The following is a 56,765-nucleotide window of genomic DNA, read 5'->3' on the forward strand; positions in this document are numbered from 1 at the left end:
CGCCCGCACTTCCTCGATCGCCTCGCTGCGCACCTCGAACACCAGTTCGTCGTGCACCTGCATCAGCATGTGTGCGTCGTCGCGATCCTTCAGCCACGTGGCCACGGCGATCATCGCGCGCTTGATGATGTCGGCCGCGCTGCCCTGCATCGGTGCGTTCACCGCGGCGCGCTCGGCGCCCTGGCGCAGGCCCTGGTTGCGTGCGTTGAGGTTCTCCAGATAGAGCCGGCGGCCGAAGATGGTTTCCACGTAGCCGTCGCGGTGGGCCTGTTCGCGGGTGGCATCCATGAACGCGCGCACGCCGGGATAGCGCGAGAAATAGCGGCCCATGTAGTCGCCGGCCTCACCGCGGTCCACGCCGAGCTGGCGGGCCAGGCCGAACGCGCTCATGCCATACATCAGGCCGAAGTTGATCGCCTTGGCCGCGCGGCGCTGGTTGGTGGTGATCTCCTCCGGCGCCACGCCGAACACTTCGGCCGCGGTGGCGCGATGCACGTCGCCACCGGAATGGAATGCGCGCAGCAGGCCTTCGTCGCCGGACAGGTGGGCCATGATGCGCAGCTCGATCTGCGAATAGTCCGCCGCCATCACCTTCCAGCCGGGTGGCGCGATGAAGGCCTGGCGGATGCGCCGACCCTCTTCGGTGCGCACCGGGATGTTCTGCAGGTTCGGGTCGGAGGAAGAGATCCGCCCGGTCGCCACCGAACCCTGGTGGTAGCTGGTGTGCACGCGGCCGGTGCGCGGGTTGACGATGCCTGACAGTTTGTCGGTGTACGTGCTGCGCAGCTTGGCCAGGCCGCGATAGTCGAGGATCAGCCGCGGCAGCTCGTGGGTCTCGGCGATCGCCTCCAGCGCTTCTTCGTTGGTGGAAGGCTGGCCGGTCGGCGTCTTCAGTTTCGCTTCGAGGCCGAGCTCGTCGAACAGCACCGCCTGCAACTGCTTGGGCGAATCCAGGTTGAACTCGCGTCCGGCCAGCGCGTACGACTGCTGCTGCAGTTCCAGCATGCGCTTGCCCAGTTGCTGGCTCTGCCGCCGCAGTTCGTCGCCGTCGATCAGCACGCCGCGGCGTTCCATCTCGGCCAGTACCGGCACCAGCGGAATCTCGATGCCCCGGTACACGTCGCGCAAGGGCGGCACGCTCTCCAGCTTCGGCCACAGCGCATGGTGCAGGCGCAGGGTGATGTCGGCATCCTCGGCGGCATAGCGGCAGGCGGTGTCCAGGTCCACCTGGGAGAATGAAATCTGCTTCGCGCCCTTGCCGGCGACCTGTTCGTACTTGATCGTCTCGTAGCCCAGGTATTTCTTCGCCAGCGAGTCCATGTCGTGGCGCGTGGCGGTGGCGTTCCACACGTAGGATTCGAGCATCGAGTCGTGCGCCAGCCCCTGCACCGCGATGCCGTAGTGCGCCAGGATATTGATGTCGTACTTCGCGTGCTGGCCGAGCTTGGGCCGCGATGGATCCTCGAAGACCGGCTTCAGCGCGGCCAGCACCTCTTCGCGGTCGAGCTGCTTCGGCGCGCCGGGATAGTCGTGGCCCAGCGGGATGTAGCAGGCCTTGCCCGGCTCCACCGCCAGGCTGATGCCGACGATGTCCGCGCGCATCGCGTCGATGCTGGTGGTTTCGGTGTCGAAGGCGATCAGTTCGGCACCGCGGAGTTTTTCCAGCCACGTGTCGAACTGCGGCCGGGTGGTGACCAGTTCGTAGTCACCCGGTGCGGACAACGCGGCATCAGGCGCGGCAGGGCTGCTGGCAGCCGTGGCTTGATCGATGCCGGGCGCGGCATGGATGCCCGATGCCCGACGACCGTCAGGAACTGCCCCTGCGGGATCCCCGATGCCCGGCTCCGAGCCATCCAGCTCCTTCAGCGCGGCCTTGAACTCGTAGCGCGTGTACAGCTCGCGCAGCTGCGCCACGTCGGCATCGCGCTGGGCCAGTTCGGTAGGACCGAATTCCAGCGGCACGTCGGTCTTGATGGTGACCAGCTGGCGCGACAGCGGCAGCCGCGGCAGCGCCTCGCGCAGGCTCTCGCCGATCTTGCCGCCGATCTTGTCCGCGTTGGCGATCACGCCGTCCAGCGAATCGTATTCGGCCAGCCATTTCGCGGCGGTCTTCGGGCCGCACTTGGGCACGCCCGGGACGTTGTCGATGGCGTCGCCGGTGAGCGCGAGGAAGTCGATGATCTGATCCGGCCGCACGCCGAATTTCTCCATCACGCCGTTGCTGTCCATCACCGTGTTGCTCATGGTGTTGACCAGGGTGACGTGGGGGCCGACCAGCTGGGCCATGTCCTTGTCGCCGGTGGACACTTCCACCTCGATGCCCAGTTCGTGCGCCTGCATCGCCAGCGTGCCGATCACGTCGTCGGCCTCGACCCCGCCCACGCGCAGGATCGGAAAGCCCAGCGCGCCGACGATCGCCAGCATCGGCTCGACCTGGGCGCGCAGGTCGTCCGGCATCGGCGGACGATTCGCCTTGTACTGGTCGTACAGCGCGTCGCGGAAGGTCGGCCCGGGCGCGTCGCTGACGAAGGCCAGGTACTCCGGTTTCGCCTTCAGCGTGGCACGCAGCATGTTGACCACGCCGAACAGTGCGCCGGTGGGCTCGCCATGCGCATTGGTCAGCGGCGGCAGCGCATGAAAGGCGCGGTACAGATAGGAAGAGCCGTCGATGAGGATGAGCTTGGACATGGGCAATGATGACCTGGGCGGAACCGTCGCGCCGGATGTTGCAGGCCGACGGGTCCGCGGAAGAGTGTCGGTCATTCTCGCATGCAGGACGAAACGCCGCGCTTCACGAAAGCGGGCGTGCCGCGCTGTTATGCTGCCCTCCCCGAACGAGGTTGCCGCCATGAAGACCGTTGCCTTGCTGGTTGCCGCCAGCTTCCTGTTCGCAGCGAGCCTGCCGGGCTCGAGTGCACTGGCGCAATCCGCTCCATCGACGAGCGTGCCACCGCCGCCGGGCCTCAACGACCCGGGAGTGAAGGCCGTGAGTCCGCCGGCGGCGAAGAAGGCCGCGACAAAGACCGGGCATGCCACCAGCGCGCCCGCGAAGTCCCTGAACCTGAAGCCGCAGGCCCTGCCGGCGATGCACGACGATGGCGCGCGGCATCCGCGCGACGAAGTGACGCCGGAAGTACGGGTGCGCCAGGAGGGCGACAACAGCATCCAGGAATACAGCCGCAACGGCCGTGTCTACATGGTCGTGATCACGCCGAAAAGCGGCATCGCCCAGACCTACATGGTCGACCCGCAGGGTCGGCTGGTCGACGAGCATGGCCAGAAGCCGGTGGGCCCGGTCATGTACAAGGTGCTGGAGTGGGGCAAGGCGCGGCCGCCGGCAGAGTCGGGCGACACCACGCCGAACGACACCGGTCACTGACGGGCGCGCTCCACCGGCATCCGGCCACGCCGGTGCCGGCAGTGGGGATGCCCTGGGCAACTGCGTGAAAGCTGGTAGCCGTCCGTGCCGGGCCCGGCGCTGTTCGCCTGGGTCGCCTAGCCCGGATCGTCCAGTTCCGGATAGTGGCGGAAGATGCCGCTCTCGTTGAACGGCAGGCGTCGTGGCGAGGCGAGATAGGCGGCGACGCGTGGTCGTTGCGCCACCCGCTCCTTCAGTGCCCGCAACAGCGGCAGTTGCCGGCCGATGCGCTGCATCGCCCGCGGAAACGCATACTCCAGCCCGCTCATCAGCTGGAACAGCGACAGGTCGACGTACGAGTGCGCGTGCAGGGCGTGATGCCCGCCGCTGCGTTCCAGCACCTGTTCGAAGTAGTCGAGATACTTCGGCAGCCGCGTCTCGCGCAGGTCCGCCGCGCGGCGGGCGGCTTCGCTGCGCTGCTCTTCGTAGTACAGGCTGACGGCGACCGGATGATGCGAGTCGTGCACTTCGGCGACCAGGTCGGCGATGGTCAGCTGCAACTGCTGCGCAAGCAACCGGCGGCTCTCGCTGTCCGGCACCAGGTCGAGCGGCGGCCCGAGGTAGTGCAGGATGTTCGCCGTCTGCGCGATCAGCAGCCGGCCGGCCTTGAGGAAGGGCGGCGCAAACGGCAGCGGACCCTCGTGGACGCCGTCGAGGTACTGCACCATGACGTCGTCGCCCTGCTCGCGGGCGATGTCGTCATAAGCGGCGCCGGCATCCTCCAGCGCCAGCCGCACGAATTCGCCGCGACCCTGGATGCCGCTCCAGTAGAACAGCTGGTAATGCATGGCAGCCTCCCGCCTGAGGGTGGATGCCGAGCGTGCGCCTGTCCGCGCCCGGACTCAATGCCGACCTGCTTCCGTCACGTTCAATGGCGGAAGTGACGCATCCCGGTGAACACCATCGCCATGTCGTGCTCGTCGGCGGCGGCGATCACCTCGGCGTCGCGCATCGAGCCGCCCGGCTGGATCACCGCGCTGATGCCCGCGGCGGCCGCCGCGTCGATTCCGTCGCGGAACGGGAAGAACGCATCCGATGCCATCACCGAACCACGCACTTCGAGCTTCTCGTCGGCCGCCTTGATGCCGGCGATCTTCGCGCTGTAGACGCGGCTCATCTGGCCGGCGCCGATGCCGATGGTCTGGCGGTCGCGGGCGTAGACGATGGCGTTGGACTTGACGAACTTGGCCACCTTCCAGGCGAAGATCAGGTCGTGGATTTGCGCTTCGGTGGGCGCCTTGCGGGTCACCACCTTGAGGTCGGCGGCGGTGATCATGCCGGTGTCGGCGCTCTGGACCAGCAGGCCCGAACCCACGCGCTTGGAATGGCCGCCCGGATGCGCGCCGAGCAGGTTGCCGTCCTCCGGAATCGGAATGACCAGCACGCGCACGTTGCCTTTCTTGTGGAACGCCTTGAGCGCTTCGTCCGCATACGCCGGCGCCAGCACCACCTCGACGAACTGGCGCTCGACGATCGCCTTCGCGGTGGCGCCATCCACTTCGCGGTTGAACGCGATGATGCCGCCGAAGGCGGACGTGGGATCGGTCTGGAAGGCCAGGTCGTAGGCCTTGCCGATGCCGTCCAGGCTCACCGCCACGCCGCAGGGGTTGGCGTGCTTGACGATCACGCAGGCCGGCTTGACGAAGCTGCGCACGCATTCCCACGCAGCATCGGCATCGGCGATGTTGTTGAACGAAAGCTCCTTGCCCTGCAGCTGCCGGAAGGTGGCCAGCGTGCCGGCGGCGGGATACAGGTCGCTGTAGAACGCTGCCTGCTGGTGCGGGTTTTCGCCGTAGCGCAGGTCCATCAGCTTGGTGAAGCGGCCGTTGATCTGCGCGGGGAAGGTGGCGTGGCCGGCGATCGTCTGCTGCGTCTCGTCCAGTTGCAGGCCCGACAGGTAATCGCTGATCGCGCCGTCATAGTTCGACACGTTGTTGAATGCCGTTACCGCCAGACTGAAGCGGGTGGCGCGGGTCAGGCCGCCGTGCTGTTCGATCTCGGCCAGCGCCGCGTCGTACTGCCCGGGCGAGGTCAGCACGCCCACGTCGTTCCAGTTCTTCGCCGCCGAACGCAGCATCGCCGGGCCGCCGATGTCGATGTTCTCGATCGCCTGCTCCAGGGTGCAGTCCGGCCTGGCCACCGTCGCCTCGAACGGGTAGAGGTTCAGCACCAGCAGATCGATCGGCGCGATGCCGAGTTCGGCCATCACCGCGTCGTCGGTGCCGCGGCGACCGAGCAGGCCGCCGTGCACGTTCGGATGCAGGGTCTTGACCCGGCCGTCCATGATTTCGGGGAAGCCGGTGACGTCGCTGACGTCGGTGACCGCGATACCCGCATCGCGCAGCGCCTTCGCGCTGCCGCCGGTGGAGAGCAGTTCGATGCCTTTCGCGGCGAGGCGTCGACCCAGGTCGATCAGGCCGGTCTTGTCGGAGACGCTGAGCAGGGCGCGACGAACCGGGACGAGCTGGGGAGCGGGCATGAGCGGGTTTCCGTAGGGGGAAAGCCGGTCATTATAGCCGGCCAAACGCAGGCCGGCTTTTGCGGGCGGGAATTACAACAGGCCGTGCGCCGCAAGCTTCTTGCGCAGGGTGGCGCGGTTGATGCCGAGCGCGCTGGCGGCGCGGCTCTGGTTGCCGTCGTGGAATGCCAGCACCTCGCGCAACAGCGGCACCTCCACCTCGCGCAGGACCAGCGCGTGGAGGCCTTCGGCACACTCGGTGTCACCGATATCGGCGAGATAGCGGCGCACCGTGCGGGTGACACATTCGCTCAGGGCACTCTGGCCATGGTGGCTGGCGCCAGGCGAACCTGCGTTCTGCGACGAGGCCGCTCTGGCGGGCTCGGCAGCAGGCAGTCTTACGGCATTCACGGACATTTTCCCTCACGTACGAAACGACGACTGCATGGGCCGTCGCGAATGGTTATGGATGATGCTGGTGCTTCGTGGCGCCTGTTGCATGCGGTCGAGGCATGCAGACGCGAAGAACCGAGTCTACCCGCGCGGGCGGATAATTTTAAGTACCACGGATGCCTTCATTCGAAACCGAGCTCGAACGCCACCGCGTTGTCGCCCGGGTCCTCCACCTCCAGCAGCAGCACCGCCGTGCCCCCGGGTGACAGCCCGCTGCGCAGGATCGAGGTGTCGTCCAGGTACTCCTCCGGCTGCAGCCGGCGCATCGCGATGCGCTGGCCCTGCGCGTTCGACAAGGTGACCGTCAGCACCGGGTACGGCTGGGCGAAGGCGGCATCGTTGCGCACGCTGGCGCTGATCATCAGCGCGTGGGCGACACTCGGGTGCGCCTGCACGTTGCTGGCCAGCAGCCGCAGCCGTCCCGGTGCGGCGACCAGCGGCAGCTCGCAGCCCAGCGTCGCGCAGGTGCTGCGCAGCCAGCCGCCGGTGAGCGGATCGCGGATCAGGTCGTTGCGCTTGGCCCAGGCCAGCTGGACGCCGAGCGCCAGTGTCAGCAGGCTGCAGGCCAGTACCCATGGCCAGCGCCGTTCGGCGGATGACGACAGGTGCCGCCGTTCCCTTCGCTCCGTTCGCTTCGGCGCCTGGGCCTTCGACTCGCGTGCAAAGCGCGGCGCAAACACCAGTTGCGAGAAGTCTTCCACTGGCGCCTGCGAGGCGACCGTGACTGGCGTTTCGCCGAGCACGACGACGGGCGTCGGCTCGGGGCGCGGGCGATAGACCACCAGGTCGAGCAGCGGTGGTTCGAACGCGGGTTCGTTGAGCGGCAACTCGACGAAGGGTTCAGGCGGCAGCTGTTCGGCGAGCGTGGCCAGGCTGTCGAAACCGGCATGGCAATGGCCGCACACGACGTGGCCGTGCGCCTTGGCGAGTGTCGGCGCATCCAGCGAGAACACGGACAGGCATTCGGGGCATTGGGTATACATGCAGGCCGTTTTGAATCGGTATCGGCCAAGCTTAGCAGGGTGATCGCGCCGTCAAGCCTGCATCGCCGGTTCAGCCGCGGCGACGTCCGCTGATGCGCACCCAGTCCTCGCGTGTGTCCACGCGCAGGTCCTCGAACCATTCGGCGTAGCGCTGCAGAAGTTCGTCCTGCTGGCCGGCGAGGATGCCGGAGATGGCGAACGGCGCGCCGGGTCTGGCGGCGGCGGCGAAAGTGGGCGCGAGCTCGCCCAGCGGGCCGGCCAGGATGTTGGCGATGAACACGTCCGCTGGCGGGGCGTCCACGTCCTGCGGCAGGAACAGCGCGAGCTGGTTGTCCACACCATTGCGCCCGGCGTTGTCGGCCGAGGCGACCAGCGCCTGCGGATCGTTGTCGACGCCAACCGCACTGCTCGCGCCGAGCTTCAGCGCGGCGATGGCCAGGATGCCCGAGCCGCAGCCGTAGTCGGTGATCGTCTTGCCGACGAGGTCGAGGCCGTCCAGCCATTCCAGGCACAGGGCCGTGGTGGGATGGGTGCCGCTGCCGAAGGCGAGACCGGGATCGAGCCGGACGACGACGAGGTCGACGTCCGCCGGCGGTTCGATGTTCCACGGATAGATCCACAGGCGCCGGCCGAACGGCATCGGCTTGAACTGGTCCATCCAGACGCGTTCCCAGTTCTGGTCGGCGACCTCGCTGAAACTCAGCTGGTCCGGCTCCAGCCATGGCAACAGCTCGCCCAGCGCCGCGGCCAGGCCGCGGCGGTCGGCGTCTTCATCGAACAGCGCATTCAGCGTGATCGTCGACCACAGCGGCAACTCGCCCACGCCGGGTTCGAAGATCGCCTGTTCGTCCGGCGTTTCGGCATCGGCGTCGCGCAAGGTGATCGACAGCGCGCCGAGATCCTCCAGCGCTTCTTCCGCGCCGGGTTGCTGTTCGAGGCGGACGATCAGGGAGAGTTCGAGAAAAGGCATGGGCGAGGAGTGAGTGGAGAGGAGTGAGAAAAGAGAGAAGGCGGGGCGGGCGTCAGGGTGAGGGCGGTTGAGGGCCGCCTTTACTCACACCTCACTTCTCCGCACTCACTTCTCGTTTCTCCTTCTGCTCGGCCATGCGCTTTTCGAGGTAATGGATGTTCTGCCCGCCATGCTGGAAGCCGACGTCGGCCATGATCTTCTGCTGTAGCGGGATGTTGCACTTCACCCCTTCGATCACGGTTTCCGCCAACGCCAGCTGCATCCGGGCGATCGCGGTGGCGCGGTCGGGGCCGTGCACGATCAGCTTGCCGATCATCGAATCGTAGTTCGGCGGAATGCGGTAGCCGTCGTACAGGTGCGTGTCGACGCGCACGCCCGGGCCGCCCGGCGCCTCGAAGCGCTTCACCGTGCCCGGGCTCGGCATGAAGGTGTCCGGGTCTTCGGCGTTGATGCGGCACTCGATCGAATGGCCGCGGATCACGATATCTTCCTGCCTGATCGACAGCTTCTCGCCGCCGGCGATCAGCAATTGCTCGCGGACCAGGTCGACGCCGGTGATCCACTCGGTCACCGGGTGCTCGACCTGGATGCGGGTGTTCATCTCGATGAAGTAGAAGCGGCCGTTCTCGAACAGGAATTCGAACGTGCCGGCGCCGCGGTAGCCGATGCGGATGCAGGCATCCACGCAGACCTTGCCGATCTCGGCGCGCAGCTCGGGCGTGATGCCGGGAGCGGGAGCTTCCTCGACCACCTTCTGGTGGCGGCGCTGCATCGAGCAGTCGCGCTCGCCCAGGTGGATCGCGTTGCCCTGGCCGTCGGCCAGCACCTGGATTTCCACGTGGCGCGGGTTCTCCAGGAACTTCTCCATGTAGACCACGTCGTTGCCGAAAGCCGCCTTGGCCTCCTGCTTGGTCATCACGATGGAGTTGCCCAGGTGCGCCTCGGTGCGCACCACGCGCATGCCGCGGCCACCGCCGCCACCGGCAGCCTTGATGATCACCGGGTAGCCGATCTCGCGGGCGATCTTGATGTTGGTGTCGACATCCTCGCCCAGCGGGCCGCCGGAGCCGGGCACGCACGGTACGCCGGCCGCCTTCATCGCCTTGATCGCCTCGACCTTGTCGCCCATCAGGCGAATCACGTCGGCGGTGGGACCGATGAAGATGAAGCCGGACTGCTCGACCTGCTCGGCGAAATCCGCGCGCTCGGACAGGAAGCCGTAACCCGGGTGGATCGCCTGGGCGTCGGTGATCTCCGCCGCCGCGATGATCCGCGGGATGTTGAGGTAGCTGTCCACCGACGGCCCCGGGCCGATGCAGATCGACTCGTCGGCCAGGCCGACGTGCTTGAGGTTGCGATCCACCGTGGAATGCACCGCCACGGTCTTGATGCCCAGACTGTGGCAGGCGCGCAACACGCGCAACGCGATTTCGCCACGATTGGCGATGACGACTTTTTCTAGCATGGGAGCTCCAAAGAGCGGGGAGCCGGGAACGGGGAGCGGGGAACGGAAAGGTCAGCAGCTGCGAGTGCGCGCCATTGATCTTTCCGTTCCCCGTTCCCCGCTCCCCGTTCCCGCTCGATCATCAGGCAATCACGAACATCGGTTCGTCGAATTCCACCGGCTGGCCGTTCTCGACCAGGATCGCCTGGACGGTGCCCGCGACTTCGGCTTCGATCTGGTTGAACATCTTCATCGCCTCGATGATGCCCAGCGTCTCGCCGGCCTTGACCTGCTGGCCGACCTTGACGAAGGCGGGCGTGCCCGGGGTAGCCGAGGCGTAGAAGGTGCCGACCATCGGCGCCTTGATCACGGTGCCGGCGGGCAGTGCAGAGGACGGTGCCGGCTCTGCCGCGGTGGCCGCCACCGGGGCGGGAGCGGCGACGGCGACCGGAGCGACGGCAACCGCCGGGGCGGCCGCGACCGGCGCGGCGTTCTTCGGCACGCGCGACAGGCGGACGACTTCCTCGCCCTCCTTGATCTCCAGTTCGGCGAGGTTGGATTCCTCGAGCAAGTCGATCAGTTTCTTGATTTTGCGCAAATCCATCGGATCAGCCTTTGGTCAGTCATGCCACGCGCGGGTGGCTGGAAGATGAGTGGGTGGGTCGCCGGCGCTCAGGCCGTGGCGGCGGTTTGCAGCCGTTGCAGCGTCGCGTCGAGCGCCAGCCGGTAGCTGTTGCCGCCGAAGCCGCAGATCACGCCGACCGCGATGTCGGAAAGATGGGAGTGGTGGCGGAACGGCTCGCGGGCAAAGACGTTGGACAGGTGTACCTCGATGAACGGAATGGCCGTGGCGGCGAACGCATCGCGCAGCGCGATGCTGGTGTGCGTGAACGCACCGGCATTGCACAGGATCATCGCCGTGCCATCGTCACGGGCCTGGTGCACCCGCCCGATCAGTTCATGCTCGGCGTTGGACTGGAACCAGACCAGTTCGTGCCCCGCGGCTTGCGCGCGCTCGGCCAGTTGCTGGTTGATGTCGGTCAACGTCTCGTGACCGTAGATCTCCGGTTCGCGGGCGCCCAGCAAATTGAGGTTGGGTCCATGCAGGACCAGGATTTTCGCCAACGTCATTGTCCAAGGCCGCGTCCGGACGCCCCGGAACGGGCGCAGTGTGCGCGCCCCCAGCAGTCTTGTCCAGTTCGCCGCAGATCGGCGATGTTTGACGGAGAAGCGCCGGGTTCCCGTGCGTAACCGTATGTCGGCCGCCTTCGGACGACGCGTGGATCAGGGAGCCAGCCACTGCTCCATCTGATCGGCGGTCATGGCTCCCGCATGTGTGGCCAAAATGCGCCCATCGTCGGCGACAAGCACGCTGTAAGGGAGGTTCCGCAGGGTATTTCCCAGTTTCAGCGACGTGCCCGGCGATTCCGGTTGGCCGATCAAGATCGGGTAATTCACCGGATGTGCGGCCAAAAAGGCCCGAACGTGAGCTGGCTCGTCCAGCGCAATTCCGATCACGATCGCCCCATGATCGCCGAATTTCTGCTGGGCTTTGACCAGCGCGGGCATTTCCTGCAGACAGGGCAGGCACCAGCTGGCCCACAGATTGATCAGTACGCGGCGTCCGCGATACTCGCCCAGATCATGCAGCCTGCCATCCAGGTCGGGCAGGCTCAGCGCCGGCAACGGCTGGCCGATGATGGTCGAAGCCGCGGTGGTCACCGCTGCGGCCGGGGCCGTCTGCAGGTGGTGCTGCGCGTAGCCGCCGACCGCGGCGGCCAGCGCGGCCAGGCCGAGAATGGTCCAGTTGCCGCGACTGAGCATCAGCGCGCCGCTTCCGTCAGCGCCTGCTCGACCATCGAGCGGGTCAGCACGGTGGACAGCTGTTTGCCGGGGCCGCCGTTCTTCGGGAAGACCACGTACAACGGCACGCCGGGCGAGTTGTATTGCTGCAGGAAGGCGCTGATGGTCGGGTTGACGTCGGTCCAGTCACCTTTCATGTAGACCGCGCCGGTGCGCTTGAGCAGGGCGCGGAAGGCGTCGGTGTCCAGCACGGTGTGCTCGTTCGCCTTGCAGGTGACGCACCAGTCGGCGGTCATGTCGACGAACACCGGCGTGCCGGCGGTGCGCAGGCTGGCCAGTTTTTCCGGACTGTAGGCGACCACGCCTTCCTCGATCGCCGCGCTGGCCGACGGCGGCGGCACGTGGGCGAGCAGGGCCATCGGCACCACGGTGGCGATGGCCAGCACCACCACCGCGAGCTTGCTGATCGCGCCGCGCGAGCGGCTGCGCTCGAACCACCACAGGGTCATCGCCAGCAGCACCATCGCCACCAGCACCAGGCCGACAGCGTCGGCGCCGCGCTGATTGGCCAGCACCCAGACCAGCCACGCGGCGGTGAGGTACATCGGGAAGGCCAGCACCTGCTTCAGCGTTTCCATCCAGCGTCCCGGCCGTGGCAGCAGACGGCCCAGCGCCGGGACGAAGCCCACCGCCAGGAACGGCAGCGCCAGGCCGACGCCCAGCATCAGGAACACCAGCAGGGCCGAAACCATCGGTGCGGCGAAGGCATAGGCCAGCGCGCTGCCCATGAACGGCGCGGTGCACGGGCTGGCCACCACCACGGCCAGCACGCCGGTGAAAAAGTCGCCGGCCGGACCGGAGCGCGCGGCAAGGCTGGCGCCGGTATTGCCCAGCGAGGCGCCGAACTGCACCACGCCGGACATCGACAAGCCGACCGCCAGCATCAGGCAGGCGAGCACGCCGACCACCAGGGGTTGTTGCAGTTGCGAGCCCCAGCCCAGCGCATGCCCCGCCGCGCGCAGGGCCAGGATGCCCAGGCCGAGTGCCGCGAAACTGCACAGCACGCCAGCGGTATAGAACAGTGCGTGACGGCGCGCCGCGGCGTGGCTTTCCGCGCTTTCCAGCACGCTGACGGCCTTGATCGACAACACCGGCAGCACGCACGGCATCAGGTTCAGCACCAGGCCGCCGCCCAGCGCCAGCAACAGGGCAGCGATCAGGCTCACTTGCAGCGGGGCCGGGCCGGCCGGAACCGAGTCAGCCGGAACCGAGTCAGCCGGAACCGAATCAGCATTGCCCGGTGGCAGTTCCGGCGGGGTTTCGGTGGTCTGGCCGGTGACGGTGGCGCCACTGCCAAGATCGAGGTTCACGCGGCGGGTCATCAGCGGATAGCACAGGCCGCCGTCCTGGCAACCCTGGAAACTGGCCAGCAGGGTCAGCGCTCTGGCGTCGCCGAGGTCGCCCTCGACCGCCACCGGCAGCTCGACCTGGTCGAAATACACGGTGACGTCGCCGTAGTGCTCGTCGTGGTGCGCGGTACCGGCCGGCCACGCGGGTTTCAGGGCGAGGCCGCCGGCGTTTTCGAGTTTCAGCGTGGTCTGGTCGCGATACAGGTAGTAACCCCTGGGCATCGTCCAGCGCAGCAGCAACTGGTGCGGGTTCTGCGCCAGCGCCTCGAAACGGAAGGCCTGTTCGGCGGGCAGCGGCGCGCCGACCGTGCCCGCCACGGCCTCGATCCTGTTGCTGCCGAGCTGGCCGAGCGCGGCGCCCAGCGAGCCGGCGACGGGGGCCGCCGCGGCGGCGCCATCGGCGGGCAGCGGCAAGTCGAGCTTCTCGGTATGCGGCGGGTAGCAGATCTTCGGATCGACTTCGTGGCAGCCCTGGTATTGCACGCTGATCCGCAAGCGATCGGTGCCGGCGGCCACGGTGTACGGAATGCTGGCGTCGACGCCGTGGTGATAGGTCTCCACGTCACCGAGGTATTCGTCGTGATGTTTCTCGCCGTCGGGCAACTGCGCTGTGCCCAGGCTGACGCCATCGCCACCCTTGAACTTCATGCGGCCGCGGTAGAGGTAATAGTCCGGCGCGATCGTCCAGTGCAGCTTCAGCACGCCGGGCGTGCCGGCATCGGCGCTGAGCTTGTAGGCCTCGGTCACCGGCAGCAGTTCGGCCGTGTCCTGGGCGAACGCGGGCAACATGGCAAACAGCAGACTCAGCCCGATCAGCAGGCGAACGGCCATCCGGCCGGCAAGCATTGATCGCATCACGACTCCGGGAACAGTGCGGCCCGCGCGCCGCGCGGGTGGATGACCATTATGGCCCAGTCGCCGCGAATCCCCCTGCGACGTTGGCACGCACCCAGTCCAGATAGGCGTCGTGACCGTGGGTCACGGGCACCGCGACCAGTTCCGGCAGTTCGTAAGGGTGCAGTTGCAGCAGCCGCGCCTTCAGCGCCTCGAAACGACCGGCGGTGGTCTTGATCAGCAGCAGCACCTCGCTGTCGGTGGTGACGGCACCCTGCCAGCGATAGGTCGATTGCACGCCCGGCAGCTGGTTGACGCAGGCGGCCAGCCGTTCGCCAACCAGCGTTTCGGCCAGTTGGCGGGCGCAGGCCTGGTCGGGGCAGCTGCAATGGCAGAGCAGGACGGTGGCGGGATCGGTCATGGTCATGCCGGCAGCGTAGCCGAGCTTGCGCGAGGTGATTCACCGCCGCGCCCTTGAAACGCTGCCGGGTTCGCCCAATGTGCTGTCCATCCCCGCGTACGAACACTCTTGCTGCGGGATGCTATCTGCGTAGAATTGGCACTCATTACCATCGAGTGCTAACAGAGCTGCCGTCCGGGCTCTGCAAGACCTTGTCCATCAACTGTTTGAACCAGCTGGAGTCCTCCATGAGCACACTGCGTCCCCTGCATGACCGCGTCATCGTCAAGCGTCTCGAAGAAGAGCGCGTCTCCGCCGGCGGCATCGTGATCCCCGACAGCGCCACCGAAAAGCCGACTCGCGGCAAGGTCGTCGCCGCAGGTACCGGCCTGATCATGGCCGACGGCAAGGTCCGTCCGATGTCGCTGAAGGCTGGCGACGTGGTGCTGTTCGGCAAGTACGCCGGCCAGGAAATCAAGATCGACGGCGAAGAGCTCGTGTTCCTGAAGGAAGACGACATCGTGGCGGTGATCGAGGGCTGATTGAGCTGGAGCCTGGTGGTGTAGCGCGAAAGCCGCGCTCCCGGTCGCCTTTGGCTCCTTCTTGCAGCTCTTTCGTGACGTTTCCCCTTACTTATTCAAAATTTTTCAAGGAAAAATTTTATGGCCGCTAAAGAAGTCCGTTTCGGCGAAGACGCCCGCTCGCGCATCCTCAAGGGCGTGAACACGCTCGCCAATGCCGTCAAGGTCACCCTGGGCCCGAAGGGCCGCAATGTCGTGCTCGAGAAGAGCTTCGGTGCCCCCACGATCACCAAGGACGGCGTGTCCGTCGCCAAGGAGATCGAGCTGGCCGACAAGTACGAGAACCTCGGCGCACAGATCGTCAAGGAAGCCGCTTCCAAGACCTCCGACGTCGCCGGTGACGGCACCACCACCGCCACCGTGCTGGCGCAGGCGTTCATCCAGGAAGGCCTCAAGGCCGTCGCCGCGGGCATCAACCCGATGGACCTGAAGCGCGGCATCGACAAGGCGGTCATCGCCGCCGTCGGCGAGCTGAAGAAGCTCTCCAATCCGACCGCGAATGACAAGGAAATCGCCCAGGTCGGCACGATCTCGGCCAACTCCGACACCAACATCGGCGACATCATCGCCACCGCGATGAAGAAGGTCGGCAAGGAAGGCGTGATCACGGTCGAGGAAGGCTCGGGCCTGGACAATGAACTCGACGTGGTCGAGGGCATGCAGTTCGACCGCGGCTACCTGTCGCCGTACTTCATCAACAACCAGCAGAGCCAGCAGGTCGAAATGGATGACCCGTTCATCCTGATCCACGACAAGAAGGTGTCCAACGTGCGCGAGCTGCTGCCCGTGCTGGAAGCCGTCGCCAAGGCCGGCAAGCCGCTGCTGATCGTGGCCGAGGAAGTCGAGGGCGAGGCGCTGGCCACCCTGGTGGTCAACACCATCCGCGGCATCGTCAAGGTCGCCGCCGTCAAGGCGCCGGGCTTCGGTGACCGTCGCAAGGCGATCCTGGAAGACATCGCGGTGCTGACCAACGGCCAGGTGGTGTCCGAGGAAGTGGGCCTATCGCTGGAGAAGACCACGATCAACGATCTGGGTCGCGCCAAGCGCATCGTCATCACCAAGGAAAACACCACGATCATCGACGGCGCGGGCGAGGCCGAGAAGATCCAGTCGCGCATCGGCCAGATCAAGGCGCAGATCGAGGAGACCTCCTCCGACTACGACCGCGAGAAGCTGCAGGAACGCGTGGCCAAGCTGGCCGGCGGCGTGGCCGTGATCAAGGTCGGTGCGGCTACCGAAGTCGAGATGAAGGAAAAGAAGGCACGCGTCGAAGACGCCCTGCACGCCACGCGTGCAGCGGTCGAGGAAGGCGTGGTCCCCGGTGGTGGCGTGGCGCTGATCCGCGCGCTGAAGGCCGTCGAAGGCCTGAAGGGCGACAACACCGACCAGGACCTGGGCATCGCGATCACCCGCCGTGCGCTGGAAGCGCCGCTGCGCGCGATCGTCGCCAACGCCGGCGAAGAGCCGTCGGTGGTGCTGAACAAGGTCAAGGACGGCAGCGGCAACTTCGGCTACAACGCCGCGACTGGCGAATACGGCGACATGGTTGCCATGGGCATCCTGGACCCGACCAAGGTCACCCGTTCGGCCCTGCAGCACGCCGCATCGGTGGCCGGTCTGGCGATCACCACCGAGGCGATCGTTGCCGAGCTGCCGAAGAAGGACGAAGGCCACAGCCATGGCGGCGGCATGGGCGGTGGCATGGGTGGCATGGGCGGCATGGACTTCTGAGTTCCCCGCTCAAGGCACGACAAAGGAAAACCCCGCCTCGGCGGGGTTTTCTTTTTTGTGGCGCCGGAATCCGGGCGATATCTGCCGGGTTGGTGGCAGTGAACTCAGTGCCCGTGGGCGTGGACACTGCCGCTGGCGGCGGCGTTGCCGCTGGCGTTGACGCCCTGCACCGCGTCGCCGACCGAGCCGGCCGCGCGATCGGTGGACTGGATCGCCGAATGCGCGGTATCGCGCACGTCGCCGCCCACGCCCCGGCCCATCTCACCAGCCCTGCCTGCGGTGGCGGCCGTATCGAGGCCGGCACCGGTATCGACGTTGGCGTTGGCGCCCGCATGCGAGTCGCCGGCGCCCGCTCCGATCGCGCCATTCGCATTCGCGTTGGCATTGGCGTTGGCGTGGTCATTGACGGTCGAGTGGGTCCGGTCAGCGGCCTTGCGGGTCCGGTGTTTCGCGTGGGAGCCGGTGCGATGCAGGGTCTGCTCCGTCTGCGCGGTGGTCTGGCCAACGGCGTGCATGGCGCCTGGTGCGGCTGCGCCGACGTGGGCGCCGGCGCCAATGTGAGCGGCACCGCCGAGGCTGGCCTGGGCGAAGGCGGAAGCAGTGAATACGCTGGCACCGATGATGAGGGCGGAAAGCATGGTCTTGCGCATGAGGGTGACCTCCAGGTGGGGAATGCCGCCGCAAGCGCATGGCACGCGCCGACGGCCACACCGACGCTAGGCGGCCTCGCCCGACTGCCGCGTGAATACCGGGTCGCGCTCTTCAGTCGCCGGACAGCTCGCTGAACGGCGAGCCCGGGGCAAAGGCGCCGCTGTTCGCGTCACTGCGCGGCGGATGCCGGCCGTGGTGCCGGTGGTGCGGCGTTGTGGACGATCTGGCCAGGCGCGGGCGCCGGTGCGGGCTGCGGCAGCAGGCTGTCCAGCTTGTTGCTCATGCGCAGCTGTTCGACGCTGGCCATGGCCTTGTCGAGTTGTTGCAGGTCGTCGCCCTCGGGCAATGGCGGTGCGCCGGGCGCCTCGGTGAGCGAGGCCAGCTGTGGGCCGACCAGTTCGGTCAGCGCGAAGTACGGATCGTCGTGGATGCCGATGTGCGCCAGCAGTTTGCCGGGCAGCAGCCAGGAGGCGGTGTCGGCCGTGCTGCGCTTGCCCGGGTGCTTCGGATCGACCAGCAGCCACACGCCGGCCTGGCTCAGCATGTCGCCGCCGTCGACGAAGCCGGTGATCTGGTAGCTGTTGCTCAACGCTGGCAGGTGATCGCCGTAGAACAACACCACGCTGGGACGCTCGCGTGCCGCCAGCAGCTTCACCAGGCGTCCCAGCTCGGCATCGGCATGCTTGAGGTGATAGAGGTAGTTCTGCAGCTCCAGCTTGTCGCGGCCGGTGATGCCGGCGGGCACCGGGATCGCGTCGCGCTCGGCGACATGGGTGGGCTCGACGTCGTACGGGCCGTGCGCCTCGATGCTGATGGCGAAGATGAACTGCGGCGGGCCCTGATCCTTCAGCTGGGTCATGATCTCGTCGGTCATCGCGCTGTCGGCCATGTACTTGCCGTCGTTGGGCGCGCCGGGCGGGAACGACGACTGCGACACGAAGTGATCGAAGCCGATCGCCTTGAACGCGGTGGTGCGGTTCCAGAACGCCGGGTCGTTGCCGTGCAGTGCGAGCGTCGAATAGCCGTGCCGGTTCAGCGTGCGGACCAGTCCCGGCAGTGCCTGGTGACTCATCTGCAGATAGGGGAACTGCAGGTTGTCGAAATAGCGCAGCGACAGGCCGGTGAGGAATTCGAACTCGGTGCGGATGGTGCCGCCACCAAAAGTGGGCACGTGCAGCTTGCCGCTGATGCCGTGCGCAGCCAGCCGGCGCAGATTGGGCGCGAAGTTGCTGTGCTCATAGCCGCGCATGATGGTCGGGTCGAAGAACGACTCGCTTTGCACCACCACCACGTCCGGCAGGTCGGCCGCCGCCGGTGTCGCCGCCTGCATGGACTGCAGCAGTGCCGGCGCGGACTGGTTGATCAGACGACTGGCCGTGATCGGATCCGGCTTGTGCGCACCCTTGCCGTATTGCAGATGGAACAGCATCAGCGAGCTGATCAGGCCGGAATGGGTGGTGGTGGAAATGGCCGACCACGGCTCCAGCCACAAGGTCTTCGCGTTGTAGATCTTCGTCCACGCCTGCAGGCCGACCAGCATCGTGAGCAGTGCCAGTGCCGCCACGCCGCCACCGAGCGCGCGCGGTAACCGCGGGCGGCGTTCGAACAGCGGCGGTTCCAGTCGCCACGCCACCACGATCGCGATCACCGCGGCGAGCAGGCCGAGGTACGGCCACGCGCTGTGCGGCAGATAGCCCGACAGCAGGTGCATGCCACCCTTGTGCAACTGCCCCACGATGCGGAAGTCGTCCGGCAACAGCGGCGTGCCGAGGTTGGCCACCTTGAGCACGTTCACCGCGTACAGCAGGCCCTGCAACAGGAACGCCAGCGCGAACGAAAGCCATGCGCGCCGGCTGATCGCCAGCAGCAGCGCCGCCAGCAGCAGGCCCGGCAAGGCGTTGGCCAGCGGGTAACGTGCCTGGTCGAAGATGCGCAGAGGGGTCACGCCGACGCCACCGTCCACCCACCCGGTCAGCAGCACGAAGGCCACGGCCAGCAGCAACAGCAGCGCGACCCGGGAAGCGATCGCTCGCCAACGGGAAACGGGCGGGGAAGCAAGTGGCGGCATGGCAGTCCTGCGTTTGCTGTCATGGTCTGGACGCGCCAATGTAATGGCGGCCAGATGAACAAGGAGTAGGCGTGGCCGGCGAGTGTCCGGCTTGTCGAGGGCTTGTTCAAGCGGTGCTCAGCTGCCGGCAGCCGCCCGCCATGCGGCACAATGCCCGGATGACCCATCCGGCAAGCCCCGCACTGCGCGCACTGATCGATGACCGTTACGGCGAACTCGCCAGTCGTTGCCGTGTGGCCGGCGTGCCGCTGCACGACGACGCCGGCGTGGCCGAGCGTATCCGGCGCACCCTGCTGGCCAGCGATTTCGCCTTCGACACCTGGTGTCGCCAGCCGCAATTGCTGGCGCCGGCCGGGCTGGAGCGCCTGCGCTCGGGCAGCGATGCCAGTGCGCGCGTCGAGGCGCTGAAGCTGCCGGAGGACGAGGCCGGGTGCATGGTCGCGCTGCGCCGCTTCCGCCACGCCGAGGCATTGCGGCTGGTGTTCCGCGATGCCAACGGACTGGACGAGCTGCCGGAAACCCTGTCGGCGACCAGCGTGTTGTACGAGGTGCTGCTGGAACTGGCACTGGGCTGGTCCGAGCGGATGCTGGCCGCGCGCTACGGCCACAGCCGCAACCCCGAGGGCGCGTTGCAACGCCTGCTGGTGATCGGCTTCGGCAAGCTGGGCGGGTCGGAGCTGAATTTCTCCTCGGACATCGACCTGGTGTTCGCCTACCCGCACGGCGGCCACACCGACGGCGTGCGGCCGCTCGACAACAGCGAGTACTTCGTGCGGCTGGGCCGTCAGCTGGTGCGCCTGCTCAACGAGCCGACCATGGACGGCATCTGCGCCCGCGTCGACATGCGCCTGCGCCCGTTCGGCAACGCCGGCCGGCTGGCCTTGTCGTTCGCCGCGATGGAGCAGTACTACCAGAGCGAAGGTCGCGACTGGGAACGCTACGCGTGGATCAAGGCACGCCCGGTCGCCGGTGATCGCGCCGCCGGCAAGCAATTGCAGGAATTGCTGCGACCGTTCGTCTACCGCAAATACCTCGACTACACCGCGTTCGCCGGCCTGCGCGAGATGAAGTCGCTGATCGATGCGGAAGTGGCGCGCAAGGATCTGGCCGACAATCTGAAACTGGGCCCCGGTGGCATCCGAGAGATCGAGTTCATCGTGCAGCTGACCCAGCTGATCCGCGGCGGCCGCGAGCCGAGCCTGCGCGTGCGCGGCCTGCTGCCGGCGCTGACCGCGTGCGAGGCGCGCGGCCACATTCCCGCCGCGCGTGCGCGTGCGCTGCGCCAGGCCTACGTGCTGCTGCGGCGCGTGGAGAACCGGGTGCAGATGCTGCGCGATGCGCAGACCCATGACATCCCGCCCGATGCCCTCAGTCGCGAGCGCCTGGCACTGAGCCTGGACCATCCGGACTGGGACAGCCTGCAGGCGGCGCTGGTGGCGCAGCGGGCCATCGTCAGCGAGGAGTTCGCCGCGGTCCTGATGCCGCAGGGCGGCCGCGCCGCCAGCGTGCCGGTCGCCGACCTGCAACTGTGGCAACACGCCTGCGACGAGTCGCTGGACGCCGGCGTGCTCGAAAACTCCGGCTTCGTGCCCGGTGGCGAACTGGCCGACGCCTTGCTGAAGCTGCCGCAGGCGGCTTCGGTGCGCGCGATGTCGCCCCGTTCGCGCGAACGACTCGATCACCTGATGCCGCAGCTGTTCGAGGCCGCCCGCGCCAGCAAGGCGCCGGTGGCCAGTCTGTTGCGGCTGGTCCGCCTGATGCAGGCGGTGGCGCGGCGCTCGTCCTATCTGGCCCTGCTGGAGGAGCAGCCGGCCGCGCGGCGCCGGCTGGTGCGGCTGTTCGCCGACAGTGCCTTCCTGGCCGAACGGGTGATCGCGCAACCGCTGCTGCTGGACGACGTGCTCGATCCGCGCATCGACCAACTGCCGTTCAAGCGCGCCGACATCGCCGCCGAGATCGTCCGCGTGCTGGGCACGCTGGAGGAGCGCGAGGCCGAGGCGGAACTGGAGCGGGTCAACGAGTTCAAGGCGTCGACCGCCTTTCGGCTGGGCCTGGCGTTCAACGACGGCCGCGCCGACGCGGTGGCCACCGCGCGCCGGCTCGCCGCGCTGGCCGAGTCGGTGGTGGGCGCGGTGCTGGCCCTGGCCGAGCGCGAGCTGGTGGCGCAGCACGGCCGGCTGCCCGGAGAAGGTTCGGGCTTTTCGGTGCTGGGCTACGGCAGCCTCGGCGGCGAGGAGCTGGGTTTCGCCTCGGATCTGGACCTGGTGTTCGTCTACGACGGCCGACGCGCCCAGGCGATGAGCGACGGCGCGCGGCCGATCGAAGGTTCGCGCTGGTACCAGCGGCTGGCCCAGCGGGCGATGAACTGGCTCACCGTGCTGACCCGCGGCGGGCGCCTGTACGAAGTCGACACGCGGCTGCGGCCGGACGGTTCCAAGGGGCTGCTGGTGGGCAGCCTGGATGCATTCGTGGCCTATCAGCAGAGTCGTGCGTGGACCTGGGAACACCAGGCGCTGCTGCGCGCGCGACCGATGGCTGGCGACGCGGCGCTCAACGCGCAGCTGGCCGAGGTACGACGCAGCATCCTGGCGGTGCCGCGCGAACGCGCCACCGTGCTGGCCGAGGTCGGCAGCATGCGCCAGCGCTGGCGTGCCGAACGCGACCGCTCCGACGAGCGCCAGTTCGATCTGAAGCAGGGCCACGGCGGCCTGCTCGATATCGAGTTCGCCTTGCAGGGGCTGGTGCTGGCGCATGCGGCGCAGCAGCCGTCACTGCTGGGGGTCACCGCCAACGCGGGCCTGATCGAGGCCTGCCGCGGCGCCGGCCTGCTCGACAACAATCAGGCCGCGATCCTCGCCGTGGCCCACGCCGACCTGCTGCAACGCGCCCTGGCCTGCACCCTCGATCTGCGCTCGCGCATCGCCCCTCGCGATGCGGAACTGGCGCAGCTGTGCGGCAGTGTCCGCGAGGTCACCGACGCGCTGGGGTTCGCCTTTTGAGCTTTCCGCTCAGGCGCGATTGTCGCGGTGGAGTTTCAGCAGCTTGAAGTAGCTGACGGGAATGGCGACGTAGGAAAGCCAGGCCAGCATCAGCGTTGCCGTGGTCAGCCAGCTGCCGCCCCAGAACAGGCCGAGCCGGCCGCGGCTCATGCCGAGGATCATCCGGTCCATTCGATGTGACGACGAAGCGGACGTCACGTCCATGCTCAGCACCAGGTACACGATCCCGGGCGTGCCGACGTAGCCGAACAGCAGGAAGCCGATGACCAGGATGAGGATCGAGCCCTCCTTGTCGGCGGCGCGCGAATTCAGCCTGACCGGTGCAGTTGCCGCCAACGCGGCCAGTGCGCAGGGAAACAGCATCGGCATCCACGCCCAGTACAGCCGCACGCGATGCGGGTCGGTGGAAGCGGCGGCCAGCGAGCGGCCAAGGCGGGTGTCGAAGGGAATCCATGCCTCGGCGACGACGGTGTCGGGCAACACGACCGCCAGCACGAAGCCGATGGCGATGTAGACGGCGGTGACGATCCAGGCAGCAGTCCAACTCTCGGGGTGCTTCACGGTATCCATGTGTGTGCGCTTCCTTTCGGGCGGCGTCGCCGGCCCGGCCTGATGTCATGCCGTCGATGCGTCGCGTTGTCGGGCGGCGATGTGCTGGCGCAAATCGGCGGCGATCGCTGCGGTCTCGCGCAGTGGCGCCGATGGACGAGCGGCCGGGCCGTCCAGGTCGTGCAGCCGCCCGGCCTCGCGCAGGGCGTGATGGAAACGCTCGATCTTCGCCGGCAACGGCGCGGCCACGAAAGTCTGGACCGGGCAGCCCACGGCGCAGGCTTCGGAAAGCATGTTCACCGAATCGGGAGTGACCACCAGCCGGTCGGCCCAGCCGAGCACGCCCGGGTAGGGGTTGCGGCCGTCGTCGGGTCCGGCCCAGACCAGGCCGGGCACGTCGCGCAGGCTGCGGCGGAACACTTCGACCAGCACGGGCGAGGTGCGCCGCGAACCGAGCACCAGCAGGCTGCCGCCTTCGCCACGCTGGCGTTCGAGCAGTCGCGTCGACAGCTGGCGCGCATAGTCGCCGTCCAGCGTGATGCCCTGGCGCGAGCCGCCGAGCAGGACGCCGACCCGCGGTTGCGGCAGCTCACCGAAGCCCGGGCAGGCATCGCGGCCATCGGCCAGCCATTCGTCGTCGACCGGATTCAGCGAGCCGAGTGGCTGCAGCACGTTGGGGCCGTCGAGCCGGTCATGACGGGGCGCGACGACCGTGTCCCAGTGGGCGGGATCGATCCGCGGGTCCAGGATCTGCACGGTGTAGCACTGTCCGTCGGACAGGCGGCGCAACATGCGGGTGAACAGGGCGGCCGCGCGGCCGCAGCCGATCGCCACGTTCGGCCAGGGCGGTGCGAACAGGCGGCGCTGGCGGGCGGGCAGGGCCAGCCGCCCGCCGAGTTCCAGTTTCGGCGCCAGCCATGACCACGGCGCCCGCGGCTGCAGCACCAGGTGACGCATGGGCATGCCCAGATACTCCGCCAGCGCCAGCGCCTGCCGCTGGTTGCCGGCGGCCGTGTCGGTGATCACCCAGCATTCGCCATGCAGGTTCAGCATGAGGCTGCAGGCTCCGTCACTGTTTCCCGAATGACCACTCTACGTTCTTCCCATGGGTGGACCGTTCGCCTGCAGTCGCCTATACACTGGCAGGATAGCGTCACTTCGGGCGCGCCCCGCCACAGGATAGCGACGCGCGGGTGGCTTTCCGAGACCAGCCGCAACCCGTTCGGGCGTCGCCCCGCCTGGCGTTCGAAGAAGCCTGCACGTTTGCCTGAACCACACTTCCCACCATTCACAGGAGCTTACCCATGCGTGCACTGAAAAGCCTCGCTTTCGCCGGCCTGCTCGGCGCCGCCGTGTCGGTCCAGGCCGCCCCGGTCACCTACCAGCTCGACCCGAGCCACACCATGGTCCTGTTCAGCTGGAACCACTTCGGCTACTCCAACCCCACCGCCGACCTCGGCCTGGGCGAGGGCACCGTGGTGTTCGACGAACAGCACCCGGCCAATTCCAGCGTGGAAGTGACCCTGCCGCTGGCCCGCCTCGACACCCACGTGGCGGCGCTGGACGAGCACCTGAAGAAGCCGGACTTCCTCGATGCCGACAAGTACCCGGTGGTGACTTTCAAGAGCACGGCGGTGCAGCCGCTGGGCGGCAACAAGTTCAAGGTGACCGGCAACCTCACCGTGCACGGCGTGACCAGGCCCGTGGTGCTGGATGCGACGCTGAACAAGATCGGCCCGCATCCGATGAGCAAGGCGCCGTCGATCGGCTTCGACGCCACCGCCAGCATCAAGCGTTCGGACTTCGGCGTCGGCGCCTATGTGCCGAACGTCAGCGACGAGCTCAGCATCCGCATCACCACCGAAGGTTCGGTGCCGAAGAAGAAGTAAGTCTGCGCGAACACAAAAAAAGCCGCGCCGGTGACGGCGCGGCTTTTTCGTGTCCGGACGAGTGGGTCAGTTCGCCTTGACGCCGGCGTCCTTCAGCGACTCCAGCTTGCCCAGGTCGACGCTGCCGACCGCCTGCTTCAGCTGGTCGATGCCGTCGACATTGCCGGTGGCCTTCACGGTGAAGCGCTTGCCGACCACCATGCTGTACTCGCCGTATTTCGACTGCGTATCCCATGCTTCGTGGACCAGGTTGCCGCCGGCGCTGTAAGTCTTCTCGTAGCCGTGCTCGGTCTGCTTTTCCTCCTCCGGCGCCATCGCGCTGGCCAGCGACATCAGTCCCTTGGCGCCGCCGGTATCGGAAACTTCCAGCGTGAGGTGCTGACCGTTGTCGGCGGAATAGTCGGCGCTGGCTTCGGAGATCTGCATGCCCATCGCCTTGTTGCGCTGGGCCGACAGGCTGCTGCGCTTGAGGTTGCCCAGGCTGTCGGGCAGGAAGGCCTTGATCTGGTCCGGTGCCAGCGCTTCGACGTTGCCGTCGGTGCCGGCCATCGCGCCCATCATCTTGCCCATCGCGGCGGATTGCGCGGCGCTGTCGCCGGATTTCTGCGCGGCTTCCATGTCCTTGCTGGCCTGTTCGGCGCGCTTGCCCATCGCGGCCAGCTGCCCCATCGCGCTGTTGCCGTCGATGGTGACGCTGTCGCCATTGCTGCCGGTGACATGCATGCCGCCCATCGCCGAGCCGGTGAGTGCGGCGGTGCCGACCACGCCGATCACGATGGCGCCCACGATCCAGCTCAGCACGAAGGCGATGATCACGCTGACCGCGGTGTATCCGGCCGATTTTTCGGTCGGACATTTCATCGTCTGCGGCAGGCCGAGGTAGAGCAGGTACACGCCATAGATCGCGCCGGCGAGCGCAACCAGCCAGCCCAGCCAGGGAACGATCACGGCGATGCCCGCAATCCAGCTGGCGGTCCACGCATAGGCCACGGTCTTGAGGGCCTGCACCATGTTCTTCTGGCCGCCGAAGGTGGGGGCCAGCGCGTTGATGATCAGCGCCATCAGGTAGACCACGACCAGCGACAGCAGGTAGCCCAGCACCATGCGGGTGATGCCGCCACCGATCGAGTCGCGCACGGTGATGCCGAATGCGCTGGTGCCGATCAGGCTGCCCTTGATGAAGGCGGCCACCGCGGGCAGGGCGGCGAGGATGAGGATGTAGCCAGTAAACAGGCTGTTCACCGTGGCCGGTTCGGCGGCGGCCACGGGCCACTCGGTCTTCGGCGTGGTCAGTATGGCCTTGACGCGTGCAATGATCTTTCCTGAATCCATGGTCAGCTCCCGAACTCGTTGCAGTGGGCCCGGCACGAAACGCCGGGTCGTGGATGAGTGCTCACGTGATGAGGACCGCCACCGCAGCCTCACGGCTGGGAGCTGCGTCCGGCTTCCTTGGGTACCCCTGCTGTCCCCCGACAGAAGGCTGCAGCCTGCTACCATTTGCGGCCTGATGTCCAGTCTGGAGTTCACTGATGTCATCCCCCCGCTCTGCGGCGGCGCCGATGGTGCCGGCAAATGCCGAAAATCGTTATGAAGTGACGCGCGCGGACCTGCCGCTGTCCTGTCCCATGCCCGGCATGGAACTGTGGAATTCGCATCCGAAGGTCTACCTGCCGATCGTCGATGATGGCGGCGAGTCAACCTGTGCCTACTGTGGCGCCTGTTACGTGCTGCAGGACTGAGCTTTCGGGCCAGTCACACCCTTCGGCGGCATTGTTCTTGCTTGCCTTCATGGAATGAAAGCCGCCAGCCCCGAGCTCATGTCCAGCATTGCCGTGCCCGCCAAGCTGCTGACCGTGGTCCAGTTGATCCCTGCGCTGCACTCCGGTGGCGCCGAGCGGTCAGCGCTGGAGATTGCCCGTGCGCTGGTGCAGGCTGGCCACCGCTCGGTGGTGATCTCGGCGGGCGGCAGGCTGGTCGAGCAATTGAAGGCCGAGGGCAGCGAGCACATCACGCTGGACATCGGCCGCAAGTCGCTGTCTACGCTGGGCCATCTGGGCGCCTTGCGGCGCCTGCTGCGCGAAATCAAGCCGGACATCGTGCATGCCCGGTCGCGGCTGCCGGCCTGGATGGGCTGGTGGGCGTTGAAGGGCATGTCGCCGCGGCCGCATTTCCTCACCACCGTGCACGGGCTCAATTCACCCGGGCGTTACAGTGCGATCCTGCTGCGCGGCGAGCGCGTGGTGGCGGTGTCACAGACCTTGCGCGACTACGTGCTGAGCCACTACCGCTGGCTGGAGCCGGGCCGGGTCAAGGTGATTCCGCGGGGCATCGATCCGCAGGCGTTTCCCTATGGCCACCGGCCCGATGACGCCTGGCAGAAGGCCTTTCTTGCCGAGTTTCCCGCGCTGACCGGCGCACCCCTGCTGACCCTGCCGGGTCGTGGCACGCGCCTGAAAGGGCACCATGACGCGATCGAGCTGCTGGCCGACCTGAAGCGACGGGGGATCGAGGCGCGCCTGTTGCTGCTGGGCGTGATCGAACCCGGCCGCGAGGCCTACGTGGCGGAGCTGCAGGAACTGATCCGCTTGCGCGGGGTGACTTCGCAGGTGGTGCTGAGCCCGCCACGCGACGACGTGCGCGACATCTACGCGATTTCCGCGCTGGTGCTGCAGTTGTCGAACCGGCCCGAATCGTTCGGCCGCACCGTGGTCGAGGCGCTGTCGCTGTGCCGTCCGGTGCTGGGCTACGCCCATGGCGGCGTCGGCGAACTGCTCGCCGAGTTGTACCCCGCCGGCCGGGTGCCTCCCGGTGACCGCGAGCGGCTGGTGGAGCGCGCCGCCGAATTGCTGCGGGTGGCGCCGCCGATCTCGCCGCTGCAGAGCTATCGCCTGGGCGACATGCAGCAGGCCACGCTCGCCCTGTACGACGAAATCGCCGCGTCCTGATCAGGCCGCCGCGGGCGTGCGGATTGGCTGCGGCGGCTCGCCTACAATGCGGGATCGCAGTCATCCGGCCCACGCATGAATTCGTTCGGCACCTCACTCAAGGGCGCGTTGCGCTCGCCACTGCTGCCGTTCTGGCTGGTGGTCGCGCTGCTGCCGTTCGGGCGCAGTTCCGAGCTGGGCACCGTGTTGTGCCTGCTCGGCGTGATCATGCTGTTCGCCCGCGATCCGCAGGCCTTGCAGCAGCACGCGGGGGCACGCCTGCTGCTCTGGCTGCTGGCCGCCTACGTCGGGGCGGCGCTGTGCTCCGCGCTCGATGCGGTCCGGCCGGGCAAGAGCTGGAGCACGGTGGCCGCGCTGTTGCGCTACGCGCCGCTGGGTTTGTACGCGTGTTTTGCGATCCGCCGCGAAAGCAAGCTGCAGGCCCTGTATGTGGCGGTGGCCTGGGTATTGGCGCTGTGGTGTCTGGACGCCTGGGTGCAGGCGCTGACCGGCTGGAGCCTTGGCGGCCAGGCAGAGGCCGAGCGCGTCTCCGGCATCTTCGGTGCGGACAACCTCAAGTTGGGACCAACCCTGGCGGTGCTGTCGCCGTTTGCGCTGTGGACCGCGCGACGACGCTGGGGCTTGCCGGGACTGCTGCTCGCCTTCGCCCTGATCCTGGGCCCGATCCTGCTGGCCGGTGCGCGCGCCGCGTGGCTGTGCTACGTGCTGGTGGCGCTGGGCTTTGCCTGGCGCGAGACGAAATCGCCGCTGCGCTTTGCCGGCTTCTGCGCGGTGGCGGCGCTGCTGCTGGCGCTGGCCGGGGGACTGGCCTGGAAGACTTCGACGCGTTTCCATGACCGCATCGATCGCACCCTGCTGGCCCTGCACGGCACCGACCAGTCGCTGGACGCCGCGCTCAGCGGCCGCCTCGACATCTGGCACGCCAGCGTCGGGATGTTCGCCGCGCATCCGCTCAACGGCGTGGGTGTGCGTGGCTATCGTTATGCGTATCCGCAGTACGCCCCGGCGAATGATCATTTCGTGGTATCGACCGAAGCCTGCGGCGTCGGCGAAGGTGCCTGCCATGCCCACCAGCTGGTGCTCGAGATACTCACCGAGACCGGTTCGATCGGCCTGCTGCTGTGGCTGGCCGGCGTGGTGCTGGCATGGCGGGCGTGGCGCAGCATGGGTGCGGCAGCACGGGAGCGCGCGTTCCCGGTGAGCCTGGCCTTGGGCGTGATGCTGTTTCCGCTGAACACCCATCTGGCCTTCTATTCGGCCTGGTGGGGGCTGCTGTTCGCCTGGTTGCTCGGTCTGTGGTGTGCCAGTTTGTTCGTTGCCGGCGTCCCTGCCGGCGAAGAAGAGCCCGGCGTCCCTGCCGGACTTCTCAAAAGAGCTGCCTCCGTGGAGGCCCGCGATGGGGCGTGAGCCGTTGTCGGTGGTGGTGACCACATTCAACAGCGCCGCCACGCTGGATGCCTGCCTGCGCGGCGTGAGCTGGGCGGACGAGATCGTGGTGCTGGACTCCGGTTCCACCGACGCCGGCATGGCGATCGCTGCCCGCTACGGTGCGCGCATCCACGCCCAGCCGTTTGCCGGATACAGCGCGCAAAAGCAGGCGGCGATCGATCTGGCCAGCCATCGCTGGGTGCTGCTGCTCGATTCGGACGAGTCGCTGGACGAAGCGTCGATCGCGCCGCTGCAGCAGGCGCTGCTGGCGCCGACCTGCGCGGGATACCAGTTGTGGCGGCGCGAGTGGCAGTTCTGGCGCTGGCAATCGCGACGGGCGCGGCTCAACCACTACGTGCGCCTGTTCGATCGACGACATGCCCGCATGAGCCGCCATGAGGTGCACGAGGAGGTGCAGGTGGACGGCGCGATCGGGGTGCTCGATGTCGTCATCGATCACCACGGCGAGCCCGACATCAGCGGACGCGTGGGCAAGGCTGATCGCTATTCCAGCCTGCAGCTGCCCGACCTGGCCAGACGCCGGGTCGGCGGGTTGCGACTGCGCATGGTGGCGTATCCGACGGTGGCCTTCCTGCGCTACTACCTGCTGCGCGGTCATTGGCGTTCCGGCTGGGCCGGCTTCATCGCCGCCCGCATCCACGCGTTCTACGCGTTCCTGAAGTACGCGAAGCTGTACGAGCTCGAGCAGCGGCGTTCGAAGCGGGAAACCGGCGACGATCAGTAGATCGCAGGCGCGCCCGGCGGCCGGGTCTTGAAGCGCTTGTGCACCCACAGGTACTGCTCGGGCGCCTCGCGCACCATCTGTTCGATGCAGGCATTGACGCGTGCGGTGTCGGCTTCCGCAGCGGGTCCCGGGAAGTTTTCGAGCGGCGTGCCCAGGCGCAGGACGTAGCCCTGGTTGCCGGGCAGGCGGCGATGGAAGAACGGAATCACCTTCGCGCCGGACATCCGCGCCAGGTGATGGGTGGCGGTGATGGTGGCCGCCGGCACGCCGAAGAACGGCGCGAACACGGTGTCCTTGCTGCGCATGTCCTGGTCCGGCGCGTACCAGAGGGTGCCGCCGTTGCGCAGGTATTTCACCGTGCCGCGGATGTCGTCCTTGTCGAACATGGCGTCGGCGTAATCCAGTCGCGCGCGCAGTACCGCCCACTCGAACACGGTCGAGTCCATCCGCCGATACATGCCGGCGATGCGGATGCGCTGCGAGACCAGTCGCGCGCACAGCTCCAGGTGCGAGAAATGTCCGCCCACCAGCAGCACGCCCCGACCTTCCGCCCGCGCCGCTTCCAGATGCTCCAGTCCCTCGATGTGGGTGGGGATCGCCGCGATGCGCCGATCGCTGCCCATCCAGCCCAGCGCGAACTCCACCAGCATCAGGCCGATGTCGCGCAGGTTGGCGTCGACCAGGCGCGCCCGGGCGTCGGCGTCGAGTTCGGGGAAACACAGGGCGAGGTTGGCTGCGGCGATGCGCTTTCGCGCCGAAGGAATGCGCAGCACCAGGGCGCCGAGGCGACGGCCCAGCCACATCAGCACGGATTGCGGCAGTCGTGCGATCAGCCAGATCGTGGCCACGCCCAGCCACGCCGGCCAGTGACGAGGTGCGAGCAGCGAACGGTGGAAGGCGGGACGGGACATGCCGGGCATCGTGGGCATTGTAGTGGATCGCGGACGGCTGTCCCGCGTGGCCTCGTTCCCGCTCTCGTATACTGCCGCGTCAACACCACGAGTCGTGCCATTGCGCTATCTCTACACACTGGCGATGTTCCTGGTCACGCCGCTGCTGGTGCTGCGGCTGCTGGCACGCGGGGTGCGTTCGCGGCCTTACCACCAGCGCTGGCCGGAGCGCTTCGGGTTCTTCAGGACGCCGGGCTTCAACGGCAGCCTGTGGGTGCACGCGGTGTCGGTGGGCGAGGTGAATGCCGCCGAGCCCCTGATCAAGGCACTGCAACGCGATTACCCCAGGGCGCAACTGGTGGTCACCACGGTGACCCCGACCGGCACGGCGCGCGTGCAGCAGTTGTTCGGCGACAGCGTGTTCCATGTTTATCTGCCGTACGACCTGCCGTACGCGGTGAGCCGTTTCCTGAAGAAGATCCGGCCACGGCTGGCGCTGATCGTCGAGACGGAGATCTGGCCCAACCTCTACTTCGCCTGTCGCCGCCGCGGCATTCCGCTGATGATCGTCAATGCGCGATTGTCCGAGCGTTCGCTGCGCGGCTACCGGCCGCTGCGCGGGCTGCTGCGATCCGCCTTGCGTTGCGTGACCCTGATCGCCGCGCAGTCACGCACTGATGCCGCACGCTATCGCCTGCTCGGTGCCGATCCGCAACAGGTGCTGGTCACCGGCAACATGAAGTTCGACATGCCCATACCCGATGGCGCGGTGGAGCTGGCCGCCGGCATGCGCGAGCAGTGGGGGCCGCGTCGTCCGGTGTGGATGGCGGCGAGCACGCACGAGGGTGAAGAGCAGGCGGTGCTGGAGGCGCACCTGCAGGTGCTCAAGCGACTGCCCGATGCGCTGCTGCTGCTGGCGCCACGCCATCCCGAACGGTTCCGGCTGGTCGAGCACTCGGTGCGCAGCCTGGGTTTCACGGTGGCCACGCGCGGTCTCGAAGGCGTGCCGTCGTCCTCGCACCAGGTCTTCGTGATCGACGCGATGGGCCAGCTGATGCCGTTCTTCGCCGGCTCCGACGTGGCCTTCGTCGGCGGCAGCCTGGTCCCGATCGGCGGCCACAACGTGCTGGAGCCGGCAGCGCTGTCGGTGCCGGTGCTGGTCGGGCCACACACCTTCAATTTCGACGAGATCACCCGCAGCCTGATCGAGCAGGGTGGCGCGATGCGCGTGACCGGCGCCGCGCAACTGGGCCCCGACGTGCTACGGCTGTTGCTGGATGCGGCCAGCCGCGAACGCATGGGTCGCGATGCCCAGGGCGTGTTCGAACGTGAGCGCGGGGCGGTGCAGCGGGTCATGCAACTGATCGACGGCATGCTGCAGGAATGACGGATCGTCCGCCCGGAAACAGAACGGCCGGGACATGCCCGGCCGTTCCGTGAAACGTGGCGCCGCGGTTTACTGCAGCAACGCGTTGATCTGCTCGATGTCCTTCACGTCGGCGGTGCCGGCAGTCTGCTTGAGCAGCAGCTTGTTGAGGATGAACTGGTGCCGCGCCTGCGAGTAGCTGCTCTCCGACGAGGTCAGGGTCTGGATCGCCAGCAGCACGTTGGTCATCGTCTGGGTGCCGACCTCGAACCCGGCGCGGGTCGCTTCCAGCGCCTTGCGGCCCGATTCCACCGAGGCCTTCGCCGATTCGACCTGGGCGATGCCGGCGATCACCGAGCGATAGTAGTTGAGCGTGTCGCGCACGACCTGGCGGCGCTGCGCTTCCAGCGCGTCGGCGGCGCCGTCGCGCTGGTAGATCGACTGGCGCACGAGTGACTGCGTGGCACCGCCGGAGAAGATCGGCACGTTGAGGGTCAGTCCGATCGTGGTCGAGGCGGGGTCGCGATAGCGGGCCGCGGCATTGCCTTCGGACCAGCCGGCTCCCTTGCCGTAGGACACGCCGGCGGTGATCGTGGGCAGATGCGCCGCCCGCGCCGCGCTGATGTTGTGCTGGGCGGTTTCCACGTTGCTCTTCTGGGCGAGCAGGTCGGGATTGGTTTCCAGCGCCTGCTTGACCCAGGCGTCCTGGTCGGCCGGGGACGGCGGCTGCATCGGCAGGTCGTCGCGCAGCTTCTTCAGGTCGCCGGTGGGCTTGCCGGTGATCTGGGCCAGCGCCTCGCGGGAATCATTGAGGGTGTTCTGCGCGGCGATCGTCTGCGACTTCGCCGCTTCGTAATACGCCTTGGCCTGGTAGACGTCGGTGATCGCCGAAAGGCCGACCTTGAAGCGCTGGTCAGACTGCTCGTACTGCTGGCGGAACGCGTCCTCGTTGGCCTTGGCGTAGGTGAGGCCATCCTCGCTGGTCAGCACGCCGAAGTAGGCGGCGACCACGCGCACGTAGAGTTGCTGCCCGGCGGAGGCGTACAGCTCGTCCTGGGCCTCGGACGCCGAGTGGGCGGCCTTGAGGTTGGCGTACTTGCTGAAGTCCAGCACGCTCTGGCTCAAGGTGCCGTTGATCGTGCGCGAGCGGCTGTGGCCGATCTGGCCGCCACCATTGGTCTGGTTCAGGCTCATGCTGGCGCCGATCTGCGGCAGCAGCGACGCGCGGGCCTGGGTCACGCCTTCACCGGTCGCCAGCCTGCTGGCGTCGGCCTGCGACAGCACCGGGTCGTTGTTGCGGGCTTCACGGTAGGCGTCCAGCAAGTCCTCGCCGTGGCTGGGCAGCGAGATGGCGGCCAGGGCCAGTGCAAGAGTGAGCAGCTTCAAACGCATGAGTTGCCTCGTGGGTATCGATTCGGGGATGAGCTCAGAACACGAACCGCGGCGGCGGCTCGGCGTGACTCAGGTAGGGAAGATCGGTTTCGAACAGGGCCTCTTCGCGGTAGCGACCGGCGCCCTCGTGCATGAGCAGGGTGGCATGCTGCACCGGCGATTCACCGCGGACCACCAGGGCGCGACCACCGGGCTTGAGCCAGGTCAGCCAGCGTGGCGGTATCGCATGCACCGCACCGGTCACCACCAGCCCGTCGAACAAGCCGTCGGGCTGCCACTGGTTCACGGCTTCGCCGGTGATCAGGTCAGCGTTGGAAACGCCGGCGGCCTGCAGGCGTTGACCGGCGGCCGCCGTGAAGTCCGCATGGATGTCGACGCTGGTGACCTGCGCCGACAAGCCGGCCAGGCAGGCGGTGAGGAACCCCGAGCCGGTGCCGATTTCCAGCACGTGCTCGGTACCCTGCAGTTCCAGCGCCTGCAGCACGCGGCCTTCCACCACCGGCTTCATCATCACTTCGTTGTGGCCCAGCGGCAGGCACAGGTCGGCGAAGGCGAGCTGGCGATGTTCGGCGGCGACGAAATCCTCGCGGCGAACGCGGGCGATCACGTCCAGCACGCGGGCGTCCAGGACTTCCCACGGGCGCACCTGGTTTTCCACCATGTTGAGTCGCGCCTGCTCGATATTCATCGCCATCTGCTCGTGTCCCATGCGGATCGAAAAAGGTCAAAAAGGATAAGCGCTAGCGCGCGCTCCCACAATGACACGCTCCGACGGTCACAGCCTGCCGGTTGCGCGGCGGGCCACGAAGTGCCGGAAGTCATCGGAAGCGGTTGACGCACGTCACCTGATGCACGCGTGCGTTCGACACGGGAACTGGCGCCGGTGCCTGTTCTGGAAAATAAATGAACCGGGGCGTATAATAAAGCGATGAACCCCGTTTGTGAAGGTGGAGGCATGAGCAGCAGCGCGCAAATCAGAGCCCAGGGTCCCGGTCGTCCGAAGGACATGGAGAAGCGTGCGGCCATTCTGGTCGCGGCGAAGGCGCTGTTCATCCGCAATGCCTTCGCCGGCACCAGCATGGATGCGATCGCCGCCGACGCCGGGGTGTCCAAGCTGACGGTGTACAGCCACTTCGGCGACAAGGACAACCTGTTCCGCGAAGTGATCCGTTCGCGCATCGAGGATCTGCTGCCGGAGGAAACCTATGCCTTCGACCCGCACGCGGACATCCGCGAGACCTTGCTGCGGGTGGCGCTGATCCATGCCCACCTCGACTGCAACGTGGAGACCGTGGGCACGTTTCGCGCCATCCTCAGTGATTGCCGTCAGGGCAATCCGCGCTACGGCAAGCTGATCTGGGAAGAGGGTGCCGCGCGCACGCATGGATTGATGGAGCGGCTGTTGCAGCAGGCGGTCGACGCCGGCCAGCTGGATATCGCCGACGTGCCACGCGCCTGCACGCAATTCCTCAGCCTGATCAAGGGCAACCTGATGATGCGCCAGATGTTCGGTTGCACGGATTGTCCCGAAAGCTATGCCGCGGAAATCGAAGCCACCGCCCGGGCCGGTGTCGACATGTTCCTGCGCGCCTACCTGCCGCGTGATTCGTCCGCGGCCTGAGTGGCGGGCGAGCTGGCGGTGGCGTTGACGCCACCGCCACACCGAGTGACTAGACTGACCTGAATCAGCCCACGCAAGGGATATTTCATGGCCACCCAGTCGAAGTCCACGCCGTCGAAATCCACGCCGTTTCTTTCCGACATCGAGACGATCCGGCGGCGCGCGCGGGAACACATGCAGCGCGGCGCGGTCACCGACAGCTACACGCTGGATCGGCAGACGGTGCTGAAGCTGCTCAACGAGGCGCTGGCCACCGAACTCGTCTGCGTGTTGCGCTACAAGGCCCACCACTATCTTGCCTCCGGTATCAACGCCAAGAGCGTGGCCGCCGAATTCCTCGAACACGCCAACGAGGAACAAGGTCACGCGGACCTGATCGCCGAGCGCATCACCCAGCTCGATGGCAAACCCGATTTCTCGCCGGATGGCCTTTCCACTCGCAGCCATGCCGAGTTCGTGGTGCCCGAGGAACTGGCGGCGATGATCGAGGAAAACCTCGTTGCCGAACGCATCGCCATCGACAGCTATCGGGAAATCATCAACTACGTGGGCGACCGGGACACCACCACCAAGCGCATGCTGGAAGGCATCCTGGCGATGGAGGAAGAGCACGCCGAGGACATGAAGACCCTGATGGAGGATTTCGGCAAGAAAGGCGAACCGGCCAAGCCCGTTTCGTCGAGATAGTCCTGTCGAAAGACCAGGAAATCCCTCGATCAAAAGTGTGGGTAGAACAGGAAGCAGGGTGGCCGCCGCCACCCTGCTTCATTTTTACCAGCCGGCCAACACCAGTTTGCCGATCGTGCTGCCGGATTCCAGCTGGCGATGCGCCTCGCGCAGGTTGGCGGCATGGATGGGCGTCAGGGTGGCGGTGCGCGTGCCACGCAGTTCACCGCTGGCGAGCAGGGTTGCCACGCGTTCGAGGATGCGCCCCTGTTCGGCCTGGTCGTCCGTCTTGTAGCGGGCACGCGCGAACATCATTTCCCAGTGGATGCCGATGCACTTGGCCTTGTAGGGATCGCCGATCTTCAGCGCGCCGACCGGTTCCACGATCAGCCCCACGTGACCTTGCGGCGCCAGCAGATCGCCGATGACGGACCAGTAGCGGTCGGTGTCGGCGAGGTTGAGCACTGCATCGACCTGGGAGAAACCCAGCGCCTGCAGCTGCGCGGCCAGCGGCTCGCGATGGTTGACCACGTGCTGCGCACCCATCGTGCGGCACCAGTCGATGGTCTCGGCGCGCGAGGCGCTGGCAATCACGGTGAAGCCAGCGCGTCGGGCCAGCTGGATCGCGATGGAGCCTACTCCGCCGGCGCCACCGATGATCAACAGGGACTTCCCTTCGCCGCCGTGCTCGCTGTCGAACGGCATGCGCTGGAACAGCAGCTCCCAGGCCGTGAGCACGGTCAGCGGCAAGGCCGCGGCGTCGGCCAGTTCGACCGATGGCGGCACGTGGCCGACCAGCCGTGCATCCACCAGCTGGTACTGCGCGTTGCTGCCGGCCCGGGTGACGTCACCGGCGTAGTAAACGCGATCGCCCGGCCGGAAGCTGGTCACCGCCGCGCCGACCGCCTCGACCGTGCCGGCGGCGTCATAGCCCAGCACCTTCGGCTGCGCTTCCACCTGGGGCTTCGGCGAGCGCAGCTTGGTGTCGACCGGATTCACCGAAACCGCTTCCACGCGCACCAGCAAGTCGTGTTCTCCCGCGACGGGGCGGGTCAGTTCGATGTCGATCAGCGATTGCGGTTCGTCGATCGGCAGATAACGGGTGAGGGCGACGGCTTTCATGGGATCTCCGGACTTCGGGCAGGGGACGGGAAAGAGTTTGCGCTGGCGCGAACGCGGTTTCAGCAGGATGCTTCGAGGCCGGCGGCGCGGGGCGCGATACGGGAAGCGTGGGCGCGATCCAGCCGCATGCTGTACAACGCCACGATCAGGCCGAGCAGCGGCAAGGTCGCCGCCACCCAGGTCACCGCGCCCAGGCCCGGTCCGTGGCTGATCACCGCGCCGCCCAGCCACGCGCCGATCGCGTTGCCGAGGTTGAACGCGGCGATGTTGAAGCTCGACGCCAGCACGCCACCGCCGCTGGCCTTCTGCAGCACCCGCAGTTGCAGCGGCGCCACGGTGGCGAACCCGGCGATGCCGAACACCGCGGCAAACGCGATCATCGCCGGCTTGCTATGCAGGGCCAAGGTCATCGTGCCCAGCACGATCGCCAGCGCGATCAGCGAACCCAGCAGGGTCGCCATCAACCGCTTGTCGGCGAGCCGGCCGCCGAGCAGGTTGCCCACCACCATGCCGCCGCCGAATACCAGCAGGATCGGCGATACCGCGCTGTCGGCAAAGCCGGTGATGCGGGTCAGGATCGGCTGGATATAGGTGAACACCGCGAACACGCCGGCGAAGCCGAGCACGGTCATCAGCAGGCCCAGCAACACTTGCGGATGCGCGATGCCTTTCAGCTCCTCGGCGAACTTCATCGGCGCGTGTCCGCCGCGATCGGCCGGTACCAGCGTGGCGATGATGATCGTGGCCAGCACGCCGATCGCGGTCACCGCCCAGAACGTGGCGCGCCAGCCATGGTGCAGGCCCAGCCAGGCGCCGGCCGGCACGCCGAGCAGGGTCGCCATGGTGAGGCCGGTGAACATGATCGAGATCGCCGAGGCCTTGCGATCCTCCGCCACCAGCCCGGTCGCCACCACCGCGCCGACGCCGAAGAAGGTGCCGTGGGCCAGCGAGGTGAGCACCCGCGCGATCATCAGCACGGTGTAGCTCGGCGCCAGCGCGCTGGCCAGGTTGCCCAGGGTGAAGATGATCATCAGGGCGATCAGCGCGGTCTTGTGCGGCAGCCGGCTGGTGGCCGCGGTCAGCAGCGGCGCACCGACGAACACGCCCAGCGCATAGCCGGAGATCAGCAGGCCGGCGGCGGCGATGCCGACGTGCAGGTCGGCGGAGACCTGCAGCAGCAGGCCCATGATCACGAATTCGGTGGTGCCGATGCCGAACGCGCCGGCGGTCAGCGCGTACAGCGCCAGCGGGGTGCGTGGCCGGACGGAAGGGGAGCGCATGGCGACAGTCCTGAAGAAACGATGCGCCAGCCTAAGGATTTGCCTTTTCTGCAAAAACCACCAAGATGACTAATCATTATCAATGAATGGTTGATAGTCATGGACCGCATCGGCGACCTCGGCCTGTTCCTGCGCGTGCTCGACCTGGGTTCGATCAGCGCCGCCGCGCGCAGCCTCGACCTGTCGGTCGCGGTGGCCAGCCAGCGGCTGAAGCGGCTGGAGCGCGAACTGGGCGTGCGCCTGCTGCACCGGACCACGCGCCGGTTGCACGCCACGCCCGAGGGCATGCAACTGGCCGAGCAGGGGCGCGCGCTGGTGGAGGACCTGGAGGCGCTGACCGGCGGCCTGCGCCAGGGCGCCAGCGAAGTCAGCGGCACCTTGCGGGTGACCATGTCGGCGGCGTTCGGCAGCCAGTACATTTCGCCGCTGCTGCCGGAATTCCTCGCCCGGCATCCGCGGGTGAAGCTCAGCGTGAATCTCGACGACCAGATCGTGGATCTGGTCGGTTCCGGTTTCGACCTCGGCATCCGCGTCGGCGCGCTGGACGACTCCGGCCTGGTGGCGCGCCAGCTGGCGACCAACCGGCGCGTGCTGTGCGCCTCGCCGGGCTACCTGCAACGCCACGGCGTACCGCGCACGCCGGCCGATCTTTTGAACCACGATTGCCTGCTGCTGGTCGGCAGCCGGGGTCGGCAGGACACCTGGCACTTCAGCGACCGCAAGGGCCGCGCCATCGCGCAGCGCGTGCAGGGCCGCTTCGAAACCAACCAGGGCGAACTGCTGCGCGACGCGGTGGTGGCCGGGCTCGGCATCGCGATGCATTCGGTCTGGCACGTGCACCAGCAACTGCGCGACGGCCGATTGCAGATCGTGCTGCCGGATTATCCGATCGCCACCACCGGCATCCACGCGGTGATGCCGCAGCGCCGGCTGGTGCCGCCGCGGGTGCGCGCCTTCGTCGACTTCCTGGCCGAGCGGCTGGGCGCGCATCCGCCGTGGGAACGATGAGCCTGTAAGCTTTGCCCATTTCCCGCAGGAGTTGCTCGATGCAGACCCAGGACACCTCGAACCCGCCACGCCACGGCATCCGCCGCGCCATCCTGGCGCTGTGCGCGCTGGTGCTGCTGTTTGTGGGCGCGCTGATGTGGTGGTGGGACAGCGAGCCTGCGCTGTTCGATCCGGTGACGGTGACCCGGGCGCAGATGCAGGAACTGAAGCGGCCGGCCAGCGTCGGCGCCACCACCACGGTCACCCTGATCACCTCGGTGCACACGCTGCTGGACAAGCGCGGCGGCTACCTCAGCAACGACAAGCTGCCGCCCGGCGTGCTGATGGACAACGTGCCCAATTGGGAATTCGGCTCGCTGACCGCCTCGCGCGACCTGGTGCGCGCGTTGCGCAACGACTTCAGCCGTTCGCAGACGCAGTCGACCGAGGACAAGGACCTGGCCGAGGCCGATCCGCTGCTCAACAGTCCGAACGACCGCTGGCTGCTGCCCAGTTCGGAGAGCCAGTACCGCAAGGCGATCAGACATCTGGACGGCTATCTGGGCCGGCTCGGCGACGCCGACGACAGCAACGCGCACTTCTACGCGCGCGCGGACAACCTGGCCGACTACCTGCAGCTGGTCTCGTCGCGGCTGGGTTCGCTGTCGCAGCGGCTGTCGGCCAGCGTGGGGCAGATCCGCATCGGCGACGTGGCCTCGGCGGACGAGCCGGCGGCGGCCAGCACGGTGGCTGCGCCCGGTGGCGGCCGGCTGGTGAAGACGCCGTGGACGAAGATCGACGACAACTTCTACGAGGCGCGCGGCTACACCTCGACCCTGCTCGAACAGCTCAAGGCGTTCCAGCAGGACTTCGGCCCGATCCTGCGTTCCAAGCACGCCGACGTGAGCCTGGAGCAGGTGATCCGCGAACTGGAGGAAGCGCAGCGTCCGCTGCACAGCCCGATGGTGCTGAACGGCTCGCCGTTCGGCTTCTTCGCCAACCATTCGCTGGTGATGGCGAACTACGTGTCGCGGGCTAACGCGGCCCTGATCGACCTGCGCGAGCTGCTCAAGCGCGGTTGATTCCTGCGGGTGGCAGACACGAAAACGGCGCGCCACGCGAAGCGGGCGCGCCGTTGGTCCGTCAGCTGATCAGGCCTTGCTGGCCTTGTAACGCTCGACGCCCGCGACGATCTCGGCCTTGGCCTCGGTGGCGCCGGCCCAGCCCTCGATCTTGACCCACTTGCCCTTCTCCAGATCCTTGTAGTGCTCGAAGAAGTGGCCGATGCGCTCCAGCCAGTGCGGCGAGACGCCCTTCATGTCGTTGATGTGCGCGTAGCCCGGGAACACCTTGGGCGACGGGATCACCACCAGCTTCTCGTCGCTGCCCGCTTCGTCGGACATCTGCAGCATGCCGACCGGGTGGCAGCGGATCACCGAACCCACGGTCAGCGGCAGCGGCAGGATCACCAGCGCGTCCAGCGGGTCGCCGTCACCACCCAGGGTGCCCGGCACGTAGCCGTAGTTGCACGGGTAACGCATCGGCGTGGAGAGGATGCGGTCGACGAAGATCGCGCCGCTTTCCTTGTCCACTTCGTACTTGACCGGCTCGGCATCCTTGGGGATTTCGATGATGACGTTGATTTCGTCCGGCACGTTGCGGCCGGCGGGTACGAGATGCAGACCCATGGACAGTCCTTGGCGAAGATTGAGGAAAGAAGGTCTGCAAGGATACGCCAAACGCTGCTGCGCCGCAGCAACGCGCGCCGGCCCCCGGGCCGGGCGTTCAGGTCGTGTGCGAGTGTCCGTAGGGGCGTTCGCGTAGCCATTTGGTGGCGATCCACTTTTCCCCCCGCTGCACCGGCAGGCCGGCATGCAGGGATTGCTGGTCACCGCCCTCGTAGGCGAAGTACACGGCGGCACCACGCCGTGCGGTGACGGTGAGGCCCAGTTCCGGGAAGGCCGTGCCGCCGCCCTGTGCCGGCGTGTTCAGATACATCACCACGCTGGCGACGCGCTGGCCGCCCACCGCGGTGATGGTGTCGTAGCCGGGCTGCCGCGGGTCGAACCAGTCGAAGTGCGGTTCGTATTCCTGGCCGGGCAGGTAGTGCAGGATCTGCAGCCCTTCGCCGTGACTGACCGGCATGCCCAGCAGGGTGGCCAGGCGTTGCTCGATCCGGCCCACCAGCGGCAGCTCGTTCAAGGTGAAGAACATCCCCTCGCTGGTGCGTCGCTGGTCGACCTGGTTGCTGCCGTCGCTGGCCACCGTCAGCGCGCGCTTGAGCCGGGGTTGCGCCAGCGCGATCAGCTCGTCGCATTCTTCCGCGGCGAGCAGGTTTTCCAGCACGCGCAGCGCGGGGTTCTCGACACTGAGCGAAATGCCGACCAGATGTCCGTCGACATCGACTTCAGGCGCTTCGGGATGTCTCGTGCGCAAGCCGCGGGGCGACGCGCCCGGTGCCGGCGCATTCAGCGCCGCCAAGGGCAGCTTCAACACCTCGGCGACGATGCTGCGGCTCTGGCGCGGGTCGTAACCGTTGTCCTTCATCAGCCGCAACACTTCAGTCACGCTGTGGCCGTCCCGCGTCGTGGTCAGAATCCAGTCGCGCAGTTGCGGGGTGATCGTGGTGCGTGGGTGCATGGATGGGACAGAGTCGGCAGCGGAGCGGAAAGCTTACTGCATGCGCTGCATCGGCTTGATCGGGGGCGCGCCGCCTCGTCGCCGGCAGGACGGGGGCAGGTTTGATCAGCCCCCCTGGCAGCGGCGTCGCGCCGGTCGCGCCATCCGCTCTTCCATCTCGTCCAGGCAATGGCCGAACAGTTGCATCGCGTCATGCAATTCCTGCGCGGACAGGCCGCAGTAGCCCAGCAGCAGCCCCGGGCGTGCCTGGGCGGACTCGTAGTGCGGCGCCATCGGATACAGGCCCAGGCCCTGCGAGTGGGCCAGTTCGATGAGTTCCTGCGCCTGTGCCTCGTCGTAGCCGCGAAGCCACACGACCACGTGCATGCCGGCCGGGGAGTCGACGATGTCCACCCGGTCGCCGGCGTGTCGGTGCAAGCCGCGGATGAGTTCTTCGCGACGCCCCTTGAGCTCCTTGCGCGCCTGCCGCAGGTGCCGTTCGAAACCACCGCTTTCCATGAAATGCGCCAGCGCCGCCTGCTCGATCCCGGGGCAGGAGAAGTCGCTGAGATATTTCGCGTTGATGAAATCGTCCCGCAGGGCGACGGGCAGCACCATGTAGGCAAGGCGCAGGCTGCCGAACAGCGTCTTGGAAAAGCTGCCGACGTGGATCACCCGATCGCCCTGGTCCAGCGACCGCAGCGCAGCCAGCGGGCGGCTGTCGTAGCGGAATTCGCCGTCGTAGTCGTCTTCCAGGACCCAGCTCTTGTGCGTGTCGGCGTAGTGCAGCAGTTCCAGTCGTCGCCGCAGCGACATCACGGCGCCACTGGGAAACTGGTGCGAAGGCGTGACGCAGACCAGCGCCGGCGCCGGCACGGGCAACGCCTCGCAGACCAGGCCTTCGTGGTCGACCGGCACGGAACAGATGCGGGCGCCATGCGCCCCGAGAGCCTGGTAGGCGCCGAAGTAATGGGGGTCTTCCAGCGCCACCGGATCGCCCTCGTTCAACAACACCCGGGCGGTGAGCGAAAAGGCCTGCTGGGCGCCGCTGACGATCAGCACGTTCTCGGGCAGCGCCCGCACGCCGCGGTGGCGTGCCAGGTAGGCGCACACCTGTTCGCGCAGGGCCGGCGAACCCTGCGCGCGGATGTCGCTGGTGGGCGTGTAGGCCGCGGCGCGCGCCAGTTCACGCCCCCAGGTCTCGCTGAGCGCGGGATTCACCAGCGGGTTGCCGTACTGCAGGTTGTAGCGCAAGCCGCTGTGCAGCTGCGCAATGGTCCTGTCCTGCATCCGTCGCGCGCGATGCGCATAACGCGATGGCGGAGTGATCGAGCGCTCGAGCGGACGCGCCGTGCGCGTGGTCTGCAGGTGCGCCACGTAGCTGCCCGATCCGACTCTGGCGTCGATGAAACCTTCCGCGCGCAACTGCTCGTAGGCAGCCAGCACGGTGGTCCGCGAGAGCCCGAGTTCCTGGGCCAGCTCGCGCGTGGGAGCGAGGCGCGAGCCGATGCCGATGCGACCGTCGAGGATGGCTGCCTTCATGGCTCGCGAAAGTTGGGCGTACTGGGGCCCGGTGCCGTCTAGGATGAGGAACACGCCAGATCTCCGAGGGGTTTCAGAAATGCATGGACTGGAGCCACGGCGATGTGGGGACAACGCGATGGCCGATGGGTGAGCTTAGAGGCGAGCGTGACTGCGCGTCGTGCGGCAGAAGTCACGATGAAGCTTCGATGGAGGCCTCGTTCGGCCGCGTTCGCGCGGCGTGGAATCGCCGGGACGGCGTACCGGTCCACGGCTGCAGTCGTGAAGGCTCGCGGATGGCACGCCGGAATCCGCCGCCTGCCGCGGCGTCCGTGTCCGCCGGTGAAACAAAAAGGCACCGCCGGAAAGCTCGGCGGTGCCCCGTTTTACGGTGTTGCTGGCGAATCAGAAGTCGTAGTTCACGCCAAAACGCACATAGCGTGGGGTCTGCGCCGTGAACGGACGCAGATAGTTGACGCCCTGACGCGCGTAGGTCTGTGTCGTCTCCTGACTGTCAAACACGTTGTAGACCATCACGTTGAAGCCCAGTCGGCGCTGTGCCCATTCCGGCCGGTATTCCGCGCTCAGGCTCAGCAGGTAGGTCCACGGGTTGTGCGACTCGCCCGGCGACGACGGCTGACCATTGCAGAAGTGATAGTACGTGCCGTAGCCCAGGCCCGGGTTGGTGTTGTTGGCATACAGGCCAAGGCAGCTCTTGGGCGCGCCGGACATGACGGTCAGGTTGCCCGACAGCATCCACGCCGGGTTCAGCTGATACGAACCGTACGCCTTGATCTGGTGACGCCGGCTGTTGGCCAGTTCACCATTGGCGTAGTCCATGATCTGCGCGTAATCCCAGTCGGACGTGGCCGACACGTCGGTCTGGCCGACGTCGGTCTTCACCTGGCCTTCGCTGTTGCCGTAGCTGCGCGAGAACAGGTAGTCGACCTTGCCCTGCCACTTGCCGTCGAACGGATGTTCCAGGTACAGGTCCAGGCCGTAGTACTTGCGCTTCATCGTGGTGTTGAAGTGGAAATCGTTCTTCCAGTCCATCTGCACGGTGTAGTAGCCGCCGGCCAGCTTCGGGATGTTGAAGACCGAGGTGGCGCCCGGGTTGATCAGGATGCTGCCCGGCACCTGGGTGGCGTCGTAGCTGTTCGGGTCGATGCCCATCGCGTTCATCTTGGCGATGATCGACACGTTGTCGGCGATGTCGTCGATGGCGTTGCGCAGGTTGCGATAGGTGGCCTTGGCACCGTACACCCACGAGTCACCCAGCTTCTTGTCGAAGCCGAGGATGTACTCGTCCTGGTATTCCGACTTCAGGTTGGTCGACGCTGCCGTGCGCGGGTCACGGCCCTGGCCATACTCGCCGTTGTTCGACAGCGGCTGCCCGGCGCCGACGCTGGTGTCGATCGGGGTCAGCCCGGTGGGCGCGCCGTTGGCGTCGATGCCGGTGTAGGTGTAGTAGGTGCTGGTGAACAGCGAGGTGCCAGCCGAACGCTGCGCCACGCTGCTCGGCAGTGCGAGGTAGTAACGACCCGCATTGCCGTAGACCTTCATGCTGGAGTCGCCATTGACGTCCCAGCTGAAGCCCACGCGCGGCGCCCACTGCGGCGAGGTCAGGCGCAGGTACGGCTGGCCGTCGCCACCGTAGTTGGTGAACTGGTCGTTGCGCAGGCCGAGCTTGACCAGCCAGCGATCGTTGACCTGCCAGCTGTCCTCGATGTACTGCGCCCGCTGCGCGACGCGGAACGAGCCGTTGTCGTGGTAGCGGTACTGGTAGACGTAGTAGCCGTTGCTGCCCGGGCCGGCGGCGGCAACCCACGGCGAGTTGCGCCAGTCCGCACCCGCGGCCGCGGTTCCCGGGCCGCCCAGGATGTACTGGTTCGGCAGCGGGTTGCCGTCGCCGTCGGTGATCCGGTCGTAGTACCAGGCATAGCCGAGGCCATTGGGCGGGAAATACGTGCCCGCGTCGACGTTCGACGAGTTCTGGTTGTCGATACCCGCGGTCAGCGTGTGATCACCGAGCTTGTAGCTGATGTCGACGCGCAGGTTGGTGTTGGTCGAGCGATGCCCGGGCAGGTTGATCGTCGACACCGTCTGGTTGTTGGTGATGATGTCGCCGCCGGTGACGTCCGGGTTCTGGTTTTCCGGATGGAAAAGGTACGGGTTGGTCGGATCGAATCCGGGCGTGTCGCTGTAATACGTGCCCTTCATCTTGCCGTACAGCGCGCTCACCGTGAGGTCGTCGGTGATGTAGCTGGTGAACTTCGCCGAGTAGAGGTCGGCACCGTTCTTGGTCGAGGTCGCGCCACCGACGTAATCGGTCTGCTTGTCTCTGTCGTAGTCGTAGTTGTAGGTCGAGCCCTCGTACGAATCCTTGCTGGAGGCGCCGGTCAACTCAAGCACGTTGTTGTCATTGATGTTCCAGTCGAGCTTGCCGTACCACTTCGGGCGGTCTTCGCGCGTATGCGTGTTGAACGGCGCCGTCACCGGCCCCACGCCGCGGTCGGCCGCACTGTTGGAGTCGCCCAGGCCCTGCTCGCGCTCGGCTTCGACGGCGGCGAAGAAGAACAGCTTGTCCTTGATCAGCGGGCCACCGACGTAGGCGTCGACGGTGGTCGTCCACGACTTGTTGTCGTTGCGGCGGCGATAGATGCTGCCGCGCGAACCGTCGCCGTTGACGTAGTAGAAGTTCTTCGGGTCGCCCTGCAGGCTGCTGGGCGTCCACTGCACCTGGCCACCGAAATGCCATTCGTTGGTGCCGCGCTTGCCGACCTGGCTGATCACGCCGCCGTCGGAGCGGCCGTAGGCGGCGCCGTAGCCGCCGCTGAGCACTTCCTGCTGGTCGATCGCGCCGTAGGGCAGGGTCAGGCCGCCGAAGCCGCTCAGCGGATCGGTCGTGTTGAAGCCGTTGATGTAGTAGGCGTTCTCGACGACCGACGAACCGCCCAGCGAGACGACGGAGCCGCCGGTGGTGCTCAGGCCGTTGAACAGGCCGCTGCCTTCGACCACGCCCGGGGCCAGCAACGCGATCGCCTCGGCGCTGCGTGCCAGCGGCAGGCGGGCCAGTTGCTGGGAGGTGATGACGGTGCGCGAATCGACACCGGTCACGTCGATGCTCGGCAGCGCATTGGCCTGCACGGTGACGGCGCTCAGGACCTGTGCGTCCGCCGCGTTCGGCGCGGCAAAGGAAACCTCGGTGCCGGCGCCCACGCGCATCGTGATGTGCGAGCGCGTGTCGATCACCTGGCCATCGCGCTGCAAGGTCACGGTGTAGTCGCCCAGCGGCAGCGAGTCCACGGTGTAGCGGCCGGACGCGTCCACCGCCACTTCACGGGTGATGCCCGCGTTGTTGCTGACCTTCACGGTTTCGCCGCTGTTGGCGGGAACCTGGCCGAAAATGCTGCCGGTCGTCGCCTGCGCGTGAGCCGGAACCAGGGCGCCAGCCCCATACAGTCCCAGGGTGATGGCTGCCGCCAGGCCCAGCGCGGCATGGCCGAACAGTCGGCTGCCGGGTTTGCGTTGGATATTTGCGTGGTTCTTCATGTAGCTCCCCGTTTCAGTGGTGATTGACATCGGATCCGGTGGAACGAACCCGCGTCCACCTCAAAATGGAAATCCGGTGCAGGTGAAAACTCAGGCGATCAGGCCCCGGTTGCTCCGGAGATTGACGTTGAGCTTGTTGTGGAAGGTCATCAGGCGATCGACCTGTTCGGCTCCCGGGCTGTGCCCGAGGACCCCGTAGAGTTCGGCCAGCAGGTCCGCACGCGTGGCCTGATCCAGCGAGCCGCCGAGCAGCCCGATGTACGACTGCAGCAGGCGCAGCGACGCCGCCAGCAACTGGGGGTCCACACCCGCCGCAGGCGACGGACTGGACAAAGATTCCGGTTTGCTGGCGACCTGCTCGACGGCAGCCGCCGGCACCAGCCGGACCGGGCGCGACGACTCGTCGGCGGCGTGCATCGGACCCTCGCCGGCGACCAGCCACAGCAACGAAACACCGAGGGTTCGAGCCATGGTGATGCAGCGTTCGCGCGAGATGTCGCTGTGACCATCGCGCCAATTGCGCACGGCGCCGGCGGAAAAGCCGCAACGATCGGCAATCGCTGCGGCGCTGCCCTCGAGCTTGATCAGTCGGCGTATGCGGTCGGGCAAACCCTGTGCCGTGTCGGCGTCGTCGGCATTCGCCGCGCCCGACCCGCCGGGCGACGTGGCATGCCTGCCCGTCATGCCATTGAGCAGGGCAAGGCGCGCCAGGGGCTTGCTCGACGTCGCCGCAGCGACGTGACTGTTGCTGCCGGTTCGCCCCGGGGGAGGGGGCGCGAACCAGGATGCACTGGTGGACATGGTGCTGGCTCCATGGGGGAATGCCGGCTTGGGGAGGCCGGCAACATGGGGTGACAAGGCGGGCCGTGGGAGCCCGCCGGAACGTCAGGTTTTTGTTAGGGAAGCGTTGGGAGATGTAGCGTAGATGCCGAAATCCTTCGTTACATAACCAATTTTTCCGAACTGGCCAAAGCCAATTGGTTTGGCCGGTTCCTGCCTGAAGCTGCAGAAATGCAGCCATTGAGACGATCGAAAATCATTGATGTATGGCCGTCTGGACGTCCATCATGGGTGCGCAGGGTCGCGGGCGGTGGCGGCGCGACAGTCTGTTGCAGCCGCAGCGGGCCGGCTTGCCCGGTAGTGCCGGGAGCTCAAAAAAAGATCGCCCGGAACGGAACCCGTCCCGGGCGATCGGTGACGCAGGCAGGGCGTGGCGGACTACTTCAGCTGGTCCCACAGGAAGTCGTACGCCATCGCGTGCATGTGGGCAGACTGCTGGTTGTCCGCGCCGGCGCCGTGGCCGCCTTCGAGGTTCTCGTAGAACCACACGTTCGGGTGGCCTTGGGCCTGCATTTCCGCGGCCATCTTGCGCGCCTGCACCGGCCCCACGCGATCGTCGCTGGTGGCGGTGTAGAACAGCACGGGCGGGTAATGGCCGTTCTTCTTCACGTTCTGGTAGGGCGAGAACGTCTTGATGAAGTTCCAGTCGGCGGTATCCGGATTGCCGTATTCGGCCATCCACGATGCACCGGCCGACAGGTGGATGTAGCGCTTCATGTCCAGCAGCGGCACTTCGCAGGCGATCGCGCCGAACAGCTGCGGATAGGTCGTCAGCATGTTGCCCATCAGCAGGCCGCCATTGCTGCCGCCCTCGGCGCCGAGATGCTCCGGCGAGGTCACCTTGCGCTTGATCAGGTCTTCGGCCACCGCCGCGAAATCCTCGTAGGCGCGGGGGCGATTGGCCTTCAGTGCAGCCTGGTGCCATTGCGGGCCGTATTCGCCGCCGCCGCGGATGTTGGCGATCACGTAGACGCCGCCGCGTTCCAGCCAGGCGCGGCCGACGCTGCCGCTGTAGTAGGGCTGCAGCGAGACTTCGAAACCGCCGTAGCCGTACAGCAGGGTGCGGTTGGAGCCGTCCAGCTTGAGGTCCTTCGGGGCGATCTCGAAATAGGGCACGCTGGTGCCGTCCTTCGACTTCACGAAGTGCTGGCTCACCGTGAACTTGGTGGCGTCGAAGAACGCCGGCGCCTGCTTGATCGTCTCGGCCGACGTGCTGTCGAGCACACCGCGCTGCAGCGACGACGGGGTCAGGAAGCCGGTGACGTCGAGCCAGTATTCGTCGCTGTGGTCGGGGTCGGTGTCGACCACGCTGATCGAGCTCATCGCCGGTGCGCCCGGCATCGCCGCGCGCTTCCAGTCGCTGTCCGGCGTGGCCATCTGCGGCGGCGTCAGCACGTCGAGGCGGCTCTTCACGTCGTCCATCAGGTTGAGGATCAGGTGGTGCCGGGTCCACGCGTAGGAGTCCAGCGAGGTATGCGCATCGGGCTTGAACAGCACGGTGAACTCGCGCTTGCCGGCCATGAAGCGGTCGAACTGCGTGGCCAGCAGCGCGCCGGCCGGATAGGTCGTGCCGTTCACGGTCCACGGCGAGCGCGTGCGCACCAGCAACCATGCCTGGTGGGCATCGGCCTCGGCATCGTCGGGCACCTCGACGCGGGCCAGGCTGCCATGGATGCGCTGATACAGCTCGCTGTGGAAGAAGTCCCTGGCGATCGACACGAAGTCGCGCTCGTAGCCTGGTGTGCGATCGTGGTACGCGCTGACGGCGAGGTCGGTCGGTTTGCCTTCGTACACGACGGCGGCGTTTGCCAACGGCGTGCCGCGCTGCCATTGCTTGACGATGCGCGGGTAGCTCGACTCGGTCATCGTGCCGGGCCCGAAGTCGGTGCCGACGTAGAGCGAATCCTCGTCGATCCAGCCGACCTGGGTCTTCGCCACCGGCAGCTCGAAGCCGTTCTTCACGAAGCGCTTGTGCGGTATGTCGAACTCGCGCACGGCGATGGCGTCGCCGCCATCCGGCGACAGCGACACCAGGCAGCGCTCGAACGCCGGCTTCAGGCATTGCACGCCCTTGAACACCCAGCGCTTGTCCTCGGCCTTGTTCAGCGCGTCGATGTCCAGCAGCACCTCCCACGCCGGCTCGGCCTTGCGGTATTCGGCCAGCGTGGTCCGCCGCCAGATGCCGCGCGGGTGCGACTTGTCGCGCCAGAAGTTGTAGAGATGGTTGCCCATCCGGCTGACGTAGGGGATGCGCGCGTCGGAGTCGAGCACTTCGAGGATGCTGTCGCGAGTGCGGGTGAACTCGTCGTTGTCGACGAAGCGCATCGCCGTCGTGGCGTTCTGCTGCTTCACCCAGTCCATGGCGCGGGTGCCGTGGATGTCTTCCAGCCACAGGAACGGATCGTCGTGGCCGGCTGCAGGGGCAGCCCCGGGGGGCGTGGTGTCGCGGGCGTGGATATCGGTCATGCCTGTCAGTGTGACGCCAAGCGCCAGCATCAACCAGAGTGATTTCATGGTGTGTCCCCAGGTGCGCGAAGAGCGGGATGGACGTGGCCGGTGCGGCCCGCGGTCAGTCGAAGCGCGACCATCCGATCATACGGCCGCTGCCGACCAAAGTCAGGAGTGCCTGGCCTGGAACAGGAATCCCGCCACAGGGCGGGATTCTGTCGTCTTGATCCGCGCCTGCTTCGCCCCTCTCCCGCGTTGCGGGAGAGGGGCGAAGGTGCCGTGCGGGAGTCGCTTCGATTACAGCAGGGGGATCATCAGCAATGCCACGATGTTGATGATCTTGATCAAGGGGTTTACTGCGGGGCCGGCGGTGTCCTTGTATGGATCACCGACGGTGTCGCCGGTCACGGCGGCCTTGTGCGCCTCCGAGCCCTTGCCGCCGTGGTGGCCATCCTCGATGTACTTCTTGGCGTTGTCCCATGCGCCGCCGCCGGTGGTCATCGAGATCGCCACGAACAGGCCGGTGACGATGGTGCCGATCAGCACGCCGCCCAGCGCCTGCGCGCCGGCCTCGGGGCCACCGAGCCACTTGAAGCCGAAGATCACCAGCACCGGCACCAGCACCGGCAGCAGCGACGGCACGATCATCTCGCGGATGGCGGACTTGGTCAGCATGTCCACCGCGCGCGAGTATTCCGGCTTGGCGGTGCCGGCCATGATGCCCGGGATGTCACGGAACTGGCGGCGCACTTCCACCACCACCGCACCGGCGGCCCGACCGACCGCTTCCATCGCCATCGCGCCGAACAGGTACGGAATCAGGCCGCCGATCAGCAGGCCGATGATCACGTAATGGTTCGACAGGTCGAAGCTGACCAGGGAGCCACTGAAGTGCTGGCTGAGGTTGTGCGTGTAGTCGGCGAACAGCACCAGCGCCGCCAGTGCCGCCGAACCGATGGCATAGCCCTTGGTCACCGCCTTGGTGGTGTTGCCCACCGCGTCCAGCGGATCGGTGACGCCACGCACTTCCGGTGGCAGGTCGGCCATCTCGGCGATGCCGCCGGCGTTGTCGGTGATCGGGCCGTAGGCGTCCAGCGCCACGATCATGCCGGCCATCGACAGCATCGCCGTGGCGGCGACCGCGATGCCGTACAGGCCGCCCAGGGCGAACGCACCCCAGATCGCGGCGCATACAGCCAGCACCGGCCACGCGGTGGACTTCATCGACACGCCCAGGCCCGCGATGATGTTGGTGCCGTGACCGGTGGTGGAGGCCGCCGCGATGTGCTGCACCGGTTTGTACTGCGTGCCGGTGTAGTACTCGGTGATCCACACGATGCCGCCGGTCAGGGCCAGCCCGATCAGGGTGCAGCCCCACAGGTTCATCGCGCCGTGGCTGAAGTCCGGCATCAGCTGCATGGTGATCGGATAGAACGCGGCCGCGGCCAGCACCGCCGAGACGACCACGCCCTTGTACAGCGCGCCCATGATCGAGCCGCCCTGCTTCACCTTGACGAACAGCGTGCCGATGATCGAGGCGATGATCGAGACGCCGCCCAGCAACAATGGATACAGCACCGCGTTGGCGCCCACCTCGCTGATCATCAGGCTGCCCAGCAGCATGGTGGCGATCACCGTCACCGCGTAGGTCTCGAACAGGTCGGCGGCCATGCCGGCGCAATCGCCCACGTTGTCGCCCACGTTGTCGGCGATCACCGCCGGGTTGCGCGGGTCATCCTCGGGGATGCCGGCCTCGACCTTGCCGACCAGGTCAGCGCCCACGTCGGCACCCTTGGTGAAGATGCCGCCGCCCAGTCGCGCGAAGATCGAGATCAGCGAGCTGCCGAAGGCGAAACCGACCAGTGCGTGCAAGGCGGGTTCACCGCTGATGCCCATGCGGTTCAACAGCAGCCAGTAACCGGCCACGCCGAGCAGGGCCAGGCCGACCACCAGCATGCCGGTGATCGCGCCGCCCCGGAAGGCGACATCCATCGCCTTGCTCAAACCGCCGCGGGCTGCTTCGGCGGTGCGCACGTTGGCGCGTACCGACACGTTCATGCCGATATAGCCGGCCGCGCCCGACAGCAGCGCGCCCAGCAGGAAGCCGATCGCGGTCGGCCAGCTCAGAAAGAAACCGATCAACAGCAGCAGCACCACGCCGACCAGGCCGATGGTGGTGTACTGGCGGTTGAGGTAGGCGCGGGCGCCTTCCTGGATCGCTGCGGCGATCTCCTGCATCCGTTCGTTGCCCGGCGATTGCGCCAGGATCCAGCGCGCGGAGAACGCGCCATACAAAACCGCCACTAACGCACATGCAACAACGATCCACCAGCCATACTGCTGCAGCATCGGAGCCTCCCCATGGGTTGTATGCGGCCGCCGGAACGGGCGGTCCCGGGGAGTATAGGCAGACGTTGCGGCGCGGGCTGTTGTGCGGCGCAGCGCTGTCCGGCAAAGAAAAGGGCCATGCACGAATGCATGGCCCTGAAGGTTCAGCAGGCGGCGGACTTAGCGCAGCGCCAAGTCCAGGATGACGCCGGTGGCGATGGCGACCAGCAGGTAATCATTGTCCGCGCGTACCCAGTGGTAGCCACGTGGCGGGTGGCGCAGGTGGTAGTGGCCGTAGTCGCGCACGACGTAAGTCGGGCCGTAGTAACGATGGCCGCGCTCCCAGCGATGCGGATGACCGTAGTAGCGCGGGCCGACGTAGCCGCGATTGACGTAGCGTCGATCATCGTGGCGACGGTAGTCGCGGCGGCTGTCGTAGCGCCGATGGTCGTAGCGCCGCTCGTCATGACGCCGACTGTCGTGATGACGATCATTGCCGCGGTCGTGGCCATGACGGCCATGGTCACCGGGACCGGGCGCGGCCACGGCGAAACTGCCGGCGCTGAGCAGGGCGACGGCGACGAACAGGCGGGCGATGATTTTCATCTTCGGGTCTCCTCCCCTCGGCAATGGCCGCGACAATGCGGCGTTCGACCGGGGCAGGATGGATCGTAGGAAGCTGCGGCTGAACGCCAGCCGATTCCGGCAGGGCGGTTTCAGGTGGCGCTCAGCATCGCGAACAAGGTCACAGACTCCGCCCGGCTCAGCGCTGGAACGGGGCCAGCTTGCGTGGCACCGCGGCGTTCTTCAGGCTCACGTAGCGCGGCAGGCCGTCTCTGCCGTAGGGCAAGGGCGCCTCGCCCCGGATCAGCGGCGCCAGATAGCGCCGTGCGGCGGCGGTGATGCCGAAGCCGTCGCGGCTGATGAAACCCTTCGGCATCTTCTTCTCGCGGTTGGCGATCTTCGCCAGCGGCGCCGGTTCGATCTTCCAGCGGTAAGGCGCATCGGACGTGCGCACGATCACCGGCATCACTGCGTTCATCCCGGCCAGCGCGTATTCCACGGCGGCCCGGCCCACGGCATGCGCCTGTTCGGCATCGACCTTCGACGCGGCGTGGCGCGCCGAGCGCTGCAGGTAGTCGGGCAGCGCCCAGTGGTATTTGTAACCGAGCTTTTCCTTCACCAGCGCGGCCAGCACGGGCGCCACGCCGCCCAGTTGCGCATGGCCGAACGCGTCGCGCGTGCCCGCTTCGGCGAGGAACTGGCCGGCCGCGTTGCGCACGCCTTCGGAGGCGACCACGGTGCACCAGCCCACGCGCTCGACGGTGGCCTTCACCTTGGCCAGGAAGGCTGTCTCGTCGAAGGCGTTCTCGGGGAACAGGATGATGTGCGGCGGCGCATCGGCGCCCTCGCCGGCCAGGCCAGCGGCGGCAGCGATCCAGCCGGCGTGGCGGCCCATCACTTCGAGGATGAACACCTTGGTCGAAGTCTCGGCCATCGAGGCCACGTCGAGGCTGGCTTCCAGGGTGGAGATGGCGGTGTACTTCGCCACCGAGCCGAAACCGGGACAGCAGTCGGTGACGGCCAGGTCGTTGTCCACCGTCTTCGGCACGCCGATGCAGCGGATGTCGTAGTCCATGGCCTTGCCCAGCTGCGAGATCTTCAGCGCGGTGTCGGCCGAGTCGTTGCCGCCGTTGTAGAGGAACCAGCGAATGTCGTGCGCCCGGAACACCTCGATCAGCCGCTCGTACTCGGCGCGGTTGTCGTCCAGCGATTTCAGCTTGTAGCGGCACGAACCGAACGCGCCGCCGGGCGTGTGGCGCAGCATGGCAATCGCGCTGGCCGATTCCTTCGAGGTGTCGATCAGCTCTTCGCGCAGTGCGCCAAGGATGCCGTTGCGGGCGGCGTACACCTTCACTCCCTTGCCGCGGGCCGCTTCGATCACCCCCGCCGCGGTGGCGTTGATGACGGCGGTGACGCCGCCGGACTGGGCATGCAGGATGTTTCCGGCAGGGACGGGCGAACGGCGACTCGGGCTCATGGGTTCCTCGATACGGGCGATGAAGTGTTGCGCATGGTCGGCAACAAAGGTTTTGGCGACAGATACTTGCGCGTGCCTGGGGGTTGCCGCCGTTTGACGACTTGGGGTGCAGCGGCTAATTTGGCGCACAATATCCGGGATATCGGACGGACTGTTGCAGTGTGCGGCAGTACGTCGAACTTGTGGAGCATTATGCGACTCGTCCTACTTGGTGCGCCCGGCTCGGGCAAAGGTACGCAGGCAGCCCGATTGAAGACGGCGCTGGGCGTACCGCATATCTCGACCGGCGACATGCTGCGCGCCGCGGTGGCCGCGGGTACCGCGATGGGACTCAAGGCCAAGGCGGTGATGGATGCCGGCCAGCTGGTCTCCGACGACATCCTGCTCGGCATGCTGGAAGAGCGCCTGGCCCAGCCTGACGCGAAAGCCGGTTTCATCCTCGACGGCTATCCGCGCAACCTGGCCCAGGCCGATGCACTCGACCACCTGTTGGCCAAGCTCGGCCAGCCGCTGGATGCAGTGATCAAGCTGGACGTGCCGAACGACGCGATCATCGGTCGCTGCGAAATCCGCTTCAAGGCCGAAGCCCGCGCCGACGACAATCCCGACACCGTGCGCAAGCGCCTGGGCGTGTATGCCGAGCAGACCGCGCCGGTCGCCGATTTCTACGCCAGCCGCGGCAAGCTGCAGGTGGTCGATGGCGTCGGCGAGCTCGGCGAAGTCACCGCGCGGGTCGAACAGGCCCTGCACCGCGAGCCCGCTGCCGCGAACGGCTGAGCACTTCCCGCTCCGGCGGAGCGGACTTCACGGAGTCGTTCGGCATGCGCCTGCACATCCTCGGTATCTGCGGCACCTTCATGGGTGGCGTCGCCGCGCTCGCGCGTGAACTCGGCCACACGGTCGAAGGTTCCGACGCCAACGTGTATCCGCCGATGAGCACCCAGCTGGAAGCGCTGGGTATCGGCCTGATGAGCGGCTACACCGCGCAGCACCTGCAGCCGGCGCCGGATCTGGTGGTGGTCGGCAATGCGATGGTGCGCGGCAATCCCGCCGTCGAGTACATGCTCGACGCGCGTTTGAACTACATCTCCGGCCCGCAGTGGCTGGGCGAGACGGTGCTGGCCCGGCGCGACGTGCTGGCGGTGGCCGGCACCCACGGCAAGACCACCACCACCAGCCTGCTGGCGCATCTGCTGGAGAGCGCGGGGCTGGCGCCGGGTTTCCTGATCGGCGGAGTGCCGGGGAATTTCGGGGTGTCGGCACGGCTGGGGGGCAAGCAGGCATACGCGGGCCCCGAACCCTCATCCGGCGCTGCGCGCCACCTTCTCCCGAGGGGAGAAGGGAGTGTTGTGCCGCCTGCGGCGGCGCCTTTCGTGATTGAGGCGGACGAATACGACACCGCGTTCTTCGACAAGCGCTCGAAGTTCGTGCACTACCGTCCGCGCATCGCCATCCTCAACAACCTCGAATACGACCATGCGGACATCTTTCCCGACGTGGCCGCGATCCAGCGCCAGTTTCATCATCTGGTGCGCACGGTGCCCGGCAACGGCCGGCTGATCGTCAACGCGCACGACGAGCGCCTGGCCGAAGTGTTGGCGATGGGTTGCTGGACGCCGGTAGAAACCTTCGGCATCGGCCGCGGCGACTGGCAGGCCAGCCTGATCGAGGCGGATGGCTCGGCCTTTGCCGTGCATCATCGTGGCGTGCGGCTGGGCGAAATACGCTGGACCCTGCTCGGCCATCACAGCGTGATGAACGCGCTGGCGGCGCTGGCCGCGGCGGCTGCCGCGGGTGCCGATCCGCAAGCGTTGTTGTCCGCCTTCGCCAGCTTCGAGAGCGTCAAGCGCCGGATGGAACTGGTCGGCGAGGTGGACGGCATACGCGTCTACGACGACTTCGCCCATCATCCCACCGCGATCGCCACCACCCTGGCCGGCCTGCGCGCCAGCGTGGGAACGGCGCGCATCCTGGTCGCGCTGGAGCCACGCTCCAATTCGATGCGCCAGGGCGCGCATGCCGAGGCGCTGGCGCCGTCGCTTGCCGATGCCGATGCCGTGGTCTTTCTGCAGCGCCCGGAATTGCCCTGGGATGCGCACCGGGTGACTGACGCGCTGGACGGTCGCGGTGCCACGGTCGCGACGGTCGATGCACTGATCGCCCATCTGCGCGGGCAGACCCGACCGGGCGACCAGGTCGTGTTCATGTCCAACGGCGGCTTCGAGGCGGCACCGCGTCGCTTCGTGGAAAGCCTGCGCCAGGCCTGAGCGGCCGGCGGTGACCCTGCCCATCGCTGTCGTTACACTCTGGACATGGTTGCCCAGTCCCAGTCGC

Annotated in this window: 48 protein-coding genes (2 of these 48 cut by a window edge); 17 read left to right on the forward strand and 31 right to left on the reverse strand. The window is 67.2% G+C overall.

Translation table 11 applies throughout. The features are described 5' to 3' along the window. Positions 1–2,688 carry the 5' portion of a DNA polymerase I gene (polA, locus tag AC3A56_RS13890; protein WP_487770713.1) on the reverse strand. The gene continues 93 nt to the left of window position 1, outside the view, so the window shows 2,688 of its 2,781 coding nt (coding positions 1–2,688); it begins with the start codon at positions 2,686–2,688; its stop codon lies beyond the left edge, outside the window. Positions 2,689–2,848: 160 nt separating this feature from the next. Between polA and AC3A56_RS13895 the strand changes: the two genes are divergently transcribed. Further along, complete coding sequence (locus AC3A56_RS13895) at positions 2,849–3,379, forward strand: DUF2782 domain-containing protein (RefSeq protein WP_487770714.1); 531 nt, start codon at positions 2,849–2,851, stop codon at positions 3,377–3,379. Positions 3,380–3,495: 116 nt separating this feature from the next. Here the strand turns inward: AC3A56_RS13895 and AC3A56_RS13900 are convergent, their stop codons facing one another. From AC3A56_RS13900 to cutA, 11 genes are all read right to left on the reverse strand, one after another. Further along, positions 3,496–4,206 carry a glutathione S-transferase gene (locus AC3A56_RS13900; RefSeq protein WP_487770715.1) on the reverse strand — a complete coding sequence of 237 codons (711 nt, stop codon included), beginning with the start codon at positions 4,204–4,206 and terminating at the stop codon, positions 3,496–3,498. Between the two features lie 80 nt (positions 4,207–4,286). Further along, entirely contained in the window at positions 4,287–5,897 is a 1,611-nt protein-coding gene (gene purH, locus AC3A56_RS13905) for a bifunctional phosphoribosylaminoimidazolecarboxamide formyltransferase/IMP cyclohydrolase (protein WP_487770716.1), read from the reverse strand. A 72-nt stretch (positions 5,898–5,969) separates the two neighbouring features. After that, on the reverse strand, positions 5,970–6,293 hold the full coding sequence (locus AC3A56_RS13910; RefSeq protein ID WP_050981427.1) for a helix-turn-helix domain-containing protein: 324 nt from the start codon (positions 6,291–6,293) through the stop codon (positions 5,970–5,972). A gap of 158 nt (positions 6,294–6,451) precedes the next feature. Then, the gene (locus AC3A56_RS13915; protein ID WP_056718019.1) at positions 6,452–7,312 is read right to left on the reverse strand and encodes a zinc-ribbon and DUF3426 domain-containing protein; all 861 of its coding nucleotides are present in this window, start codon (positions 7,310–7,312) and stop codon (positions 6,452–6,454) included. Positions 7,313–7,382: 70 nt separating this feature from the next. Beyond that, on the reverse strand, positions 7,383–8,282 hold the full coding sequence (gene prmA / locus AC3A56_RS13920) for a 50S ribosomal protein L11 methyltransferase (protein WP_487770717.1): 900 nt from the start codon (positions 8,280–8,282) through the stop codon (positions 7,383–7,385). A gap of 91 nt (positions 8,283–8,373) precedes the next feature. Further along, on the reverse strand, positions 8,374–9,747 hold the full coding sequence (gene accC, locus AC3A56_RS13925) for an acetyl-CoA carboxylase biotin carboxylase subunit (protein ID WP_056718021.1): 1,374 nt from the start codon (positions 9,745–9,747) through the stop codon (positions 8,374–8,376). A 121-nt stretch (positions 9,748–9,868) separates the two neighbouring features. Beyond that, a complete protein-coding gene (accB, locus tag AC3A56_RS13930; RefSeq protein ID WP_056768240.1) occupies positions 9,869–10,330 on the reverse strand; it encodes an acetyl-CoA carboxylase biotin carboxyl carrier protein in 462 nt (153 codons plus the stop codon). 68 nt (positions 10,331–10,398) lie between these two features. Then, a complete protein-coding gene (gene aroQ, locus AC3A56_RS13935; protein WP_056718068.1) occupies positions 10,399–10,851 on the reverse strand; it encodes a type II 3-dehydroquinate dehydratase in 453 nt (150 codons plus the stop codon). 159 nt (positions 10,852–11,010) lie between these two features. Beyond that, a complete protein-coding gene (locus AC3A56_RS13940; protein WP_056718024.1) occupies positions 11,011–11,550 on the reverse strand; it encodes a TlpA family protein disulfide reductase in 540 nt (179 codons plus the stop codon). After that, entirely contained in the window at positions 11,550–13,793 is a 2,244-nt protein-coding gene (locus AC3A56_RS13945) for a protein-disulfide reductase DsbD family protein (RefSeq protein ID WP_487770718.1), read from the reverse strand. The genes AC3A56_RS13940 and AC3A56_RS13945 overlap by 1 nt, the downstream gene beginning before the upstream one ends. Positions 13,794–13,842: 49 nt before the next feature. After that, positions 13,843–14,199: a divalent-cation tolerance protein CutA gene (cutA, locus tag AC3A56_RS13950; protein ID WP_056718026.1), complete on the reverse strand. Its 357-nt coding sequence runs from the start codon at positions 14,197–14,199 to the stop codon at positions 13,843–13,845. A gap of 221 nt (positions 14,200–14,420) precedes the next feature. Between cutA and AC3A56_RS13955 the strand changes: the two genes are divergently transcribed. Together AC3A56_RS13955 and groL are read left to right on the forward strand one after the other, a co-directional pair. After that, positions 14,421–14,714, forward strand: coding sequence for a co-chaperone GroES (locus AC3A56_RS13955; protein ID WP_007806603.1), 294 nt, complete (start codon positions 14,421–14,423; stop codon positions 14,712–14,714). A 120-nt stretch (positions 14,715–14,834) separates the two neighbouring features. Then, a complete protein-coding gene (gene groL, locus AC3A56_RS13960) occupies positions 14,835–16,484 on the forward strand; it encodes a chaperonin GroEL (RefSeq protein ID WP_487770719.1) in 1,650 nt (549 codons plus the stop codon). 104 nt (positions 16,485–16,588) lie between these two features. On the opposite strand, the gene AC3A56_RS13965 is transcribed toward groL, so the two are convergent. Together AC3A56_RS13965 and AC3A56_RS13970 are read right to left on the reverse strand one after the other, a co-directional pair. Then, the gene (locus AC3A56_RS13965; protein ID WP_487770720.1) at positions 16,589–17,134 is read right to left on the reverse strand and encodes a hypothetical protein; all 546 of its coding nucleotides are present in this window, start codon (positions 17,132–17,134) and stop codon (positions 16,589–16,591) included. A gap of 170 nt (positions 17,135–17,304) precedes the next feature. Further along, the gene (locus tag AC3A56_RS13970; protein ID WP_487770721.1) at positions 17,305–19,203 is read right to left on the reverse strand and encodes an LTA synthase family protein; all 1,899 of its coding nucleotides are present in this window, start codon (positions 19,201–19,203) and stop codon (positions 17,305–17,307) included. Positions 19,204–19,361: 158 nt separating this feature from the next. On the opposite strand from AC3A56_RS13970, the gene glnE reads away from it, so the two are divergent. After that, entirely contained in the window at positions 19,362–22,202 is a 2,841-nt protein-coding gene (gene glnE / locus AC3A56_RS13975) for a bifunctional [glutamate--ammonia ligase]-adenylyl-L-tyrosine phosphorylase/[glutamate--ammonia-ligase] adenylyltransferase (RefSeq protein WP_487770722.1), read from the forward strand. A 9-nt stretch (positions 22,203–22,211) separates the two neighbouring features. Here glnE and AC3A56_RS13980 read toward each other — a convergent pair whose 3' ends face one another. Continuing rightward, a complete protein-coding gene (locus tag AC3A56_RS13980) occupies positions 22,212–22,772 on the reverse strand; it encodes a hypothetical protein (RefSeq protein WP_487770723.1) in 561 nt (186 codons plus the stop codon). 45 nt (positions 22,773–22,817) lie between these two features. Then, positions 22,818–23,804: a mitochondrial fission ELM1 family protein gene (locus AC3A56_RS13985; protein WP_487770724.1), complete on the reverse strand. Its 987-nt coding sequence runs from the start codon at positions 23,802–23,804 to the stop codon at positions 22,818–22,820. Positions 23,805–24,055: 251 nt separating this feature from the next. Between AC3A56_RS13985 and AC3A56_RS13990 the strand changes: the two genes are divergently transcribed. Next, the gene (locus AC3A56_RS13990; RefSeq protein ID WP_487770725.1) at positions 24,056–24,640 is read left to right on the forward strand and encodes a YceI family protein; all 585 of its coding nucleotides are present in this window, start codon (positions 24,056–24,058) and stop codon (positions 24,638–24,640) included. 66 nt (positions 24,641–24,706) lie between these two features. Here AC3A56_RS13990 and AC3A56_RS13995 read toward each other — a convergent pair whose 3' ends face one another. Then, positions 24,707–25,972: a Yip1 family protein gene (locus AC3A56_RS13995; RefSeq protein WP_487770726.1), complete on the reverse strand. Its 1,266-nt coding sequence runs from the start codon at positions 25,970–25,972 to the stop codon at positions 24,707–24,709. Between the two features lie 197 nt (positions 25,973–26,169). Between AC3A56_RS13995 and AC3A56_RS14000 the strand changes: the two genes are divergently transcribed. The 4 genes from AC3A56_RS14000 (at position 26,170) to AC3A56_RS14015 (ending at position 29,758) form a co-directional block, all read left to right on the forward strand. Further along, positions 26,170–26,379, forward strand: coding sequence for a zinc-finger domain-containing protein (locus AC3A56_RS14000; protein ID WP_056718035.1), 210 nt, complete (start codon positions 26,170–26,172; stop codon positions 26,377–26,379). 78 nt (positions 26,380–26,457) lie between these two features. Continuing rightward, complete coding sequence (locus AC3A56_RS14005) at positions 26,458–27,585, forward strand: glycosyltransferase (RefSeq protein WP_056768377.1); 1,128 nt, start codon at positions 26,458–26,460, stop codon at positions 27,583–27,585. A 75-nt stretch (positions 27,586–27,660) separates the two neighbouring features. Then, positions 27,661–28,992 carry an O-antigen ligase family protein gene (locus AC3A56_RS14010; protein ID WP_487770727.1) on the forward strand — a complete coding sequence of 444 codons (1,332 nt, stop codon included), beginning with the start codon at positions 27,661–27,663 and terminating at the stop codon, positions 28,990–28,992. Then, the gene (locus tag AC3A56_RS14015; protein WP_487770728.1) at positions 28,982–29,758 is read left to right on the forward strand and encodes a glycosyltransferase family 2 protein; all 777 of its coding nucleotides are present in this window, start codon (positions 28,982–28,984) and stop codon (positions 29,756–29,758) included. The genes AC3A56_RS14010 and AC3A56_RS14015 overlap by 11 nt, the downstream gene beginning before the upstream one ends. Here the strand turns inward: AC3A56_RS14015 and lpxL are convergent. After that, positions 29,752–30,669 (reverse strand): LpxL/LpxP family Kdo(2)-lipid IV(A) lauroyl/palmitoleoyl acyltransferase, encoded by a 918-nt coding sequence (lpxL, locus tag AC3A56_RS14020; RefSeq protein WP_487770729.1) that lies wholly within the window; start codon positions 30,667–30,669, stop codon positions 29,752–29,754. The two genes, AC3A56_RS14015 and lpxL, sit on opposite strands and share 7 nt — an antisense overlap. 124 nt (positions 30,670–30,793) lie before the next feature. Here lpxL and waaA point away from each other — a divergent pair, with 124 nt between their 5' ends. Beyond that, positions 30,794–32,035 carry a lipid IV(A) 3-deoxy-D-manno-octulosonic acid transferase gene (gene waaA, locus AC3A56_RS14025; protein WP_235580697.1) on the forward strand — a complete coding sequence of 414 codons (1,242 nt, stop codon included), beginning with the start codon at positions 30,794–30,796 and terminating at the stop codon, positions 32,033–32,035. A gap of 69 nt (positions 32,036–32,104) precedes the next feature. On the opposite strand, the gene AC3A56_RS14030 is transcribed toward waaA, so the two are convergent. Together AC3A56_RS14030 and AC3A56_RS14035 are read right to left on the reverse strand one after the other, a co-directional pair. Beyond that, positions 32,105–33,406: a TolC family outer membrane protein gene (locus tag AC3A56_RS14030; protein ID WP_056718040.1), complete on the reverse strand. Its 1,302-nt coding sequence runs from the start codon at positions 33,404–33,406 to the stop codon at positions 32,105–32,107. Positions 33,407–33,440: 34 nt separating this feature from the next. Next, entirely contained in the window at positions 33,441–34,100 is a 660-nt protein-coding gene (locus AC3A56_RS14035) for a protein-L-isoaspartate O-methyltransferase family protein (RefSeq protein WP_056718070.1), read from the reverse strand. Positions 34,101–34,412: 312 nt separating this feature from the next. On the opposite strand from AC3A56_RS14035, the gene AC3A56_RS14040 reads away from it, so the two are divergent. Together AC3A56_RS14040 and AC3A56_RS14045 are read left to right on the forward strand one after the other, a co-directional pair. Beyond that, a complete protein-coding gene (locus AC3A56_RS14040; protein ID WP_487770730.1) occupies positions 34,413–35,027 on the forward strand; it encodes a TetR/AcrR family transcriptional regulator in 615 nt (204 codons plus the stop codon). A gap of 87 nt (positions 35,028–35,114) precedes the next feature. Next, on the forward strand, positions 35,115–35,714 hold the full coding sequence (locus AC3A56_RS14045) for a ferritin-like domain-containing protein (protein WP_487770731.1): 600 nt from the start codon (positions 35,115–35,117) through the stop codon (positions 35,712–35,714). Positions 35,715–35,798: 84 nt separating this feature from the next. On the opposite strand, the gene AC3A56_RS14050 is transcribed toward AC3A56_RS14045, so the two are convergent. Together AC3A56_RS14050 and AC3A56_RS14055 are read right to left on the reverse strand one after the other, a co-directional pair. Beyond that, on the reverse strand, positions 35,799–36,815 hold the full coding sequence (locus tag AC3A56_RS14050; protein ID WP_487770732.1) for a zinc-binding alcohol dehydrogenase family protein: 1,017 nt from the start codon (positions 36,813–36,815) through the stop codon (positions 35,799–35,801). Between the two features lie 59 nt (positions 36,816–36,874). Next, a complete protein-coding gene (locus tag AC3A56_RS14055; protein ID WP_487770733.1) occupies positions 36,875–38,095 on the reverse strand; it encodes an MFS transporter in 1,221 nt (406 codons plus the stop codon). Between the two features lie 99 nt (positions 38,096–38,194). Here AC3A56_RS14055 and AC3A56_RS14060 point away from each other — a divergent pair, with 99 nt between their 5' ends. Further along, the gene (locus AC3A56_RS14060) at positions 38,195–39,103 is read left to right on the forward strand and encodes a LysR family transcriptional regulator (RefSeq protein ID WP_487770734.1); all 909 of its coding nucleotides are present in this window, start codon (positions 38,195–38,197) and stop codon (positions 39,101–39,103) included. Between the two features lie 38 nt (positions 39,104–39,141). After that, positions 39,142–40,164, forward strand: coding sequence for a DUF2333 family protein (locus AC3A56_RS14065; protein ID WP_487770735.1), 1,023 nt, complete (start codon positions 39,142–39,144; stop codon positions 40,162–40,164). A gap of 69 nt (positions 40,165–40,233) precedes the next feature. Here AC3A56_RS14065 and ppa read toward each other — a convergent pair whose 3' ends face one another. From ppa to AC3A56_RS14110, 9 genes are all read right to left on the reverse strand, one after another. Next, entirely contained in the window at positions 40,234–40,770 is a 537-nt protein-coding gene (ppa, locus tag AC3A56_RS14070; protein ID WP_056768281.1) for an inorganic diphosphatase, read from the reverse strand. Between the two features lie 97 nt (positions 40,771–40,867). After that, positions 40,868–41,722, reverse strand: a complete 855-nt coding sequence (locus AC3A56_RS14075) for a 2OG-Fe(II) oxygenase (RefSeq protein ID WP_487770736.1) — start codon at positions 41,720–41,722, stop codon at positions 40,868–40,870. Positions 41,723–41,827: 105 nt separating this feature from the next. Beyond that, a complete protein-coding gene (gene pdxR, locus AC3A56_RS14080; RefSeq protein WP_487770737.1) occupies positions 41,828–43,297 on the reverse strand; it encodes a MocR-like pyridoxine biosynthesis transcription factor PdxR in 1,470 nt (489 codons plus the stop codon). A 330-nt stretch (positions 43,298–43,627) separates the two neighbouring features. Then, the gene (locus AC3A56_RS14085) at positions 43,628–46,774 is read right to left on the reverse strand and encodes a TonB-dependent receptor (protein WP_487770738.1); all 3,147 of its coding nucleotides are present in this window, start codon (positions 46,772–46,774) and stop codon (positions 43,628–43,630) included. 90 nt (positions 46,775–46,864) lie between these two features. After that, complete coding sequence (locus AC3A56_RS14090; RefSeq protein WP_487770739.1) at positions 46,865–47,575, reverse strand: helix-turn-helix domain-containing protein; 711 nt, start codon at positions 47,573–47,575, stop codon at positions 46,865–46,867. Positions 47,576–47,992: 417 nt separating this feature from the next. Further along, positions 47,993–50,080 carry a prolyl oligopeptidase family serine peptidase gene (locus AC3A56_RS14095; protein ID WP_487770751.1) on the reverse strand — a complete coding sequence of 696 codons (2,088 nt, stop codon included), beginning with the start codon at positions 50,078–50,080 and terminating at the stop codon, positions 47,993–47,995. 279 nt (positions 50,081–50,359) lie between these two features. Continuing rightward, on the reverse strand, positions 50,360–52,411 hold the full coding sequence (locus AC3A56_RS14100) for a sodium-translocating pyrophosphatase (protein ID WP_487770740.1): 2,052 nt from the start codon (positions 52,409–52,411) through the stop codon (positions 50,360–50,362). A 159-nt stretch (positions 52,412–52,570) separates the two neighbouring features. Then, positions 52,571–52,996 carry an RcnB family protein gene (locus AC3A56_RS14105; protein WP_056718058.1) on the reverse strand — a complete coding sequence of 142 codons (426 nt, stop codon included), beginning with the start codon at positions 52,994–52,996 and terminating at the stop codon, positions 52,571–52,573. 157 nt (positions 52,997–53,153) lie between these two features. Then, positions 53,154–54,431: a 6-phosphofructokinase gene (locus AC3A56_RS14110; RefSeq protein WP_487770741.1), complete on the reverse strand. Its 1,278-nt coding sequence runs from the start codon at positions 54,429–54,431 to the stop codon at positions 53,154–53,156. A 192-nt stretch (positions 54,432–54,623) separates the two neighbouring features. Here AC3A56_RS14110 and AC3A56_RS14115 point away from each other — a divergent pair, with 192 nt between their 5' ends. The 3 genes in view from AC3A56_RS14115 to AC3A56_RS14125 are tightly spaced (at most 45 nt apart) and all read left to right on the forward strand, a layout consistent with a single transcriptional unit that may run on beyond the window. Beyond that, on the forward strand, positions 54,624–55,208 hold the full coding sequence (locus tag AC3A56_RS14115) for an adenylate kinase (protein WP_056718060.1): 585 nt from the start codon (positions 54,624–54,626) through the stop codon (positions 55,206–55,208). A 44-nt stretch (positions 55,209–55,252) separates the two neighbouring features. Then, positions 55,253–56,698, forward strand: coding sequence for a UDP-N-acetylmuramate:L-alanyl-gamma-D-glutamyl-meso-diaminopimelate ligase (gene mpl / locus AC3A56_RS14120; RefSeq protein ID WP_056718061.1), 1,446 nt, complete (start codon positions 55,253–55,255; stop codon positions 56,696–56,698). Positions 56,699–56,743: 45 nt separating this feature from the next. Then, a protein-coding gene (locus AC3A56_RS14125) for an LON peptidase substrate-binding domain-containing protein (RefSeq protein WP_487770742.1) crosses the window boundary here: on the forward strand, positions 56,744–56,765 show its 5' portion. It continues 587 nt past the right edge of the window; 22 of the gene's 609 nt are visible here — the first part of the coding sequence; it begins with the start codon at positions 56,744–56,746; its stop codon lies beyond the right edge, outside the window.

This window comes from Rhodanobacter sp. Soil_C_14, assembly GCF_057657335.1.

Bases quoted from the DNA above. Each gene is read 5' to 3' on its own strand.
- AC3A56_RS13895 (WP_487770714.1), top strand. From the start codon at position 2,849: ATGAAGACCGTTGCCTTGCTGGTTGCCGCCAGCTTCCTGTTCGCAGCG.
- AC3A56_RS13900 (WP_487770715.1), bottom strand. From the start codon at position 4,206: ATGCATTACCAGCTGTTCTACTGGAGCGGCATCCAGGGTCGCGGCGAA.
- purH (WP_487770716.1), bottom strand. From the start codon at position 5,897: ATGCCCGCTCCCCAGCTCGTCCCGGTTCGTCGCGCCCTGCTCAGCGTC.
- AC3A56_RS13910 (WP_050981427.1), bottom strand. From the start codon at position 6,293: ATGTCCGTGAATGCCGTAAGACTGCCTGCTGCCGAGCCCGCCAGAGCG.
- AC3A56_RS13915 (WP_056718019.1), bottom strand. From the start codon at position 7,312: ATGTATACCCAATGCCCCGAATGCCTGTCCGTGTTCTCGCTGGATGCG.
- prmA (WP_487770717.1), bottom strand. From the start codon at position 8,282: ATGCCTTTTCTCGAACTCTCCCTGATCGTCCGCCTCGAACAGCAACCC.
- accC (WP_056718021.1), bottom strand. From the start codon at position 9,747: ATGCTAGAAAAAGTCGTCATCGCCAATCGTGGCGAAATCGCGTTGCGC.
- accB (WP_056768240.1), bottom strand. From the start codon at position 10,330: ATGGATTTGCGCAAAATCAAGAAACTGATCGACTTGCTCGAGGAATCC.
- AC3A56_RS13940 (WP_056718024.1), bottom strand. From the start codon at position 11,550: ATGCTCAGTCGCGGCAACTGGACCATTCTCGGCCTGGCCGCGCTGGCC.
- AC3A56_RS13945 (WP_487770718.1), bottom strand. From the start codon at position 13,793: ATGCGATCAATGCTTGCCGGCCGGATGGCCGTTCGCCTGCTGATCGGG.
- cutA (WP_056718026.1), bottom strand. From the start codon at position 14,199: ATGACCATGACCGATCCCGCCACCGTCCTGCTCTGCCATTGCAGCTGC.
- AC3A56_RS13955 (WP_007806603.1), top strand. From the start codon at position 14,421: ATGAGCACACTGCGTCCCCTGCATGACCGCGTCATCGTCAAGCGTCTC.
- groL (WP_487770719.1), top strand. From the start codon at position 14,835: ATGGCCGCTAAAGAAGTCCGTTTCGGCGAAGACGCCCGCTCGCGCATC.
- AC3A56_RS13965 (WP_487770720.1), bottom strand. From the start codon at position 17,134: ATGCGCAAGACCATGCTTTCCGCCCTCATCATCGGTGCCAGCGTATTC.
- AC3A56_RS13970 (WP_487770721.1), bottom strand. From the start codon at position 19,203: ATGCCGCCACTTGCTTCCCCGCCCGTTTCCCGTTGGCGAGCGATCGCT.
- glnE (WP_487770722.1), top strand. From the start codon at position 19,362: ATGACCCATCCGGCAAGCCCCGCACTGCGCGCACTGATCGATGACCGT.
- AC3A56_RS13980 (WP_487770723.1), bottom strand. From the start codon at position 22,772: ATGGATACCGTGAAGCACCCCGAGAGTTGGACTGCTGCCTGGATCGTC.
- AC3A56_RS13985 (WP_487770724.1), bottom strand. From the start codon at position 23,804: ATGCTGAACCTGCATGGCGAATGCTGGGTGATCACCGACACGGCCGCC.
- AC3A56_RS13990 (WP_487770725.1), top strand. From the start codon at position 24,056: ATGCGTGCACTGAAAAGCCTCGCTTTCGCCGGCCTGCTCGGCGCCGCC.
- AC3A56_RS13995 (WP_487770726.1), bottom strand. From the start codon at position 25,972: ATGGATTCAGGAAAGATCATTGCACGCGTCAAGGCCATACTGACCACG.
- AC3A56_RS14000 (WP_056718035.1), top strand. From the start codon at position 26,170: ATGTCATCCCCCCGCTCTGCGGCGGCGCCGATGGTGCCGGCAAATGCC.
- AC3A56_RS14005 (WP_056768377.1), top strand. From the start codon at position 26,458: ATGTCCAGCATTGCCGTGCCCGCCAAGCTGCTGACCGTGGTCCAGTTG.
- AC3A56_RS14010 (WP_487770727.1), top strand. From the start codon at position 27,661: ATGAATTCGTTCGGCACCTCACTCAAGGGCGCGTTGCGCTCGCCACTG.
- AC3A56_RS14015 (WP_487770728.1), top strand. From the start codon at position 28,982: ATGGGGCGTGAGCCGTTGTCGGTGGTGGTGACCACATTCAACAGCGCC.
- lpxL (WP_487770729.1), bottom strand. From the start codon at position 30,669: ATGTCCCGTCCCGCCTTCCACCGTTCGCTGCTCGCACCTCGTCACTGG.
- waaA (WP_235580697.1), top strand. From the start codon at position 30,794: ATGTTCCTGGTCACGCCGCTGCTGGTGCTGCGGCTGCTGGCACGCGGG.
- AC3A56_RS14030 (WP_056718040.1), bottom strand. From the start codon at position 33,406: ATGCGTTTGAAGCTGCTCACTCTTGCACTGGCCCTGGCCGCCATCTCG.
- AC3A56_RS14035 (WP_056718070.1), bottom strand. From the start codon at position 34,100: ATGGCGATGAATATCGAGCAGGCGCGACTCAACATGGTGGAAAACCAG.
- AC3A56_RS14040 (WP_487770730.1), top strand. From the start codon at position 34,413: ATGGAGAAGCGTGCGGCCATTCTGGTCGCGGCGAAGGCGCTGTTCATC.
- AC3A56_RS14045 (WP_487770731.1), top strand. From the start codon at position 35,115: ATGGCCACCCAGTCGAAGTCCACGCCGTCGAAATCCACGCCGTTTCTT.
- AC3A56_RS14050 (WP_487770732.1), bottom strand. From the start codon at position 36,815: ATGAAAGCCGTCGCCCTCACCCGTTATCTGCCGATCGACGAACCGCAA.
- AC3A56_RS14055 (WP_487770733.1), bottom strand. From the start codon at position 38,095: ATGCGCTCCCCTTCCGTCCGGCCACGCACCCCGCTGGCGCTGTACGCG.
- AC3A56_RS14060 (WP_487770734.1), top strand. From the start codon at position 38,195: ATGGACCGCATCGGCGACCTCGGCCTGTTCCTGCGCGTGCTCGACCTG.
- AC3A56_RS14065 (WP_487770735.1), top strand. From the start codon at position 39,142: ATGCAGACCCAGGACACCTCGAACCCGCCACGCCACGGCATCCGCCGC.
- ppa (WP_056768281.1), bottom strand. From the start codon at position 40,770: ATGGGTCTGCATCTCGTACCCGCCGGCCGCAACGTGCCGGACGAAATC.
- AC3A56_RS14075 (WP_487770736.1), bottom strand. From the start codon at position 41,722: ATGCACCCACGCACCACGATCACCCCGCAACTGCGCGACTGGATTCTG.
- AC3A56_RS14085 (WP_487770738.1), bottom strand. From the start codon at position 46,774: ATGAAGAACCACGCAAATATCCAACGCAAACCCGGCAGCCGACTGTTC.
- AC3A56_RS14090 (WP_487770739.1), bottom strand. From the start codon at position 47,575: ATGTCCACCAGTGCATCCTGGTTCGCGCCCCCTCCCCCGGGGCGAACC.
- AC3A56_RS14095 (WP_487770751.1), bottom strand. From the start codon at position 50,080: ATGACCGATATCCACGCCCGCGACACCACGCCCCCCGGGGCTGCCCCT.
- AC3A56_RS14100 (WP_487770740.1), bottom strand. From the start codon at position 52,411: ATGCTGCAGCAGTATGGCTGGTGGATCGTTGTTGCATGTGCGTTAGTG.
- AC3A56_RS14105 (WP_056718058.1), bottom strand. From the start codon at position 52,996: ATGAAAATCATCGCCCGCCTGTTCGTCGCCGTCGCCCTGCTCAGCGCC.
- AC3A56_RS14110 (WP_487770741.1), bottom strand. From the start codon at position 54,431: ATGAGCCCGAGTCGCCGTTCGCCCGTCCCTGCCGGAAACATCCTGCAT.
- AC3A56_RS14115 (WP_056718060.1), top strand. From the start codon at position 54,624: ATGCGACTCGTCCTACTTGGTGCGCCCGGCTCGGGCAAAGGTACGCAG.
- mpl (WP_056718061.1), top strand. From the start codon at position 55,253: ATGCGCCTGCACATCCTCGGTATCTGCGGCACCTTCATGGGTGGCGTC.